Below are 56,086 nucleotides of genomic sequence, written 5' to 3' on the forward strand. Positions count from 1 at the left end.
ATGAAGGAACGTGGAAAGATTGCCGGCGGATTGTCGAAAGTGGTCAACGGCCAGGAGCCCTTCGAGGCAGCGGCGGTGCTGACGGCGTTGCAGGCGCTTCAGGCGAATGCCGAGAAGTTGGATATTGACGCTCTTTTCCCGGCCGGCAGCGACGCTGGCGACACCACGGCTGCTCCCAAGATCTGGGAAGACATGGCAGGTTTCAAGGCGGTTCACGCCAAGTATCTCGCTGACGTCAAGGCCGCGGTTGCCGCCGCCCCTGCCGATGTCGACGCCTTGAAGGCGCAGTTCGATACGCTTGGCTCCGACTGCGGCACCTGCCATCAGACCTACAGGATCAAAAAGGGCTGATCGCGGGCAATGCCCTTGCTGAAAAAACTCGTCGGCGCCGCCCTGATCATGGGCGGTGTCGGTGCTGTGGCCGGATGGCTGCTGTCGGCGCCGGTCAAGCTCGACGCTGAAACCCTGGCGCAACTCGGCCCCGGCGATGCCGCCAGGGGCAAGCGCATTTTCAATGCCGGCGGCTGCACGTCCTGTCATGCCAAGCCTGGTTCCCAGGGTGATGCCCGACTTCAACTGGTCGGCGGTCTCGAACTCAAGACGCCGTTCGGCACCTTCGTGCCACCCAACATTTCGCAGGACGCCAAGGATGGCATTGGCGCCTGGTCGGTGGAAGACCTTGCCAATGCCATGCTGAAGGGCGTCTCGCCTTCAGGCGAGCATTTCTACCCGGCGTTCCCCTACCCGTCCTACGCACGCATGAGGCCAGCCGACATTGCCGATCTCTACGCCTTCCTGAAGACGCTTCCGGCGGTTGCCGGCAAAGCGCCAGGTCACTCGTTGAGTTTCCCCTTCAACATCCGTCGCGGTCTCGGGCTGTGGAAGCGGCTCTATTTGAGCAAGGAGCCGGTGATCGCTTTCCCTGATGGCACGCCGGATCCGGTGATGGCCGGCCGCTACCTGGTCGAGGGACCAGGCCACTGCGGCGAATGCCACACGCCGCGCGCCTTCACCGGTGGCGCCAAGAAGAGCGAGTGGCTGGCTGGCGCGGCGGCGGCTGAAGGCAACGGTATCGTGTCGAACATCACCTCGGGCGAGGGCGGCATCGGAAAATGGTCTGAAGACGACATCGCCAACTATCTCGAAACCGGCTTTACGCCAGAGTTCGATTCCGCGAGCGGTGCCATGGTCGATGTACAAAAGAACATGGCCGAGCTGACTGCGGACGATCGCGCGGCGATCGCCGCCTATCTGAAGGCGATACCGCCGCATCCCAACGGCTACCCGGCTCGCAAGAAGACGGCGAACTGATTTTCGATCACGGGTGGCGGTCGCCGAGGAAATCGAAGCCGGTTTCGAAGAAATGATTGTAGTCGCAGGTCAATTCCTCGCCGGGCGCGATGTCGCGCAACGCGTAGGTCTCCTCGGGCGAGGAGACATCGCAATTCGGATCGTCGTCGTGGTTCATGTAACGCGCGTCGTCGGCTTCGAAGACGATGTAGTTCGGGTCGCGCCGGTCGGGATAGGAATATCGGTCGAGATAGGCTTTGACCGGCCCGGTTTCGTTCTCGTAGGTCTCGACCTTGATACGCCGGTCATATTTGGGATCGAGCTTCCAGATCAGCGCGCCGCTGGGAATATGGGTCTTGGCGAAGACACCGATACCCTGGATGGGCGATTTGTCGAGATAGACGTCGACGAGCAGCATGGCAGACCCTTGCGAGATTGATGATTGGGCGGCGCGGCTTTGAAAAAAGCCGCGCATTGGGTAGCGCGCGACTATCGCAATTGCGAGCGGAAAATCAGCTCAAAAGGTTGTGTTCGACAAGATGCGCCTTGCCGGCAACCTTGAGCGCGAAGGCATAGGTATAGGCGATTTCCTCCAGCCTGGAAAACCGGCCCGATGCCCCGGCATGGCCGGAATCCATGTTGATCTTGAACAGCACCGGATTGCTGCCGATTTTGCGCTCGCGCAGCCGCGCCACCCATTTGGCCGGCTCCCAATAGGTGACGCGCGGATCGGTGAGGCCAGCCAGCGCCAGGATCGGCGGATAGTCGAGCGCTGCGACATTGTCATAGGGTGAATAGGCGGCGATCGTCCGGTAGTCATCGGCTGACGCGATCGGATTGCCCCATTCCGGCCATTCAGGCGGCGTCAGCGGCAGGCTGGCGTCAAGCATGGTGGTCAGCACATCGACGAAGGGCACCTCGGCCACGATGCCGCCAAAGCTTTCCGGCGCCATGTTGGCGATGGCGCCCATCAGCATGCCGCCGGCCGAGCCGCCTTGTGCGATGATGCGGTCGTGGGCCGTGTAGCGTTCCAAAACCAGATGGCGGGCGACAGCGATGAAATCGGTGAACGTGTTCATCTTGTTCTCCCGCTTGCCGTCGTCGTACCAGCCATAGCCCTTGTCCTTGCCGCCGCGGACGTGGGCGATGGCGAAGACAAACCCGCGGTCGACCAGCGAGAACCAGTTGGTGTTGAATGCGGCCGGCACGGTGATGCCATAGGACCCGTAGCCGTAGAGCAGGCAAGGCGCGGATCCATCCAGCGGCGTATCGCGGTGGTGCAGAAGCGAGATCGGCACCAGTTCGCCATCGGCGGCAGGCGCCATCAGCCGCCGCGTGACATAGTGGTCCGGATCATGGCCGGACGGCACTTCCTGGGTCTTCAGCAGCACCCGCTCACGGGTGCGCATGTTGTAGTCGAACACCTGCGCCGGCGTCGTCATCGACGAGTAGGAAAAGCGCATGATCTCGGTGTCGTATTCATAGGAGCCGGACAGGCCGAGCGAGAAGGCCTCCTCGTCGAGAGACAGATGATGCTCCTCGCCGCTGTCGCGGTCATGCACGACGATGCGCGGCAGGCCCTCCTTGCGTTCGAGCCGCACCATGTGGTCCCTGAAGCCGATCACCGACAGGATCAGCCGGCCCGGCTCGTGCGGCACCAGTTCCTGCCAGTTGGCGCGGACCGGGTCGCTCGCGGGCGCCGTCATGATCTTGAAATCCTTGGCACCGTCGGCATTGGTCAGGATGAAGAAGATGTCGCCGCCTTCTTCCAGGTCGTATTGAAGGCCAACCTCGCGCGGCGAGACCAGTTTCGGTTCGGCAAACGGGTCACTGGCGCTCAACAGGCGATATTCTGAAGTCTCGTGATCGTTTATGCCGATCATGATCCACTCGTTAGAACGCGTGCCGCCGACATCCATGAAGAAGCCTGGGTCGGTCTCCTCGTAGATCAGCCGGTCATCTTCAGGGCTGCCGCCGAGCGTATGGAACAACACCTTGGACGGGCGATGATTGGGATCGAGGCGGGTGTAGAAGAAGCCGTCATCGCCGGCATTCCACACGCCGGAGCCGCCCGTGTCGGGAATCTGGTCCGCAAGTTCCTTGCCGGCGGCAAGGTCGCGCACACGCAGCGTATAGAACTCGGAGCCCTTGTCGTCGAACGCCCATAGCAGCTTGCGATGGTCGGCTGAATGATCGACGCCACCGAGACGGAAATAGGCCTTGCCCTCGGCCTCGGCGTCGCCGTCGAGCAGGATCTGCTCGACACCGCCATCGCGCGGCATGCGGAAATAACGCGGTTGCTGGCCGCCCAGCTTGAAGGATGAACCGTAGGCATAGGGGCCATCCTTCATCGGTACGGAAGAATCGTCTTCCTTGATGCGGCCCTTCATCTCCTTGAAAAGCTGCTTTTGCAGTTCGACCGTGTCGGCCATCAGCTTCGACTGGTAGGCGTTCTCGGCCTCGAGTTCTGCGCGAATCCCGGCATCGAGCAATGATGGATCCCGGAACATCTCCTGCCAGTTGTCGGCCCGCAGCCAGGCATAGTCATCGGTTCGCGTGATGCCGTGGTGAGTGTCGGACACCGGCCGTTTCTCGGGGGCTGGCGGGCTGACGATCGGAAATGCGGAGGTCTTGGTCATTGCGTCTCGCTTTGGAAGTATCTTGAATGGCGAATGAACACGCCGATCAGCGCGGGTTCAAGAGCCGCAGCCTATCGGTTGTGTCGGCTCCAGGAGATGGGCCGGGAGAGAGATGATGGCTATTTGTTCTTGGATTGCCGCAGCTCTCGCCGTTGCTTCGCTGACCCTGGCTGCTGTCGGCCAGTCTCATGCGACCGTATTCGCGGCTTGGCAAGTGGCCAATGTGCCGTTCGGCGATACGCTCAATGTGCGAAAATATCCCTCGGGTACATCCCAGAAACAGGCGGCATACCCGAACGGGACCGTTCTGCAGATGACTGGACGATGCACCGGTGGGGTAAATCTGCTCGACATCGCCAATCAACCGGCGTGGCAGCAGGAACGGAAAGTTCGCCACCGCTGGTGCGAAGTCTGGCATGATCCTGCCAGGAACGGCAACTTCGTGGCCGGCTGGGCCTATGGCAAGTACATCACCCCCAATTGATTGATTGGTTCGGCGGGCACGTCGCCTGGTTGCTTGCTTGCGACAGGCGCGCGGCAACCTGTGGTTTTGTCGAGAGATGCAGGCAACCAATGTTGCCAGCGGGGCAACCAAGCAGAATCAAGCATTGAAACTTGCTTAGTGAGTTATCGCGAATGTAATGGCGAGCTGACCTAACGTCAGCCTTTGCTGGTTTGGCGAGGGAAATATCGAGAAATTACATGATGCACGAAAGATTGAAGCTGATCCGCGAATAATTTAGATACATCGCGCAATATAGCGCGAGGGGAGAATTGACTTACTTGGTCTGCGGGCTCATTGATGTGCCCGCGACACGAATCGCAGAAATTCTACCTGCACAAAATTCGTGCTATGCCCTGTCTGTTAAAAAAAGGGCGCGGACCGAAGTAACTCCTGTTGGGGCCTGAAGACCATGGATATTGCCGAAACACCTGCCAGAAACAGCGATGCGCTGATCGAGTTGACCGCCGATGTGGTGGCCGCCTACGTCAGCAACAATCCCGTGCCGGTCGGCGAATTGCCGAACCTGATAGCCGATGTCCATGCCGCGCTCGGGCGCGTGGGCGGAACAGCCGAACAGCCGCCTGCGGACAAGCAAAAGCCGGCCGTCAACCCGAAGCGCTCGGTTCACGACGACTACATCGTTTGTCTCGAAGACGGCAAGAAGTTCAAGTCGCTGAAGCGCCATTTGATGACCCACTATGACCTGACGCCCGATCAGTATCGCGAAAAGTGGAATCTCGATCCGACCTATCCGATGGTTGCTCCCAACTACGCCGCAGCCCGGTCCCAGCTTGCCAAGAAGATGGGTCTCGGCCGCAAGCGCAAGGCGCGGTAATCGCTGCTTGCCAGATCGGATCGACCCCAACGGCGCCCTCGGGCGCCGTTTGATTTTGCAAGGCAGTCGGCAAGACGGGGTGAAGACGGCCGAACTCGGCGGGTGGTCAGGCGGTCTGCTTGAGTGCCGCCTCGGCGTCACGCTTGATGCGCTTGACCATCGAGCGAAGACCATTGGCGCGCTGCGGCGAAAGGTGTTCGTCGAGGCCGAGCTCCCTCAATGTGGCTTCCGCGTCGGTTTTCTCTATCTCGCTGGCAGTCCTTCCGGAAAACAGCGCAAGCATGATCGCCACCAGCCCACGCACGATATGGGCATCCGAATCGCCGGTGAAGGTGATGACGGGATCGGTTCCCGGCCCCTGTTCCGTGGTCAGCCAGACCTGGCTGACGCAGCCCGGCACCTTGTTGGCGGCGTTGCGCTCCTCGTCCGGAAATGGCGGCAGCGCCTCGCCCAACTCGATCACATAGCGATAACGGTCCTCCCAATCCTCAAGGAACGAGAAGTCGTCGCGGATCGTCTGGATCGTGGTCGTCATCACTCGGATATAGTCACGCAGCAGTGCCGCGTCACGGAAAAAACAAAGACACCGCGGGCGTCGAGAGGGCAGACAACCCGCGGTGCGCCGTCGAGACGGCTCAATTCTGCGCAGGCAAGTTGACTGTCTCGGGCAAGACGATTTCCTCCGGCACGCTGCCGGTCGTCGCCGACGTGTCAGGACCCGCGGCGGATTTGTCGTCCAGCATCGCGGCCGCGATCTTGGCTGTTTCCTTGGCGCGGGCGGTGATGGTGTGCATCGCCGACTTGCCGGTTTCACAGACATCGGGCTTGCGCTCGCAAATGCCGGCTATGTCGCCAACTGCCTCGCGTGCCGCGAACAGGGCCTGGATCGGCCCAACGCTTTCGTGACCCGACTCGTCGGAACCGACACTCAGTGGCAGCGCCAGCAGCACCAGCGAAAACCAGAAAGCCATTCTTATCAGGAAGAACATGCCTTGCCTCTCGTCGTAACCGGATCATGCATCCATATGGCATGACCTCTTTTGTGGGCGGGATATTGGCACACAGCCGCAAAGGACGGCTTGCAGGCAAAGCGAGAATTTTCCTCAAATTTTAGGCAAATTCGAAACGAACCATTTTGCAATCGATTTGATTCAAATCCGAATAATCTTCTTCACCCATTAGAAACCATCTATCCACCTGTTTCATAACGGTATTCTGCAAGATGGCAGGGCGCCGGCACGAGCTTTCATCGACGGACAGGCCGCGCCATTGAATAACCCTCCGTTTACTATGGCTGCATTTGCCCGGGCTTTCGGCCGCCGGCATCCCGATATTTGCCGCAGGCCGGGCCTTGGTCGGTCCTGCCTTATCCATTCCTTAAACGCTGGATGCGAATTTCAGAACCAACCAGAACAATCTGCAAAGCAGAGCTGTCCACGACGAGTGCGAGTGCATTGAGTTGAGTTCGATAAAGGCCAGATACGTTGAATTGCCTGGCGCGATGGCCGCTGGTTGCGAACGTATGGTGCATCCGTCCATCATTGGACAGAGCGACCGCGAGCGCCAGCGCCGCTTCATCGGTGTCATGCTGGCTGCTCCTTTCTTTGCCGCGGGAGCCGCGGTCACGCTGGTCACTTCGGGCATGGGCGCCGCCGTCACCGTAGCCGCCATCTTCGCGGCTTTTGGTCTATGCTGGTTCGTCGCCTTGCTGGTGGCGGCGACCGGCCAGATGACTGTGGCGGCTCAGGTCGCCCTGGCGATGGCGGGCCTTGCTCTTGGCAGCCTGATCGCCGCCGCCGGCGGACTGAGCTCTCCTGTCGCCATGCTCGTCGTGGCGCTGCCGTTCGAAGCCTGGTGGATCGGCGCCTCGCGGCGTGCGGCGCTTTGGGGAGCCGTGTCGGCAGCGGTCGCCATTCTGGCTCAACCTCTGGCCGTTGCCGCGTTCCCGTTCGCGGGGGCGCAGATCGCCCCATGGCACTGGCTGGTGCCGTTGGCCTGGGCGCTCACGCTGGTCCCGCGCATTTCGGCACTTCGCGACACCGCCGGCGCGGCGGATGTCGTGGACACGGCCGCCCGGCTCGAGGACATCATCGATGCGGTGGTCCTGCGCGTCGCCCGTCATGGTGAGGTGCTGGACGCTTCCGCAAAGGCGCGCACGCTCTTGAAGCTGCCGCCTGAACTGCTGTCGGGAAACGGCCTCTTCGACCGCATCCACCTGTCGGATCGCGTCTCCTATCTCAGCGCATTGGCCGATATGCGCGATGGCGCGTTGTCGCGCCGGCTCGAATTGCGCATCAGGCTGCCTCAGAATGGCAACGGCCAGGCGGCCGACAACTATCGGCCGTTCTCGCTTGAACTGGTGCGGGGCGAAGAGGAGGTCGACGTCTTCACGCTTGTGCTGCGCGAGAATGACGAGATCGCCCGGCTGCGTGAGGATTTGGCGGCGGCCAATGAGGCGGCAGCGTCCGCCGAGGTGGCGAAGGGACGTTTCCTGGCGGTGGTGAGCCACGAATTGCGCACGCCGTTGAATGCCATCATCGGCTTCTCGGATATGCTGCTGCACGAGATGTTCGGTGCCTTCAAGGATCCGCGCCAGAAGGAATATGTCGGCCTGGTGAGGGATTCGGGCCAGCACCTGCTTGCAGTCGTGACCTCGATACTCGACGTGTCCAGGATCGAATCGGGCGTCTACGCGACCGAGCCGGAGCCGTTCCGGTTCTCGGAAGCGGTCGACATGTGCCAGTCCATGATGCGGCTGCAGGCGCAGACGAAAAACATCGATCTGCAAGCGCAGATCGCGCCGGATGCGGGCGATATCAATGCTGATCGGCGTGCCGTGCAGCAGATGCTCATCAATCTCGTCTCCAATGCGATCAAGTTCACTCCCGAGGGTGGCGATGTCGTCATTGGCGCCAAGCGGATCGGTTCGCGCCTGCATTTCTGGGTCAGGGACACCGGCATCGGCATCGCCGAGGAGGATTTCGCCAATCTCGGCAAGCCCTTCATGCAGATCCAGAACGACTATACCCGCCGTTTCGAGGGGACGGGTCTCGGCCTTTCGTTGGTGAAGGGCCTGGTGGCGCTGCACGACGGTACGATGTCCATCGAGAGCATGCCGGGCGAGGGCACCACGGTGACCATCAGCCTGCCGGTGAACGGACCGAAGGGGCGCCCGGCGGAGAAGGCCGGAGTGCTGACGATGCCGTTGGCCATGGGGAAAGAGGACAGAAATGGCTCGCTCCGCAAAACAGCCTAAGGCGGTCAAGCGCCGCGGCAACGCCTTTCAGGATGGCGCGGTCGCGGTCGGCGGCATGATTTCGCGCAATCCCGTCCTGGTGGGCGGGTCGACGGCATTCCTGGTGACGCTGTTCTACGTTTCCGCGAATGCACTATGGTACCAGCCTTTCCCGCATGCCGGCGCGTTCTTCGCGACGCGCAGCATCCAGGGTTTTCCGCGTGCGGCGGCCGACGAACCGGAGACGACATTCAACATTGTGCGGCCAGGTGCTTCGCCGGCACCGGTCAAGGCTGATCCGGTGGTCGAGCAGGTGCAAGGCATACTCAAGGATCTCGATTTCTATTCCGGCACGGTCGACGGTATTTCCGGACCCAACACGCGCAAGGCCATCCAGGCCTATCAGCAGAAGGTTGGTCTCAACCCATCTGGCGAAATCGACGCGCTGCTGCTGGATCAACTGGGCGCGACGCCGAAAACCGCTTCCGTCGTGCCGAGACCGCAACCGCGCCCGGATACGCCAGCCGCCGTTCCGGTGTCGTTGCAAACCAATTCTGGGCAGACGAATGCCGGGCAAACGAATGCCCCGACGCAGGGACCCGATCCCCGAATCGTCAAGATCCAGGCAGGGCTCAAGGCTTTCGGCAATGACGACATGCAGCTGGACGGCGTCGTCGGCGCGCGCACCAAGGCGGCGATCAAGGAATTCCAGTCGCTGTTCGGGCTGCCGCAGACCGGCGAGCCCGATGAGATCGTCTACGTCAAGATGCGCGAAATCGGCCTGACCAACTGACGGCTGAAACGACGGCTCGCCGAGCGTCGGAAATATCGATAGATAGCCCGCACCTTCCGGAGTTATCTCATGCGCGTCACATCAGATCTGTGGGTCTCGGCCCTGTTGCGCCGGGTGTTCGGCGCCGGCGGATTCGCCGCCGTGGTCAAGCGTGGCGCAACTGAAGCTGGCGCCGTTTTCGTCCTGGCGCGCGGCAGGTCGGGAGATATTGCGCTGTTCGGGCCGGCGCCGCAGACGAGCTACGATTCAGCGAAGCCCGACGACCGCTTCTTCAGCCTTCTCGCCGCCGGCGATGACGCCGCCGTGCTCGACGCGCGGCTGGAGCGGGAGAAGAAATTCGATCCCGATATCTGGGTGGTCGAGATCGAGGCCGGTGCCATTCCCGTCGAGGAGCTTATTTCCGTAAAGACGCCCTGAGGCCGGACAAGGCCGTCTCATCGTCATTGTTCGATGCCTTGCGGCTATCGTTGTTTGCCGGCGCGGCCTCGCGAACCACCCTGGAAAGGGTTTCGGCCTTCCAGAGCCGCACCTTGTCGACGGCCGCATCGAGGTGCAGCAGGCGATAGCGGTCGAGGAAGGCGCGGATCGCCTGCGGATGCGGGAACTGGCTGGGATAGACGGCAACCGTGATCAGGAATGCCCGGTCCTCGCTGAGGTCGAGCGAGCGCAGTGCCGCGAGCAGCGACGCGTAGTTCTGGTTGGCGGTAAGCGATCGCGCGGTCGAGAAATCGATGTCGAGCGCGTCGGCGAGCGCGGTCTGGAAGAACGCGGCGTTTCCCGTCAACGCTGTTTCGCGCAATTTCATATAAGTGTCCGTGCCCGTGAAAGGACCGGACTTTGGCGCCGCCGCCCCGTCGCCAATGCGCATCATCGACCGCAGCCTGCGCCGTGCATTTTCGGCGGCAATGCCGGGCGACTGTTTGCTCGTGGCGTTGCCGGAGGCGGCCTCCGTGATCACCGGCGCGATCTGGTTCGTGGCGTCCGGATCCCGCACCCGCACCAGGGTTGGCCGTTCAAGCACCCTGATCAGATCGGCAATAGTCGGGTTCAGATCCTTGCGGCGCGCGATGGCGCGTGCGTGGGGCAGGCCATGCCGCCCGATCAGCGCGATGAGATCGATGTCGCTGACCGCGCGCGAGCGAATGAGCAGCGGGGCGGCAATGTCGACCGGTTCCTCGCAGAGACGACGCACCAACGCGGCGGGGGCATATTCGCATTCGGAAAGCGCGGCTGCGACGTAACGGCGGGATTCGACGGACACATTGTCGAACAGCGGCAGCGTCAGGTCCTCGAGCTGGCCGATCTCGCGGCGTGACGGGCGGGTGAGCGAGCAGAACGCCGACACCGCGGCGCGAAACAGCCTTTCGGCCTTTCCCGATTCCGTTCGTACCGCGATTTGCCTGAAGTCCGAAGATGACACGAAGGATACGCCCGATACTAGACACAGACCTGGCCATGCTCGATCGGGACTATGTCGGTCGAGCGATTGCCAAGAACAAAGATCAAGTTAGCGACGATCCGTTAGCGCTCCGTTAACCCTCTGCCCTCCTTAATGACATTTGGAGGCGTTGCGTTGTGCTCCGGGGAAACCGAGAGGAATGCGCGAATCATGGGCATGGTACTGTCTTTCGTGCCGCGAACGGCACCAAGCAATCGCATAAAGCAAACCGCCGAAATGCCGGCGGCGGTGATCATCTTTCCCGGCATCCGCTACGAGCGGTCTCATGCCGGCGAAGTGCGGCCGGTCGATCCCGACAAGCCGGGCCCGCCGCGCACGAAGCCGGTCCCGCATCATTGAAGCGCGTCGCGTTCGAACGGATTCAGGCGCCGCGCTTTAAATGTCTGTTTTCGCGCATGTGAGGTCCCCAAACCGGGGCCGCTTGTGGGCGACAGGCACTCCTCTAGAAGTCCTGCAACTCGCAGGAACTCTGCTCGAAAAAGCGCGACACGATCGGCTTCCAGCTGTCGTCCGGCACGAAAGCGCGGATGACGAAGATGCCTTCCTCGATCGGCGCTTCGACGAAGATCGCTCCCTGCAGGTCCTCGGGAAGGTCCTTGCGCACGTCGATCATCTGCGCCGGCGTCAGCACGACGGCATCCAGCACGCCGCCGGTCGCCGTGTGGTCGTTGAAGGAATAGATGTTGTGGCCGTTGCGGTCATAGACGGACACCGACCAGAACGGGACGTGTCCCGGCGCCTTGATCCGGACCATCCCTTCGCCCAGGTCGAACCGGCAAGCCGTGGCATAAAACAGCGGGTCGACGGATTTCACCACCGGCGCGCCGCCGGCTTCGGCATCGAGCCGCGTCATCTTGTAGAGGTCCGAGGCCATGGACAGCCGCGACCAGGCATCGCGTTCCGAAAATTCAGGCACCAGCAGCAGCACGATGATGTGCACGATGCCGGCGCCGACGAGGCCGAGCAGGACGGCATGCAGAAGCCTGCGCAACACGGCATGGAAACTACGCATCGCAGCCGACCTTCACGATACGCGGCAGTGAAACGTCCGACAGGCCGGTGCTGCTGGCGATCGGCGTGTCATAGAATGTCAGCACGAAATACATCCTGCCAAAACCGTCGGTCAGCAGCCAGTTGCCCGGCATCGGGTGATGGCTGGCGGAAATGATCACCGAATTGTCGGATTGGCGCAGCACCCCATAGGATTGCAGCGCCGCAAGCCGCGGCTTGCCGGTTTCCACCACGCCGAGTGACTGGTCGGCGGCATAGAGCGTCCAGAACCGCGCCGTCGGAAATCCGCCCTCGATCCTGTAGGTGCATTCGCGCTTGAGTTCGCCGCCGCTCGCGTCGCGCTCGGCGACGAAGGTCAGCCCTTCGGCGCGGCCGAGCGCAAGCACGCCTTCGCGCGCCACGCGAGCCTTCGAATAGGGGTCGGCGGACGGCGTGCCGATGTCGGGAAAGGCCGTCCATTGGCCGATCCTGATTGCGCCGACGCCATCCTGGATCTTGAGCGCATACCAGACGCTGCCGCCACCGCCGCCGATGGCTATGGCAAGCGAAAGCAGCGTCAGCAAAGCATTCTTGAGCATGAAGGGCCAGGGACACGAAAAGTTGCCGCCCGGGGATATCGCGGCGCGGGGCCTTGTGGCAAGCGGCCCGATGGATTTGCCCCATATCTGCCCGGGCTCGCCGGGCAATATCACAGCGCCGACAGCGTCTCCGGCGATGCAGGTGCGTTGAGGGTGGGCGCCGACTGGAAGAGCCTGGTCATGTCCCTCAATGCCTGCGTGGTCCGGCTGGACAGCACCGCTGGCCGTTGCGCGGCCGCATCGGCCGCCGCCTGTTCGTCGCTCTTCTTCTGCGCTTCCTCGGCCTTGGCAGCGACGTCCTCGTCGACGAAGGGTTTGTCAATGCCCGGGATCGGCTTGAGGTCTATGTTCTGGTGCGCGTAGACCATCAGACGTTGCCACACCATGGCCGGCAGCGAGCCGCCGGTCATGTTCTTGGTCGGCGTGAAATCGTCATTGCCCAGCCATACGGCCGCCGTGTAGTTGCCGGTGAAGCCGACAAACCAGGCATCGCGGTAGGACTGCGTCGTGCCGGTCTTGCCGGCGACGACGATGTTGGGAATTTGAGCCTGCCGCGCGGTGCCCATCACCGGCACCGCGGCGAGCATGGTATTCATCGATTTGAGCGCCTGCTCGGACAGCACCCGATGCGGCGGCGGCGCATCCTTGGCGAAGTCGTAGACCACGTCGCCGGTGCGGGTGACGAGTTGCGTGATGCCGTGCCGGGAGCCGACGAAACCGTTCTGGGCGAATACGCTGTAGCCCGTCGCCTGATCCATCACGGTCATGCCCGAGGTGCCGAGCACCATCGTCTTGTGTGCTTCGAGCGGCGACTCCACGCCCATCGCCTCGGCCATCGCCTTGATCGGCGCGATACCGAGATGGTCCTTGGCCAGCCGCACCGGCACGGTGTTGATCGATTTGGCCATCGCCATGATCAGGGTGATGTTGCCCGCCGATTCGCCGCTGTAATTGTGGGGCGACCAGTTGCCCCAGCTGATCGGGCCGCCGGAAATGATGGAGTTGGGCGTGAAGCCGTGTTCCATCGCGGTTGCATAGACATAGGGTTTGAATGACGAGCCGGTCTGGCGCAACGCCTTGGTGGCACGGTTGAACTGGCTGGCGCCGTAGTCGCGGCCGCCGACAATGGCGCGGACGGCGCCGTTGGTCTCGATGACGACGACCGCGCCCTCGGTGACGTTGTACTCCTTGCCGAACTGGCGCAGGTGGAACTCAACCGATTCTTCCGCCGCCTTCTGGATGTTGGCATCGAAGGTGGTGTGGGCAACGAGCGAATGCTGCCCCGGTTTGGCGATCTTCTTGACCTCGTCGAACGCCCAGTCGAGGAAATAGTCGGGGCTCTTCTGCTCGCCGCGATCAACCACATCGGCCGGATGCAGTCGGGCCTGCAGCACCTGGCCTTCCGTCATGAAGCCGGAATCGACAAGATTGGACAGCACCACATTGGCGCGCGCACGCGCCGCCGGCAGGTTGATGTGGGGCGCGTATTTGGTCGGCGCCTTGAACAGACCGGCAAGCATCGCCGCCTCGGCGAGGTTCAGGTCCTTGACGCTCTTGCCGAAATAGAAATCGGCGGCCGCCTCGATGCCGAACGTGCCGCCGCCCATATAGGCGCGGTCGAGGTAGAGCTGCAGGATTTCCTTTTTCGACAGGTTGGCCTCGAGCCACAGCGACAGGAACGCTTCCTTGATCTTGCGCTCGAACGTGCGCTCATTGGTGAGGAACAGGTTCTTGGCCAGTTGCTGGGTGATGCTCGAGCCGCCCTGGACGACCGAGTTGGCCCGCACATTCTCGAATATCGCTCGCGAAAGACCCAGAACATCGATGCCGTAGTGATCGAAGAAGCGGCGATCCTCGGTGGCGAGCACCGCCTTGATGACGTGATCGGGCATCTCGTCGACCGGCACCGAATCGCGCTGGATGATGCCGCGCTGGCCGATCTCGTTGCCGTAGCGGTCGAGGAAGGTGACGGCGAAGTCGCCCTGCGCGCGCCAGTCGCCAGCCGTGTCCTGGAAAGCCGGGATGGCCAGCGCCAGCATGACCACAATGCCGCCGGCGCCCAGCGTAAAGCCTTCGCTCAACAATTCGATGATGCCGCGACGCCAGCCGGTGACGCGGAAGCGCCGTGCGAAGATCGTAGCGGCTTCCCAGAACTGGCGCGCCTTGAAACCGATCTCGTAGAGGGAGGAATCGATCCACGCGTCGAGCGCCAGCAGCCAGGCGGCGATCGGACCTCTTCTCTTGCGCGGTTCAGGACTGGCCATTCGGAAATCCGGCTAGGCGATGGCGCGACCTGAGGACCGCAAACCGGCAATTTCAGGGCGACGCGTTGTGGGAGACTATTCCTCCATTTTTCCAGCGCTCACAAGGGCGACGAAGACACAGCGGCGGGTTTGTTGCCGAAGGCGGGCCGGGAATGCAGCCTGGACCCGCCGCGTCGACTTTTGCCGCCTCAGGCCGGCTCGCGCTTCAACGCCTGCGCCATGCAGTGGATGCCGCCGCCGGTCTTGGAGATTTCGCTCATGTCGACGGCCGCGACCTCGAAACCGCGCGCCTTGAGCTGGCCGATCAGCGTCTGGCTGGAAGTCGGCGCGATCACCCGGTCCTTGCCGAGAGACATGAAGTTGCAGCCCAGCGCCATCGTGTCCTGGAACGGCACGTCGATGATCTCATGGCCTTTGCCCTTCAGCCAGTCGACGATGCCGGGCTCGGTGCAGGCGAGACAGACGGCGGTCAGCTTTTCCGCGATCGGCACCACCATCAGGTCGATATGGACGTAATACTCGTCGATGAAGGCGATGCGGGTTTCCCAGCCCTCCTTGTCGAACCAGGCCTGCACCTGCCGGGCGCCTTCTTCCTGGGTGCGGGCGCCGCCGCAGCCGATCAGCACGACGCCGTCCTCGATGACGTTGAAGTCGCCGCCCTCGAAGGTGCCGGCCGTGACCATGTCGTAGATCGGGATGCCCAGCTTCTCATAGGTGCGGATCGCCGCGTAGTTCTCGCCGCGCCGCCACCAGTTGGCCATCGCGGTGATGACGGCGCCATACGGCGTCATGACGCTGGAATCGCGCGAGTAGACCTGCATCGGCAGTTCCGGCGTCGGCTCGTGCCAATGGATGTTGACGCCGAAATGCTCGTAGGCGGCAACCAGGTCCTTGTGCTGCGCCTGCGCGATCTGGACGTTGCAGGGCGCCTCGCGCAGATGCTTGCGAGACAGCGAACTCGTCGACAGATGACGCAGGAAATTGGGCGAGCCGAGCAGGACGTCGGTCAAGACATCGGTCTCGTTGGCAAAGCCCCAGACGGTAAGCGGCTTGGTGCCGCCGGCCGGGTTGCGGCGCTGCAGCGAAAACGGTTCTGCAACAATGCGGTCATGAACGGTCATGGGGTTCTCCTGATGGCGCGGCTTGGGGTGATTGATTGCCTGATGATAGGCTGGGGATCCACCAGTCGCGCCCGCGCGCGGTGGTGACATATTCCGGCCAGCGAAATCCAATCGGCGGCTCGTAGTCGCAGAGCGGCGCGATCCAGTTCGAGCCGCCGACGCCGCCACCGGTGCGGGCGACGAATTCATCCATCGCCGCATCGCGGGCGGTCTTGTCCTCCAGCAGGCGAAGGGCGGCGAGCGCGATCGTGCGGGAGGCGCAGGTCACCATCGGGTCGATGGTGGCGGGAATGCCGCCTAGCGCATTCATCACCCAGGACGGATAGACGTGGCCATTTCCGGAACGCAGTGCCGGACGGGCGACGTAGAACCGAGCCGTCGGCGTATGCCAGGACATGTCGGTATAGTCGTCCGAGGTCGAATTGAGCTGTGACGGCGGCAGGTCGCGGCGCAGCATCGCTTCGGCCTCTTGCGGCGCGATCAGTTGCTCCATCTCGGCAAGGAACGGCTCGTCGGTTGCCGCTCCGCCCGCATTGACCTGGATCTCGCGGGCGACTGCTTTCGCCGCCTCGTCCCAGCGCGGCGGTCCGACGGTGCACAGCGCCTCATAGGCGATCGCTGCCATGGCGTGGTTGGCGAGCCCCGGCCGTGACTTCGACACCCAGTGCCGCTCGTAGCGGCAGCCGCTCATGCTGGCGGCGGCCTGGGCATTGCGGTCGAGCACGGCGGTGACCTGTTCGGCCATGGCAAGCGTCGGCACGCGGATCATGTACTGGATTTCGGCCAGACCCGCCGGCAGATTGTCGGCGGTCGCCTGGCCGGCGGTGAGGATCGCCTCGCTGATCGACCAGCCGCCCTGATGCGGCAGCATGGAATCGCGCAGCGCCTTGGAGGCCATGTACATCGTCATCAGCGCGTCGTTGGCACCGGGCGCCCTGACCGCCGAATGCGCCTGCGGGATCGGTGCGCCGTCGCCGCCAGCCCGTGCCCAGTGTTCAGGCTCGTCGCAGAGGAAGCGATAGATCATCGCATAGGCCGCGCCGCAATGCGTGTCCCAGCGCGCCGTGTTGCAGAGCGGCAGCATATAGAAGGGGTGGAAGGAGATCATGCCGGCAAGGCCGTCATAATAACCCTTGGCGGCATGGATCGGCTTCGACCCGCGCACTTTTTCCGCCGGCTCGCCGGTGAAGCGCAGCGTGCCTGATATGCCGTGGCGCTGCATCGCTGCCTTGGCCGCCAGCAGCCCGCCGAGGCTCGAAATGCCCAGTCCGGAATGCGGATCGGTATGACCGCCGGCATGTTCGGAGAGACCTGGACGCGGACGCTTGACCGTCGCGGCATCCTGGCAATTGCCCGGCACCGCGTCATATTCGGCGTACATGCCGATGGTTGGGCCGGGGCCGTTGGTCCAATGCGCGCAGAATGCCGTCGGCATGCCTCCCGAGCTCTCCTCGACGGAAAAGCCCTCGCGCTTCAGTCGCTCCACATACCAGGCAGCGGATTGATACTCGCGCCATGCGGTTTCGCCGAAATCGAAAATGGTGCGCGTCCACGCCGACAGCAGCGGCTGGATGCCGTCGAGACAGGCAAGTGCGGTTGCTTGCGCCGAAGTGGTGGCCGCTTTCTCCATGGCAGAGAAGAAAGCAGTGAAGCGGCTTGCCAAAAAGTGATATGTTTTCCCGGCTCGTGCAAATTCGGTTCACCTGAGGCCTCTTGCGAATACCATCCACCCAAGCGCTGCGCGCCCTCGACAGCTTCGCCCGCCATGGCAGCGTCTGGCGCGCCGCCGACGAACTGCATCTGACCCGCAGCGCCGTCAGCCACCAGCTTCGCCTGCTGGAGCGTGATCTCGGCTTCGACCTGCTCGAACGCATTGGCAAGGGCGTGGCGCTGACGCCCCGCGGCCAGCGCTACGCCAGCGACGTGCGCAAGGCGCTCACCGTGCTGGGCGATGCGGTGACACGCCAGGCCGGCACCGGCGTTGGCGGCTCCTTCAGCGTCAGCTGCACACCGGGCTTCGCCTCGCTGTTCCTGTGCACCCATATCGGCGAATTCCGGCAGATGTACCCCGATGTCGCATTGCGCATCCTGACACCGCGGCGGCTCGACGATGTCAGCAATGCCGAGGCCGACGCCTTCATCGCGTTTGGCGTCGGCAACTGGCCGAACCGTGCGGTCGAGCTTCTGTGCGAAATCTCCTTCACGCCGCTCTGCAGTCCGACGTTGCTCAACAAGGTTGGTGGATTTTCGAAGCCCGCCGACGTTTTGCGCGCCAATCTCCTGCATCTCGGCGACACCGAGGACTGGGCGCGCTGGCTGGCCCTGTCGAAGGTGGAAAACCCCGACACCGAGGGCGGTATCTTCTTTTCCGACATGAATCTGGTCTTTTCGGCGGCGATCGCCGGCCAGGGCATCGCCATGGGCGACGAACTGACCAGCCGCCGCGCGCTGAGCGAAGGCCGGCTGGTCAGGCCCTTCGACATCGCGATCAAATCGCCGCGCTCCTATTTCCTGGTTTCCGAGCATGCCAAGGCCGCGCATCCCGTGCTCGAGGCCTTTGCCGGCTGGCTGCGCTCCACGCTATCGGAGAACCAGGTCAGCCCTTATTGATGTAGGATTGATGCAGGCTGCGCCGTGTAGGTTGATGTAGGCTACGCCGTGTGGCGGCGGCATCGATAGATGAATGGAATTTGCCGATCCGGCGAAAACTATTCGGTTGCGGTGAGCTGACGCCCTGCCTACGATTTCGCAGAGCGTTAGGGAAAGGGCAGGATGCGACAACCCGGACGAGCCGCGGAGATCAAGGCAATCGGGATCGGCAAGAGCTTCGGCTCTTTCCGTGCGCTGGACAATCTGAGCCTCGATATCGGCCGTGGCGAGTTCCTGACCCTGCTCGGGCCGTCCGGCTCGGGCAAGACCACCTTCCTGATGATCCTTGCCGGCTTCGTGCAGCCGACCGAGGGCCGGCTTTTCAGCGATGGCGTCGACATCACCGAGCGTCCGGCCGAGCAGCGTGCGGCCGGCATGGTGTTCCAGGGTTATGCGCTGTTCCCGCACATGAGCGTCGAAGCCAACATCGCCTTTCCGCTCAAGGTGCGCAAGAAATCGGCGGCCGACATCAAGCGCCGTGTCGGCGAGATGATCGAGCGCGTCGGGCTGAACGGCCACGAGAAGAAACTTCCGGCGCAGCTTTCAGGTGGCCAGCAGCAGCGCGTCGCGCTCGCCCGGGCGCTGGTGTTCGAACCGGGCGTGCTGTTGCTCGACGAGCCGTTTTCGGCGCTCGACAAGGGCTTGCGCGGCCAGATGCAGGCCGAGATGAAGCGGCTGCATCAGGAGACCGGCACCACCTTCGTCTTCGTCACCCACGACCAGAGCGAGGCTTTGGCGCTGTCGTCGCGCGTCGCGATCTTCAATCATGGCGAATTGCTGCAAGTCGGCGCACCCGACGAGGTCTATGATCGGCCGGCCAACCGTTTCGTCGCCGAGTTCCTCGGCGAAATCAACATGCTGCCGCTCAAGGAGATACGCAGCGCCGACAACGGCGCCACCGGTCTGTGCGAAGACCGCACTGTCAGCCTGCGCGGCAGTGCCAACGGCGTCGGCAGCAACGCCATCCTGGCAATCCGACCCGAATACATGTCGATCGCCTGCGAAGCGGCAGCGGGCGAGAACGGCATTGCCGCGACAGCCACCAACTCCACTTATCTCGGTGCGGCAACGCGGCTCGACCTGACGACGCGCCAAGGCGCCAAGGTCACGGTTTCGGTGCCGAACGAGGTTGCCGCCTCAGCACTCAGCAAGGGCAATTCCGTCTGGCTGACCTGGCCAGCGGAAAAGGGTTTCCTCCTTCCGGATGGAGGACGATGACCAACGGTGGGGCAAGACATGCGCCCCACCGCTTTCCGGTACTATCAACAACAAAAAGGGGAACTGACATGACACATGATACCAAGAAACAAGCCATCGAGAGCCTGTCGGCCAGGGCAGGTCGCGGCGAGATTTCGCGCCGCCAGTTCACGCAGCTTGCCGCACTGGTGCTTGCCGGCACGCCGATGCTGCTGCGCTCGACCGGAGCCTTTGCCGCGGCTAAGGAGCTGGTGCTGGTCAACTGGGGTGGCGACGCCATCACGGCTTACGATGCCGCCTATGGCCAGGCCTTCACCAAGGACACCGGCATCGTCGTCAAGATGGACGGTTCGGGCCCGACCGAGGGCGCCATCGCCGCGCAGTTCAAGAGCGGCGCGCCGACCTGGGACCTCGTCGACGTCGATCCGTTCTCGGCCATCACGCTGGGCGCGCAAGGCATGCTCGAGCCGATTGACTACAACATCGTCGACAAGAAGAAGATGCGCCCCGGCTTCGGCTGGGACTATGCCGCCTCGACCTATTTCTTCTCTTACGTCATCGCCTATGATTCCGAAAAATACGGCAAGGACGCTCCGACCGGCATGGCCGACTTCTTCGACGTGAAGAAATTCCCCGGCAAGCGCTCGCTCTACAAATGGGGCGTGTCGAGCTGGGAGGCGGCCCTTTTGGCCGACGGCATCGCGCCGGCTTCGCTCTACCCGCTCGACCTCAAGCGCGCGCACGACAAGATCGCCGCCTTCAAGGAAAATGTCGTTGCCTATTGGGGCGGTGGCGCCGAAAGCCAGAGCGTGCTGCTCAACGGCGAGGCCTCGATGGCCATTGTCTGGTCGACCCGCGCCTCGCTGATCGAGCAGGACTCAGGCGGCAAGATCAAGTTCATCTGGGATCAGGGCCTGATCTCGCCCGGTGCGCTCGCCGTGCTCAAGGGCAATCCGGGCGGCAAGGACGCGGCGATGAAGTTCATCGCCAGCGCCCAGGATCCGCAAAAGCAGCTGGTCATGTTCGACAAGCTCGGCCAGGGCCCGGCCAACCCGGCCGCCGATGCGCTGATCCCCGCCGACAAGAAGCGCATCAACCCGGTTGACCCCGAGAACATGAAGAAGCAGATCGCGCTCGACATGGACTGGTACGCCAAGAACTACGGGGCCGCGCTCGACGAATACACCAAGATCATCTCCGCCTGACCAAGGCCGGGATGATCGGGTCCAAATGCGAGCGTATCTCTCCGACAGGATGGGCGCGGCGCTGTTGATGGCGCCGCTGCTCCTGTTTCTTGTGCTGGCCTATGCCTGGCCGTTCCTCGGCGTCGTCAAATGGAGCTTCACGCTGCCGACGCCGGGGCTTGGCCAGTATAACGCATTGCTCACCGATGATCTGGTGCAGTCGGTGTTCATCCGCACGCTGCGCATCGCCGCCATCGTCACCGTGGTTTCGGTGGCCGCTGCCTACGCCATAACCGTCGTCTGGGTGCGCGGAACCCCGGCGCAAAGGCTTGTCGCCGAATTCTGCATCCTGGTGCCCTTCTGGATTTCGGTGCTGACGCGCGCCTTTGGTTGGGTGGCGCTGTTGTCCAATCGCGGCCTGATCAACACATGGCTGCAGGCGATCGGCTTCATCTCGGAGCCGCTGGCGCTGGTGCGCAACGAGTTCGGCGTCATCGTCGGCATGACGCATTTCCTCATTCCGTTCGCCGTCTTCCCGTTGGCGTCGGCCATGCGCAGCCTCGACGACCGCGTGCTGCTGGCGGCGCGCGGCCTCGGCTCCAGCCGCATGCGAACCTTCTGGTCTGTGTTCGTGCCGATGACGCGATCGGGCATCATCGGCTCCGCGATGATCGTGTTCGTCTTCTCGCTTGGCTTCTTCGTCACGCCGGCGATCCTCGGCGGCGGCCGCAGCGTGATGATCGCCGAGCTGATCTATCTCAGGATATTCCAGAGCCCGGACTGGGGTCTGGGTGCCGCGATCAGCGTGGTGCTGGTGCTGTTCGTCGGCGCGCTGATGGCAATCTTGTTCCGTTATGTCAGACCCAAGCAGTTGATCTGATGCCGACCTATCGCCCCGGTCCCGTCTCGCTGGTCATCGCCGCCCTGGTGGCGCTGTTCCTGCTGATGCCGCTGCTCGCCGTCATCCCGGTGTCGCTGACGCCGAGCCGCATGCTGGCGATGCCGTCCGGCGAACTGTCGCTGCGCCATTACCGGGCGCTAATCGAGGATCCGCGCTGGATCGACTCTATCCTGCTCTCGATCCGCATCGGCGTCGTCAGCAGCGCGTTTTCCACGGTGCTCGCGCTCTGCTTCAGTCTCGGCGTGTGGATGTTCCAGCCGCGCTTCACGGCGGCCCTGGTCGGCTTCGTGCTGTTGCCGATGGTGGTGCCGCCTGTGGTGTCGGCGATTACACTCTACTTCCTGTTGACCTCGATGTCGGGCGTCAGCTCGTTCTTCGGCTATGACACCTGGCTCGGCGTCGCCATGGCGCATTCGGTGATGACGGTGCCCTTCGCCACGGTGCTGATCCTGGTCTCGCTCAGCCAGCTCGACCGCCGCATCGACCTTGCCGCGCGCGGCCTCGGCGCAACGGTCTGGGAGCGCGCCACCCGCATTATCATGCCGAACATCAAGTTCGGCATCGTCACCGCCGCACTCTTGTCCTTCGTGTTGTCCTGGGAAGAGATCGGCGTCACACTGTTCATCACCTCGGTCAATGCCATCACGCTGCCAAGGCTGATGTGGATGGGCCTGCGCGACAACATCGATCCGGCTATCGCGGCGCTGTCGGTGATCCTGATCATCATCACCGTGCTGGTGCTTGCGCTTCGCAGTTTCGTGGTCCGGATGCGCGGCGCCGGCTGACGAGGTTGTCGACAAAGTCGCATTTTCGAGATCATCAGCCTTCGTCATTCCGATGACGAATCGCCATCGCGTCAGCGTGGCGAATGGCTATATATGGCAAAGCATCCAGAACAAGGATGGGCTTCTGGCAAGCAATGGTCGGTAGCGCAACGGCTAGGGAAAAGGACGATGACCGCGCCGGGCGATCTGCAGCAGGCACTGTTTCTGAGACTGAAAGGCGACGCATCGCTTTCGGCGCTGCTGGGCGGTGCCGGGCTGTTGGAAAGTCCAACCGGAAATGTCGCCTTTCCGTATGTGACTTGCGGCCAGACCTGCGCCTTTGACTGGGATACAGGCGCCGAGAACCGCGACGATCAGTTGATTACGCTGCACGTCTGGTCGAAAGCCCATGGCGAGGCCGAAACGCTTGCCATTATGGACGCCATCAAGGCACGCCTTGCCGACGCAGCGCTGGTAATTGGCCCTCGTGGCCAGACGCGGTTGTCGTTGGAATTCACCGAGGCCCGTTATGACGAGGACCTGCTGGTGCATCACGGGCTGCTGCGCTTTCGTGCGCTGACGCAGGAAAGTGCCTGATACGCTTTCAATATGATCGAAACGGAGTCTAGACTGACGTTTCCAGGATTTCGCCGGGCGGGCGGCGGATTTCCGATCGGTTGTCTCGTGTTTCAGGGGGGAGCGGCATGTTCTTGGCGGCGTTCACTGTTCATTTCACGTTCAGCACCGATGCGTTACAACGCCGACCATGAAAACGCTTCGCTCCCACTTCCGAACCGCGACACTGGCGCTCTGTGCTGCCGGCCTGTTTGCGTCGCAGGCGCTGGCGATACCGGTCATCGCGCCCGACCAGGCCAGCCCGATCCTGCTGGCGGCGTCCGATTGCTACGCGATCGGCCAGCAGGTGGCCGAGCAGAATGGCGGAACGCTGGCCAAGGCCTCGCAATCGACCCGCGGTGGTCAGCCGGTCTGCGTCATCGTGGTGCTCGTCCCGGGCAAGGATGGACAGCGTCCGCGCCGCTCCGAAATCGTCGTTCCGCAGAACTGAGCCTGCCGTTTCCCAGGCCACCGGAATCGGCCTATATCTGCCCCAAGTCTTCAATCTGGCCAAGTTCTTCAATCTGTCCCAGCTCTTCAACAGGTATCGAACTCCGCATGCGCGTACTCGTCGTCGAGGATGACAAGGATCTCAATCGTCAGATATCGGACGCGCTGGTCGATGCCGGCTATGTCGTCGACCGCGCCTTCGACGGCGAGGAGGGCCATTTCCTCGGCGACACCGAGCCCTACGACGCCGTCGTGCTCGATATCGGCCTGCCGCAAATGGACGGCATCAGCGTGGTCGAGCGCTGGCGTCGCGGCGGCCGCAAGATGCCGGTGCTGATCCTCACGGCGCGTGACCGCTGGAGCGACAAGGTCTCCGGAATCGACGCCGGCGCCGATGACTATGTCACCAAGCCGTTCCATATCGAGGAAGTGCTGGCCAGGCTCAGGGCCCTGATCCGGCGCGCCGCCGGCCATGCCTCGTCCGAACTGACCTGCGGGCCGCTGCGCCTCGACACCAAGGCGTCGAAGGCCGATGTCGACGGCGTGCCGTTGAAGCTGACGTCGCACGAATTCCGCCTGCTTGCCTATCTGATGCACCACATGGGCGAGGTCGTCTCGCGGACCGAACTGGTCGAGCATCTCTACGACCAGGATTTCGACCGTGATTCCAACACCATCGAGGTGTTTGTCGGGCGGCTGCGCAAGAAGATGGGCATCGACATGATCGAAACCGTACGTGGCATGGGCTACCGCATGCGTGAGCCGGAGGCGTAACTCGGAACCGCTCAAACCACTCGCAAGGACGCCGCTTTCGCTGCGTTTGTGGCCGCGTTCGCTGACGTTCCGCGTGATCGCCTTTTCCACGGTCTGGGCGATCCTGACCCTTGTCGTCATCTTCACCCTGATCACCACGCTCTATCGCCAGGCCAGCGAGCGCGGCTTCGACAGCCTGCTGTCGGCGCATCTGTTCAACCTGATCGGCTCCGTCGGTATTTCCGACACGGGAGCGCTCACCGGCGCGCCCGACCTCGGCGATCTCCGGTTCTCGGAGCCGAATTCGGGCTGGTACTGGTCTGTGGAGCCCGCCTCGGAAGGCGTGCATGGCGATCTCCATTCATCGTCGATGACCAGGACCATCCCTTCGCCAGGCGTCGCCGAGGTGCCTTTCAACTCCAGCTTCCAGCGCAGCTATGCGGCCGAAGGCATCGACGGCGAGCAACTCGAAGTGTTCGAGAGCGAATTCGTTCTCGATGCCAGGAACCGTGCCGCGCGCTTCCGCGTCATGGGCAACAAGAGCGAACTCGAACAGGAAATCGCCACCTTCCAGCGCCGCCTGCTGACCTATCTCTCTCTGTTCGGCGTCGGCATGATCGCCATCAACGCGATAGCCATCCTGCTCGGCCTGCAGCCGCTGCGCAGGGTCAGGAACGCGCTCGCCATGGTGCGCGAAGGCACCGCGCAGAGGCTCGATGGCCGTTTTCCGGCCGAGATCGAGCCGCTCGCCAACGAGACCAACGCGCTGATCGAAAACAACAGGCGCATCGTCGAGCGTTCGCGAACCCAGGTCGGCAATCTCGCCCATTCGCTGAAGACGCCGCTGGCGGTGCTGCTCAATGAGGGGCGGGCGCTTGGCGGCGCCAAGGGGCAGCTGATCGCCGAGCAGGCCGCTTCCATGCAGAAGCAGGTGGAGCACTATCTGCAGCGCGCCCGTGTGGCGGCGCAACGCGACAGCGTCGTCTACCGCACGCCGGTGGCGCCGCTGGTGCAGCGCATGGTGCGGGTTTTGCAGAAGCTCAACCCGCGGACGAGCTTGTCGTTGTCGCTGCCGGCCATCGAGATCGTCTTCGCCGGCGAGCGCGAGGACCTGGAGGAACTTCTGGGCAATCTCCTCGAAAACGCCTTGAAATGGGCAAGGAGCGCCGTCCTGGTGTCGGTGGTGCCTTTGACGGGCAAGGATGATACGGCCAGCCTGTTCGAGATCAGCATCGAGGACGACGGTCCTGGCATTCCCGAGGACAAGGCGCGCGAGGTGCTGAAGCGTGGACGGCGCCTGGACGAGACGAAGCCCGGAACAGGTCTCGGGCTGGCCATTGTCGCCGACCTCGTCAACGAGTATGGAGGCGTTCTGGCGCTCGAACGGTCCGGCATGGGCGGATTGAAGGCGGTGGTGCGGTTGCGGAGCCTTCAATGATGCTTTCCAGGGTCAGTCGACATCGATGGACGGGGCATGTTATCGGCGGCGTGTCGATTGGTTCCGCGGCGACCGGCCCCGGCCAAATTTCCGACAAATATCAATACTATGGCCACGCCGACTTCTCCGATGACGCGGTCCCCGGCTCATCATGGCAGGCTCCAACTCAAGAAAACCGGTTGTTGGCATGAAGATTCGCGTCGCGCTTGTTTCCGCATTGCTGGCCGTTTCCGGCTGCACCACCCTGAGCGGCAAGGGCCCCACCGTCGCGCCGACGCTCGCCGCGACGCCTCCGGCCAGCGGTGGCAAGGTCACCACGACGATCATTTCCGCGATGGGCGGCGGTCTCATCGGCGGGTCGATCGGCGCAGGCCTCAGCGATGCCGAGAAGCGCAGTGCGCTCGAGGCTGAATACAAGGCGCTGGAATATACGACCAGTGGCCAGAAGGTGACGTGGAAGGGCGCCCAGGCTTCGCGTTATGGCGAGGTGGTCCCGGCCCAGCCCTACCGCGTCGGGTCGCAGGACTGCCGCCAGTACACGCAGACGGTGTTTAACGGCGGGGCGGGGGTCACGGCGCGTGGAACCGCCTGCCGCAACGCCGACGGCAGCTGGACGCCGCTGACCTGACAACCAGTTGGGTCCAGTTGGCCGATTGATGTCGATCAAGGACATGCGGCGCGCCTGTCGTCAAAGCGTCGCAGGACGCCTGAGTTGGCAGGGCAGGGCTCTGCCGTTATTGGAAGAACCATGCTGTTCTGGGTCATAGCCGCAATTCTCACGCTGGGCGCAAGCCTGGCGGTACTGCTGCCGCTGGCTGGCGGCTCGAAGGGCGCGTCGTCGAGCGGCGATCACGATCTGGAAGTCTATCGCGATCAGTTGTCCGAGCTCGACCGCGACGCCGCGCGCGGCTTGATCCAGCCGGCGGAGGCGGCTGAGGCACGCGCGGAGATCGCCCGTCGCATCCTTCGCCTCGACAATGCGGGGATGGCCGGCGAGGCATCCGCCAGGCGAGCATCGGTCGCGGCAAGGCTGGTGGCAACTGCGGCCGTGTTGGTGGTACCGCTTGTCAGCTGGGGCCTCTACAGCCAGCTCGGCTCGCCTGATCTGCCGTCGCAACCGCTCAGCGAGCGGTTGGCCAAGAATCCAGCCGACAGTTCTGTCGACGAACTGGTGGCGCGGGCGGAAGCCCATCTCGCCGCCAATCCTTCCGATGGCAGGGGTTGGGACGTGCTGGCGCCGGTCTATCTGCGCATGCAGCGCTTTTCCGATGCGGCAGCGGCCTATCGCAACGCCATTCGCCTCGATGGTGACAGCGCCGATCGCCAGGCGGGTCTTGGCGAGGCGATCGCCAGTGCGGCGGGCGGCATTGTATCGGCCGATGCCCAGGATGCCTTCGAAGCGGCGCTGAAGCTCGATCCGGCCAATGCGAAAGCTAGCTTCTACCTGGCCGTGGCACTGGCCCAGGAGGGGCGCGGCCAGGAGGCTGTCACGGCCTGGCAGGCCATGCTGGGCAAGCTGCCGCCGGATTCGCCATGGCGCAGTGCGGTCGAGCAGGCGCTGGCGAAATCCGGCACCCCCGAGATCGCTTCCGGGAGCGCAGCGAACGGTCCCGCTGCCGGCGATATCGACGCCGCTTCCGCCATGTCTCCCGCCGACAGGGAAGCCATGATCAACACGATGGTCGCTGGCCTTGATGATAAATTGCGGCAAAACCCGCGTGACGCGGAAGGATGGATGCGGCTCGTTCGTTCCTACGTCGTGTTGGGCAAGGCCGATCAGGCGCGAGACGCGTTGGGTCGCGCCATTGCCGTCTTTGGGGCCGACAGTGACGAAGCGAAGAAGTTGACCGCCCTTGCAGCCTCGCTTGGCCTGACGGCAACGGAGTAACCAGACATGACGCGTAAGCAGAAACGACTGTCGGTGATCGCGGGCGGGCTGGCTTTTCTGGGCGCCGCCACCGGACTGACATTCTACGCGCTCGGCCAGAAAGCCTCCTATTTCTACATGCCCGCCGACCTGACCACCGCCAGCCTGCAGCCCGGCCAGCGCATCAGGCTGGGCGGCCTCGTCGAAAAGGGTAGCGTCGAGCGCGGCCAGGGCGCCACGGTGGCTTTTTCGGTGACCGACAACCAGAAGGACGTCAAGGTCAGCTACACCGGCATCCTTCCCGACCTTTTCCGGGAAGGGCAGGGGGTGATCACCGAAGGCTCGTTTGACGCGCACGGCGTCTTCGTCGCCGACAGCGTGCTGGCCAAGCATGACGAGAACTATATGCCCAAGGACGTGGCCGACAGGCTGAAAGCCGAGGGTGTGTGGGAGGAAAGCAAAAGTGAATAGGCAGGTTCCGCAAAAGGGCCTCACTGTTTTGCGGCAAGAATCCGCGGCAAAACAAGAATCTGGACGCCACGATGGTTGAGACCGGACATTTCGCCCTGGTTCTGGCGTTTGCGCTTTCGCTGGTACAGATGATCGTGCCGCTGTTTGGTGCGCGTTTGAACAACCAGCGCCTGATGGCTGTCGGTGGTCCGGTCGCGGTGACCGGCTTTGCCCTGACTGCGCTTTCCTTCGTCGCGCTGGCGAGCGCCTATGCAAGCTCGGACTTCTCGGTGGCGAGCGTCTGGGAAAACTCGCACTCGCTGCAGCCGCTGATCTACAAGATCACCGGAACCTGGGGCAACCACGAAGGCTCGATGCTGCTCTGGGTGCTGATCCTGACCTTCTTCGGCGCGCTTGTCGCTGCTTTCGGGGCCAACCTGCCGGCGACGCTGCGGGCCAATGTGCTTGCCGTGCAAGGGGCGATCGGCGCCGCCTTCTTCCTGTTCATCCTGGCAACGTCCAATCCGTTCCTCCGGCTCAATCCGGCGCCGATCGAAGGCCGCGATCTCAACCCCGTCCTGCAGGATCTCGGTCTCGCCGTTCACCCGCCGCTGCTCTATCTCGGCTATGTCGGCTTCTCGATCTGCTTTTCCTTTTCGGTCGCCGCTCTCATCGAGGGGCGCATCGACGCGTCCTGGGCGCGCTGGGTGCGGCCGTGGACACTGGTCGCCTGGATGTTCCTGACCGGCGGCATCGCCATGGGATCGTACTGGGCCTATTACGAGCTCGGCTGGGGCGGTTTCTGGTTCTGGGATCCGGTCGAGAATGCCTCCTTCATGCCGTGGCTGGCGGGCACGGCGCTGCTCCATTCGGCCATCGTCATGGAGAAGCGCTCGGCGCTGAAGATCTGGACGCTGTTGCTCGCCATCCTTACCTTTTCGCTGTCGCTGCTCGGCACCTTCCTGGTGCGCTCGGGCGTGTTGACCTCTGTCCACGCCTTCGCCACCGATCCGACGCGCGGCATCTTCATTCTGTGCATCCTTACGCTGTTCATTGGCGGCTCGCTGGCGTTGTTTGCGCTGCGTTCCTCGCGATTGACGGCCGGCGGCCTGTTCCATCCGATTTCGCGCGAAGGCGCACTCGTCCTCAACAATCTGTTCCTGACCACGGCCACCGCGACAGTGCTCGTCGGCACGCTCTATCCGCTGGCCGTCGAGGCCTTTTCGGCCGACAAGATCTCGGTCGGCGCGCCGTTTTTCAACCTGACCTTCGGGCCGTTGATGGTGCCGCTGCTGGTGATGGTTCCGTTCGGTCCGCTGCTGGCCTGGAAGCGTGGCGACGTCTTCGCCGCCGCGCAGCGGCTGATGGTGGCCTTTGCCGCGGCCCTTCTGGCAATGCTGGTCACCGCTCTGTTCATCGACGGCGCCTCGGTGTTCGCGGCACTTGGTGTCGGCCTTGCCGTCTGGCTGATCCTCGGCGCGCTTACCGACCTTGCGGTCAAGTCCGGCTTTGGCAATGTTGCAGCGGGGATAGGGGTCAGGCGCTTGCTTGGCTTGCCGCGCTCGGTCTTCGGCACTGCCTTCGCTCATCTTGGTCTTGGCCTGACCACCCTCGGCATCGTCGGTACGCTTTGCTTCGGCACCGAAAAGATATTGTCGATGCATCCCGGCGAGACGGTGGAATTGTCCGGTCACACGCTGCGTTTCGTCGGGCTTTATCCTGCCCAGGGGCCGAACTACAGCGAGGACCGTGGTCGCTTCGAGCTGATCGGCGTCAGCGGCAGCGCTATCGGCGAAATCAGTTCCGCCAAGCGTTTCTATCCGGTGCGGCAGATGACGACGACGGAGTCCGGCATCAAGACGCTCTGGTTCAGTCAGCTCTACCTTTCGCTCGGCGACCAAGGCAAGGATGGTTCGGTCGTGGTGCGCCTGTGGTGGAAACCGCTGGTGACGTTGATCTGGGGCGGCGGCCTGGTGATGATGGCTGGCGCGGCCATGTCGCTGATGGACAGGCGCCTGCGCGTCGGCGCCCCATCGCGCCGCCGCGGGCAGGCGAGCGCCGTGACCTCCGCGGGCCTGCCATGAACGCGAGGCTTTCGCTGACCTCGATTGTCCTGTTGCTGGCACTGTTCTTTGCCGGCACGGCACTGGCGGTGAAGCCGGACGAGATGCTGGCCGATCCGGCGCTGGAGGCGAGGGCGCGAGCGCTCTCCGAAGGCCTGCGCTGCATGGTTTGCCAGAACCAGTCGATCGACGAATCCGACGCCGATCTTGCTCGCGATCTACGCATCCTTGTGCGCCAGCGCCTCGTTGCCGGCGATACCGACCAGCAAGTGATGGATTACGTGGTTTCGCGTTACGGCGAGTTCGTGCTGTTGAAGCCGCGCTTCGAGCCGCGCAATGCCTTGCTGTGGGGTACGCCGGTCATCCTGCTGCTGGTGGGAGGTTTTTTCATCGTACTGACGGCGCGGTCGCGCCGCACGCTGGCAACAAAATCCCTGTCGGCCGAAGAACAGGCATCGTTGGACGCCATATTGCGCCGCGACTGACGGCTGCGGCGACCCGCGAACATTACCAAAGTTTCATGTGTCGGAAATGGCGCTGTAATGTGCGCCTCTCTAAGTCTCCTTTCCCGAGGATGCCGATCAAGCGCGTCCATCTGAAGAGGATACGAGACCCATGAATATTGCCCCCAATTCATATTCCCCCACCCGCAAGCGTCTCATGGCTGCCGTCGCGTCCATCGCCGTTGCCGGTGCGATCGGCGTCGGCGTGCTGACGACCGGAACGGGACCTGTCCTGGCCGATGCCGTGCGCGTCGAGGCACCGCAGGTGCCGGGCTTCGCCGATGTCGTCGACCGCGTTTCGCCCGCGGTGGTCAGCGTCAAGGTCAAGGCCAAGATCAGCCCGGTGGCGGACGATGGCTCCGACCAGTCCGACGATCCGAATGGCATGAACAACCTGCCCGACAATCCGCAGTTGCGGCGCTTCTTCAAGGAATTCCGCGGCTTTGGCGACCAGGGCGACCAGGGCGGCCAGAATGAGGACGGTCACCGCCGGTTCGGACGCCGCGATCACAACAACGACCAGCCGCGGCCGGTTGCGCAGGGTTCCGGCTTCTTCATCTCCGATGACGGCTACCTCGTCACCAACAACCATGTCGTCGAGGAAGGCTCGGCCTTCACCGTGGTTATGAATGATGGCAAGGAACTCGACGCCAAGCTGATCGGCACCGATCCGCGCACCGATCTCGCCGTGCTCAAGGTCGACGGTGTCGGCAAGTTCACCTATGTCGACTTCGCCGACGATTCCAAGGTTCGCGTCGGCGACTGGGTGGTGGCCGTCGGCAATCCGTTCGGCCTCGGCGGCACCGTCACCGCGGGCATCGTCTCGGCTCGCGGCCGCGACATCGGCGCAGGCCCCTATGACGACTTCCTGCAGATCGACGCCTCGGTCAACCGCGGCAATTCGGGCGGCCCGACCTTCAACCTCAACGGCCAGGTCGTTGGCATCAACACCGCGATCTTCTCGCCTTCCGGCGGCAGCGTCGGCATCGCCTTCGACATTCCGGCTTCGACCGCCAAGCAGGTGGTGCAGGACCTGATGAAGAGCGGCAGCGTGCAGCGCGGCTGGCTTGGCGTGGAAATCCAGCCGGTCACGGCAGACATCGCCGATTCGCTTGGCCTGAAGTCCGACAAGGGAGCCCTGGTGTCCAGCGCCCAGGACAACGGCCCCGGCAAGAAGGCTGGCATATCGGCTGGTGATGTGATCACCCAGGTCGACGGCAAGGACGTCGCTTCGCCGAAGGAGCTTGCCCGGCTTATCGGTGCTTACTCGCCGGGCAAACCAGTCGATGTCACGATCTGGCGTGACGGCAAGAGCCAGACGGTCAAGGTCGACCTCGGCACATTGCCCACGAGCGACAAGCAGGCTTCGGCCGACCAGCCGCAGCAGCCCGCCGCTCCGGCAAAACCCGACACCCTGGCCGATCTCGGTTTGACCGTCACCAAGTCCGAAAACGGCAAGGGTCTTGTGGTGACCGACGTCGATCCGGACAGCGATGCCGCCGATCGCGGCATCCAGCCGGGCGACATCATCACCGCCGTCAACTCGACCGAAGTGAACGGCACCGAGGACGTCGCCAAGGCCATGACCGAAGCAGTCAAATCCGGCCGCAAGGCAGTGCTGATGCAGATCACCCGCGACGACAACAACCGTTTCGTCGCGCTGCCCGTCGCCAAGGGCTGACGCTGGCTCCGGAACCGGAGTCCGGTTTCGGAGGCGGCAGGTTCGACTTTTCCAGTACGGCCGTTTCAAACACCCCGAGCCGCCGCACGGGAGAGCTTGGAGCCGAGCGCGTTAGTCAGTCATCGTGCTCTCCTCCGGCGGCAGCGGGCCATCGCCCGCTGCCGCACATTTCCAAAAACACGTTTCAGCAATCTTGGCGAAACGACATCGTGAACGAGGATTTTCATCGCGCGCGGCTTCCAATCATCTTGATCGCGATGCGCTTTGGCAAAGGTCACAATGCAGATGCCTGCTACTCAACCTTCCAGCGAAATCGCGTATAACAGTCCGATGAAGATTCTCGTCATAGAAGACGATCGCGAGGCCGCGGATTATTTGCAGAAAGCCTTCACCGAGGCCGGTCACACCGCGCATGTCGCCGGTGACGGGGAAACTGGTTTCGCGCTCGCCGATGCCGGCGATTACGACGTGATGGTCATTGATCGCATGATGCCGCGCCGCGACGGCCTGTCGGTCATTGCCGGTCTGAGGTCCAGGGGCAACACGACGCCGGTGCTGATCCTGTCGGCGCTCGGCGAGGTCGATGACCGGGTCACCGGCCTGCGCGCCGGCGGCGACGATTATCTGACCAAGCCCTACGCCTTCTCCGAGCTTCTGGCCCGCGTCGAGGTCCTGAACCGGCGCGCCAGCGCCAAGGAAGCCGAAACCGTCTACCATGTCGGCGATCTAGAACTCGACAGACTGTCGCATTCGGTCCGCCGCGCGGCGCGCGAGATCACACTGCAGCCGCGCGAATTCCGCCTGCTCGAATATCTGATGCGCCATGCCGGCCAGGTGGTGACGCGCACCATGCTGCTCGAAAATGTCTGGGACTATCATTTCGATCCGCAGACCAACGTCATCGACGTCCATGTCTCGCGACTGCGCGGCAAGATCGAGAAGGGTTTCGACAGGCCGATCCTGCATACGGTCCGCGGCGCCGGCTATATGCTGAAAAGCGGCTAGCAGCAGCATGGCTCTTTCCGTGCCAGCCATCATGAAGACGACGGCAGCGCGGCTTTCGGCGCTCTATCTTCTGCTCTTCGCACTCTGCGCCGTGCTGCTTGTCTTCTACATGACGTCGCTGTCGGCGCGCATGCTGACCGCGCAGACGCAGGAGACCATCAACGACGAGGTGCTCGGCCTCGCTCGCGCCTATCAGCGCGGCGGATTGCCGATCCTGGTGCGCGTGGTCGAACAGCGTTCCCGCCAGCCTGGCGCCAACCTCTATCTGATCGCCGACGCCAACGGCCAGATCCTGACCGGCAACGTGCAGAGCCTGGAGCCGGGCGTTCTGGAAAACGAAGGCTGGACCGGCAGCCCGTTCTCCTATCAGCGCTTTGGCGAGGGAGAGCTCGAGCGACTGCGAAATCTGCCTGCTGAACAGGGCACCACCACGCAACCCGATCAGAACGATACGCAGGCACAAGGCGAAAGGGGGCACAACGCCATTGCCTTGGTGCTTCGCCTGCCAAACCAGATGATCATGCTGGTCGGCCGCGACCTTGGCGAGCCGGAGCGGCTTCGCGCCGTCATCCGCCGCGCCTTGACGTTGGCGCTCGGCATGATGGGGGTTGGCGGACTGCTGATCTGGTTCTTTGTCGGCCGCGCCGCGCTGAAGCGCATCGACAGTGTGTCGGAAGCCAGCCGCCGCATCATGGGCGGCGACCTGTCGGGCCGGCTGCCGGTCACCGGGGCCGGTGACGAGTTCGACCGTCTCTCCGAGAACCTCAATTCCATGCTGGCCAGGATCGCGACGCTCAATGAAGGCTTGAAGCAGGTTTCCGACAACATCGCGCATGATTTGAAGACGCCGTTGACGCGGCTGCGCAACCGCGCCGAAGCGACGCTTTCCGGCAAGCACAAGTCCGCCGACTACCGCCAGGCGCTGGAGAACACGATTGCCGAGTCCGACCAGCTGATAAAGACCTTCAATGCCATCCTGATGATCTCCCGGCTGGAGGCGGGCTACTCTTCCGAAAGCACCAACCGCGTCGATCTGGCGGCGGCGGTGCGCGATGTGGTGGAGCTCTACGAGCCGGTGGCGGAAGAGGCTGACGTCTCGCTCGAAGCCGCGACGGACGGCGCTTTCATTGTCGACGGCAATCGCGAGCTGATTGGCCAGGCGCTGTCCAACATCGTCGACAATGCGATTAAGTACTCGACCGATTCCGCCACAAAACCGGCCGTTCGGGTGGCACTCGGGCGCACCGGCGGCGAAATCAGGCTTTCCGTCACCGACAATGGCCAGGGCATCCCGGACGATGCCGACCGCGCACGGGTGACGGAACGTTTCGTGCGGTTGGAGAAGAGCCGTTCGCAGCCTGGCTCGGGCCTCGGTCTCAGCCTCGCCAAGGCCGTGATGACATTTCACAATGGCCGGCTTGATCTCTTGCCTGGCAATCCCGGACTATCCGTGGTCATGAGTTTTCCCGCACGGGAGGATCATTGATGAGCGCGGTTGCAAAGCGGGCGGAGACGGAGTGGCTGTTGAAGCCGGCGGCAAGGCTTGCTCCGCTGGATGAAAGCCATGCGCGGCAGGAACTGGCCGAGATCGCTTCCGCGTCACGCGAGGAAGGCCTGGCGCGGCTGGCCAAATTCCTGGCCGGCAAGGGGGAGGGCCAGGACTTCCTGGCAGCTGTCTTCGACTTGTCGCCGTTCCTGCGTGATACGGCGCGTCGCCGGCCGCGGATCCTGGACGGGCTTTTCGATCAGACGGTCGAGGCGCGGCTGAAGGCGATCGGCGCCGCGATCGATCGCGCGCATTTGGCCGAGGCGGTCTCCGAATCCGGCCTGATGATGGAACTGCGCCAGTGGAAGGCCGAAGCGCATTTCCTGATCGCGCTGGCCGATCTTGCCGGCGAGGCCGAAACGGCGCTGACCGTACGGCGGTTGAGCGACCTGGCCGATGCCTGCGCGCGCGCCGCCGTCGACTTCCTGCTGCGCGACGCGCATGGCCAGGGCAAGCTCAGACTTCCGGATCTCGACAATCCATCGCGGCAATCGGGCTGGATCCTGCTCGGCATGGGCAAGCTCGGCGCGCATGAGCTGAATTTCTCCTCCGACATCGATCTTGTGGTTTTCTTCGATCCCGAGGCGCCCGCCATCGTCGATCCCCTCGACGCCACCGAACTGTTTTCGCGCCTGACGCGCCGTCTGGTGCGCATCCTGCAGGACCGTACCGAGCACGGCTATGTCTTCCGCACCGATCTGAGACTGCGCCCCGATCCCGGTTCGACACCGCTGGCGATCCCTGTCGAGGCGGCGCTGCGCTACTATGAGGCGCGCGGCCAGAACTGGGAGCGCGCCGCGATGATCAAGGCGCGTCCGGTGGCCGGCGATCTGGCGACCGGTGCGGCCTTCCTCAAGGAGCTTCAGCCCTATATCTGGCGCAAATACATGGATTACGCGGCGATTGCCGACGTCCACTCGATCAAGCGCCAGATCCACGCCCACAAGGGCCATGGCGAGATCGCCGTGAAGGGGCACAACGTCAAGCTCGGGCGTGGCGGCATTCGCGAGATCGAGTTCTTCGTCCAGACACAGCAGCTCATCGCCGGCGGCCGCTTTCCGGAACTGCGCGGTCGCGAGACGGTGCCGATGCTCGGCCAGCTTGCGGCGCGCGGCTGGATCACCGCCGACGCACGCGATGCGCTCGCCCGTCAGTACTGGTTCCTGCGCCGTGTTGAACACGCCGTGCAGATGGTTGCCGACGAGCAGACGCACACGCTGCCGGACGACGATGAGGGGCTGGAGCGCATCGCCCGCATGCTTGGTTTCGCCGATGCGGCCGCTTTTTCCCTGGCGTTCCGCGCCTCGCTGCAACAGGTCGAACGCCACTACGCCGCGCTGTTTGAAACCGCGCCGGAGCTTTCGACGGGCATCGGCAATCTGGTCTTCACAGGCGATGTCGACGATCCCGATACCTTGCAGACCTTGCACGGCCTCGGCTTCCAGCGGCCGAGCGACATCTGTCGCGTCATCCGCGGCTGGCATTTCGGCCGCTATCGCGTCACTCAGTCGGCGGAGGCACGCGAGCGACTGACGGAATTGACGCCGGCGCTGCTGCGCTCCTTCGGCCAGACGCGCCGGGCGGACGAAGCCCTGCTCCGCTTCGACGAGTTCCTTGCCGGCCTGCCCGCCGGCATCCAGCTCTTTTCGCTGCTGCAGTCCAATCCGGCCCTGTTGAAGCTTTTGGCGACGATCATGGGTGCTGCACCCCGGCTGGCGGCGATCATCACGCGCCGGCCGCATGTCTTCGATGGCCTGCTTGACCCCGCCCTGCTGACGGAATTGCCGGATCGCGCTTATCTGTCAGGCCGGCTTTCCGCCTTCCTCGAAGGCGACAGGGCCTATGAGGATGTGCTCGACCGGTTGCGCATATTTGCCTCCGAGCAAAAATTCCTGATCGGCGTCAGGCTGCTCGCCGGCTCGATCGATCCGGCCCGGGCCGGCCGCGCCTTTTCCGACCTGGCCGATCTCACCATCGGGGCTGCGCTGCAGGCGGTGACGGCGGAATTCGCGGCACGCCATGGCACGATTGCTGGCGGCGTGGTTTCGCTGCTCGGCATGGGCAAGCTTGGCAGCCGCGAGCTGACCGCCGGGTCGGATGTCGACCTGATCCTGCTCTACGACCACGAGCCGGACGCCGAGGACTCCGACGGCGACAAGCCACTGGCGCCCTCGCACTACTACACCCGCATGACGCAACGGCTGATATCAGCCGTGTCGGCGCCCACCGCTGAAGGGGTTCTCTACGAACTCGACCTGCGTTTGCGGCCCTCCGGAAACAAGGGCCCGGTGGCCACCCATATCGATTCCTTCAAGAAGTATCAGCGCCAGGAGGCCTGGACGTGGGAGCACATGGCGCTGTCGCGGTCGCGCGCCATTGCCGGCGACGCCAGCCTGTGCGGCGAGGTTGAAGCGGAAGTTGCCGCGGTGCTTGGCCAGCCGCGCGACGCTGCAAAGGTGATGTCCGAGGCCGCGGACATGCGCGCCATGATCGAGGCCGAAAAGCCGCCGCGCGACTTCTGGGACATCAAGCTCATTCCCGGCGGTCTGATCGATCTCGAATTCATCGCCCAGGTGGCGGTGATCACCGCGCAGGTCGAAGCCGGGCCGCGCGTCACCGGTACGGCGGAGATCCTGTCCCGTCTGGCGCCCGGCTTTGCCGAGGCCGGGGTCAGGCAGGAACTTGCCGACGCCTATGCACTCTATCTGGGGCTGACCCAGATGACCCGGCTGTGCCTCACCGGAGCCTTCGAGCGCGACGACGTTCCGCCGGGGCTTTCGGATCTGCTTCTGGCGGTCGCCGATCTGCCGGATTTCGGTGTGCTGGAAGCACATCTCAAGGAAACGTCGCGGAAGGTCAGGAAGGATTTCAACCTTCTGCTTCGTGCCGGACGACCGTGACGAACGGTTGTCCGGCCAGAGCATCGGACCCGACGGTGGGAACCGATTTCGAGAAAATCCGATGCTCAAACAAGGAGATAGAGCGGCAATAGATCCGCCACTCCAGCATCGGGGGTGACGATGCAACAGGAGAAGACCATGAGAAAGACGACCAAACTTGCCCTTGCCTTCGTAGCCTTGGCCGGCGCCGTCGGCACCACGGCCTATGCCGAAAACAACGCCAGCGCAAAAATACGCGAAGGCATGATGATGCGCCTCAACAAGGCGATGAGCGATTCGGACGGCACCATCACGTTCGACCAGTTTTCCGACGCCATGGACGCGCGGCTGAAGAAACTCGTTGCCGACAATGGCGGCAAGCTGACCGTCGCCCAGCTCGCTGACGCGCTGGAGAAGGCGCGTTTCGAGCGGATGGCCAAGCGCATCATCGCCCGCTACGACAGCAAGGGCGACGGCACGCTGACCACCGACGACATTACCAGTCGCGAGAAAAAGGTCTTTGCCATGCTCGACAGGAACAATGACGGCAAGATCGAAAAGAGTGAGCTGCCGAAAGGCGACCGCTTTGGCCGCCACCGCAAATCGGATGACGACGGCAATGGCGGCGACATGCAGTAGGAAGCAAGTCGCGCCCTGAGGGCCTGACTGAGGCTCTGACATCTGAAACGTGGAATTCCGGCGGCAGGCGCCGCCGGAGACACGTTCCCCGACCGGCCGGCGGAACCCGTCAGGCCGCGGCCTTCACCGCGAGCGTCGCTTTCTTGACTGGAATGCGCACCGACACGATCGTGCCGGCGCCTTCGGTCGAGCGGATCTTCAATGCGCCGCCCTGCAACTCGGCCAGCGAGCGCGAGATGGCAAGGCCAAGGCCGGAACCGGCATGGTTCTTGGAAAACTGGTTCTGCACCTGTTCGAAGGGCCGTCCGAGCTTGCCGAGCGCTTCCTTCGGGATGCCGCAGCCATTGTCCTCGATCGTCAGCACCAGCGCGCCGGATGTGTTGCGGGCCCTGACCGATATGTGGCCGCCCTGGCCGGTGAATTTCACCGCGTTGGACAAGAGGTTGATGACGATCTGCTTGATCGCGCGGCGATCGGCGATCAGCGTCAGCGCGTCGGCGATGCGTGTTTCCACGGTGATCGCCTTTTGCGCCGCCTGCAGCGAGACGACGCGAACCGTTTCGCTGATCAGCGGACCGAGATCGATTTCTTCCCGATCCAGCGAGAACTGGCCGGCCTCGATCTTGGACATGTCGAGAATGTCGTTGATGACGCCCAGGAGATATTTGCCGCTGCTGTTGATGTCGGTGGCATATTCCTCGTAGCGCTCCGACCCCAGCGGACCGAACAGGCCCTGTTCCATCAGTTCGGAGAAGCCGATGATGGCGTTCAGCGGCGTGCGCAATTCATGCGACATGTTGGCCAGGAACTCGGATTTGGCCCGGTTCGCCGCCTCGGCGCGTTCGGTTTCCTTCATGTATTTGCGGTTGAGGTCGACCAGTTCACGCGACCGCTCCTCTTCGGCCCGGCGGGCGAGGCTGAGGTCATGGATCGTCGCCATCAACCGGCGTTCGCTGTCGACGAGTTTCTCCTGATGCAGCTTGATCTGGGTGATATCGGAGCCGACCGAAACGATACCGCCGTCCCGGGTCCGCAGTTCGTTGACCTGCAGCCAGCGGCCGTCGGCCAGCTGCCGCTCGAAGGTGGCGCCGCCTTGCAGTCCGTTGGTGTTGGCAAGCCGCCGTTCGGAAGCAAAGGCGAGCATGCGTTCTTCCAGTGCGGCGCGCGCAACGCCTGGCATCACATCACGGTCCGAAAGCCCGTTGTCCTGCTGGTATTTGGAATTGCACATGATCAGGCGCTGGGCCGAATCCCACAGCACGAAGGATTCGTTGATGTTCTCGATCGCCGTTCTGAGGCGAAGATCAGCCGCCTCTGAACGCAGCGCCAGATGGCGCTGCTCGGTGACGTCGACGGCGATGCCGATCAGCTGGATCTCCGGCGCTTCCGGATCGATGACTTGCGCCCTGGCGCGCATCCATACCCATTGACCGTCGGCATGCCGCATCCGGAACACCTGGTCGATATGGTCGATCTCACGGGAGACGATCCTGTTGGCCAACAGGAACAGGTCGCCATCCTCGGGGTGGATGATCTCGTCGACCTCGCCGAAGGACAGCATCGTGTCGCAAGGCTCGTAGCCGAGCATGTCGTACATCGAGCGCGACCAGTACATCTTGCCGCGCACCATGTCCCAGTCCCACAGGCCGCAGCGGCCGCGAACCAGCGCCATGTCGATACGCTGATGCGCTTCGAGATAGATACGGTCGGCTGCCTGCGCGCGCGCCGCCTGGCCGAAATAGGCGTAGAGGATGATGATCAGCACGCCGGCCGTCAGCACGAACAGGGTGACGTTCAGCGAGACGGTCTTGCGCCACGCGTCGAAAACCGCGTCCTGCGGAACCAGGGCCGCCGCCGCGCCTTTTCCCCCGTTGGCCAGACTGACCGCTGCATACCAGTCCTGTCCGCCGATGTTGACCTCCATCACGCCGGCACGGTCGCCGAACATGAACAATGGCTGGCCGCCCTGGACGAGGCCGTCCAGCGAATGGCCTTGCCATGGCATCGAGCGCGGTGTCACCGCGACGATCTTGAAAGCGCTGTCGGTGATGACGAGCACATGGCTGCGGCCCATCGCGCCCTGACGGCTGGTGGTTTCCAGAAGATCCTGGATGGCGCCTGGCACCGTGTCCGAAGTGGTGGCGAGCGAACTCGCGAGTTGGCCCGCTGCCAGCGTAAGGATCGCCTTGGCATCGCGCTCGACATCGTCGCGCTCGTTCATCAGCGACAGCACCCGCAGCGCCGCGATGACGATCAGGAAGGTGATGATGAGAGCCGGAATCGATCGGCGCAAGAGCGGCTCGGCGGCCAGCAGCCGCCGGTAGGCCGGTTCGGCGATGAGCCGCGTATTCCCGGCAAGGCCGTCGCTTCGCGCCTCGCGGCGAGCAAAAGCCTTCCCTCCGGGCGCGCCCCACGCGTCCGCCTTCGCCATAAATGGCACTCCCCGAATTTGCCTATGCTTGGTGATCCGGCAAACGCCGCACTTCCGAATCGTCAGTAAAGAATCAAAGGTGATTCGCCTTGTCCAGTGGTCCGGCGAAAAAAGATTAAAAATCGACTAAAATAACGGACTTTCGCCGGCGGCGTGCCCCTGCCGCCTGCGCAAGCAGAGAAGGGAAGGGCGACTACGCCAGCGTGCGCTCGACAATGTCCCTCAAATCCGCCGACAGGTTTTCGGCGCCGGCGATCGAAAGCAGCGCTTCCCTGGCCTTGGCCTGCCGGCCAGGTTCGAGCGAACGCCACGATCTGAGCGCCGTAGCCAGCCTTGCCGCCACTTGCGGGTTGCGCTTTTCCACCTCGAGCACCGTCCGCGAGAAGAACCTGTAGCCCTCGCCATCGGCGCGGTGGAAGCCGGTCTGGTTGGCGCTGGAGAATGTGCCGATCAACGAGCGCACGCGGTTCGGATTGGCCATCGAGAAGGCCGGATGAGCGGTCAGGGCGCGCACTGTGTCGACGGCCTGCGGACCGGGCACGCTGGCCTGGATCTGGAACCATTTGTCCATGACCAGCGGGTCGGATCCATATGTCGTCTCGAAAGCCGCCAATGCCTTGATTGCCTCGGGCGAACCGTGGTGGCGATGCGCGAGCACGGTAAGTGCGGCGGCACGGTCGGTCATGTTGGTCGCCGATTGGAAGTGGCTGATGGCAAGTGCCGCTCCGCCCGGCTGCAAGGAGAGATAGTCGAGCAGGATGTTGCGCAGGGCGCGTCGTCCGGCGCTCGCCGCGTCCGGGCTGAACGCGGCCTTGTCGGCAAGGCGGTCGTAGAGGCCGGCAAATGTGTCCCGGTTGGCGTTGCCGATCGCGAGCGCCAGGGCCTCGCGGGCCGCATGGATGGCGTCGGGATCGATGTTCTTGCCAATGTCGCGGGCGATGTCGGCATCGCCCGGCAACGCCAGCGCCAGTGCCCGATAGGCTGGCTCCAGCGTCTCGTCGCCGGCGATGCTGCCGGCGAGCTCGGTCAGCCGCTGGGCGAAGACCGGCTGCTTGCCGCCAAGGATCTGTCGGAAGGCGGCAATCAGCGCATCGGTCAGCAGCGTGTTGAAGGCCTGCCAGCGCGAGAAGGCATCGCTGTCATGGCGGGCGAGGAAGAACTGGTCGTCGGCCTTCTGCTCGACGGAAAGCGTCACCGGCGCCGAAAAGCCGCGGTTGAGCGACACGGCCGGCCGTTCGGCCACGCCCGAGAAACGCACCATGTGGCGGCGCTTGCGGACATGGATGACGCCGTTCTCGACGCTGGCGCCCTCGACGCCGCTATACTCGACCGCCCTGCCGCCGGCACCGATCAGGCCGAAGGCGAGCGGAATATGCATCAGCCGCTTGCGGCTCTCGGATGGCGTCGGCGGCACCGACTGCTCGATCTCGAGCGTGAACTCCCGCGCGGCCGGGTTGTACGTCGAACTGACCGTCAGATTGGGCGTGCCCGCCTGATTATACCAGAGCGCGAACTGCGACAGGTCGCGGCCGGACGCATCCTCGAACACCTTGATGAAATCCTCGATCGTCGCCGCCTCGCCGTCATGCCGCTCGAAATAGAGGTCCATGCCGGCGCGAAAGGCGTCGGGCCCAAGGATGGTGCGGATCATGCGCACCACTTCGGAGCCTTTCTCGTAGACCGTCGCCGTGTAGAAATTGTTGATCTCGCGGTAGCGGCGCGGCCGCACCGGATGCGCCAGCGGCCCCTGGTCCTCGGGAAACTGGTGCGCGCGCAGCGTGCGCACCTCGGCGATGCGTTTGACCGCGCGCGAACGCTGGTCGGCGGAGAATTCGTGGTCGCGGAAAACCGTCAGCCCTTCCTTCAGGCAAAGCTGGAACCAGTCGCGGCAAGTGATTCTGTTGCCTGTCCAATTGTGGAAATATTCATGCGCGATGATCGCCTCGATATTGGCGAAATCAGCATCGGTCGCCGTCTCCTGGTCGGCCAGCACATATTTGTCGTTGAAGATGTTGAGGCCCTTGTTTTCCATCGCGCCCATGTTGAAGTCGGACACGGCGACGATGTTGAAGACGTCGAGATCGTATTCGCGGCCAAACGCCTCCTCATCCCATCGCATCGATCGCTTCAGGGCGTCCATGGCGTAGCCGGCCAGCTTCTCCTTGCCTCGTTCGACATAGATGCCGAGCTCGACCTTGCGGCCCGACAGGGTGACGAAGCTGTCGGCGACCTTGCCGAGATTGCCGGCCACCAGCGCGAACAGGTAGGACGGCTTGGGGAAGGGGTCGTGCCATCTGGCATAGTGCCAGCCATTGCCGAGATCGCCATCGTCGACCGGGTTGCCGTTGGACAGGAGCAGCGGCGCCTCGTCACGCAGGGCCTCGATCCGCACCGTGTAGACGGACAGGATGTCCGGTCGATCGAGGAAATAGGTGATGCGGCGAAAGCCCTCGGCCTCGCATTGCGTGCAGTAGACATTGCTGGAGCGATAGAGGCCCATCAGGGCTTCATTGCCCGCTGGCGCCAGCTCGGTCTCGATAACCAGCTGGAAGCGACGCGCGGCCGGCGGCTTGAGGATGGTCAACTGGTCGGGGCTCGCCAGCAGATCCGCCGGCTTCGCTTTCTTGCCGTCGATCTCGACGCGCTCGAGTGTAAGCCCGTCGCCGTCCAGCACCAGCGGTGCCGACACGGATACGCCGTCACGGCGCTCGACCGTGAGCACGGCGGTGACGCGCGTTGCTTCTGGCGACAGGCGGAAGGTGAGGTTCGTTTGCGGAATGAGGTAGTCGTTGGGGCGATAGTCTTCGAGCTTGAAGACCTGGCCGGTGTCCGTGCGCATTCCGTGGGTTTTCCTGTCAATTGCGTTGGAGGCGGATTGTTGCCGCTGGTCCTAAAAATTTGAAGTTCGCGCTCTTTACACGAAACGGTCCCTCGACAAAACTGAGCCAACGCCTATTTCAGGCGTTCCTTCTCCAGTCGTCATCGCGAGGCATCCATGACCGTCGTCACGCCGAAATTCGGGATGGGCGCATCCGTGCTGCGGCGCGAGGATGCTGCCTTCATCCAGGGGCAGGGGCGCTATACCGACGACATCCAGCCGGCTGGCGTCCTGCACGGCCATGTGCTGCGCTCGCCGGTGGCCAAGGCAAGCTTCAGCATCGGTTCGACCGAGGCGGCGAGGGCCGCGCCTGGCGTGCATCTGGTGCTGACCGGCAAGGACCTTGCCCATCTCGGTGATCTCAAGTCCGGCGTCATGCAGCAACAGCCGGATGGCACCAAGGCGCCGACCCGCGACATTCCGATCCTGTGCCGCGACCGGGTCAACTATGTTGGCGATGCCGTCGCGTTTATCGTCGCCGACAGTCGCGCCCTGGCGCAGGATGCCGCCGAACTGATCGATGTCGACTATGATTCCGAGGACGCCGCCTCCGGCACCGCCACGGCGCTTGCCGAAGGCACGCCGCTGGTCTGGCCGGAACTCGGCTCCAACCGCGCCTTCAGCTACCACATGGGCGACAGGAAAAAGACCGACGCGGCTTTCGCCAAGGCCGCCCACGTCACCCGCATCGAATTCGTCAACAACCGGCTGGTCTGCAACTACATGGAGCCGCGCTCGGCGATCGGCGAGTGGAACGTGCTGGAGAACCGCTTCGTGCTGACCACTGGGTCGCAGGGCGTGCATTCCATGCAATATATCCTGGCCGGGCTGTTCAAGATCAAGAAGGATCAGATACGTGTCATCACGCCGGATGTCGGCGGTGGTTTCGGTCCCAAGAGCTTCGTCTACCGCGAGTATCCGCTGGTGCTCGAGGCGGCAAAGCGGCTTGGCCGCCCGGTGAAATGGGCCGGCGACCGCACCGAGCACTTCCTGACCGACGCTCAAGGGCGGGACAATGTCGTGAAGGCGGAGATGGCGCTGGACAAGGACGGCCGTTTCCTTGGCATGAAGGTGGACCTGCTCGCCAATATCGGCGCCTATATCTCGCAATACGGCCCGTTCATTCCCTATATCGGTGTCACCATGTCGACCGGCGTCTATGATATCCAGGCGCTCGACGTCTCGGTGACCGGCCTCTACACCAACACCTGCCCGGTCGATGCCTATCGCGGCGCCGGCCGGCCAGAAGCGGCGTTCCTGCTGGAAAAGCTTGTCGATGCCTGCGCCCATGATCTGGGCCTGCCTGTGGAAGAGATCCGGCGCCGCAATTTCATCCGGCCCGAACAGTTTCCCTACCGCACGCAGACCGGCCGCCTCTACGACACCGGCGAATTCGAAGGGCATATGAACCGCGCCATCGAACAGGCACGATGGAAGGCATTTCCGGCGCGGCTCGAACAGTCGAAAGCAGGCGGAAAGATCCGCGGCATCGGCATGGCGACCTATATCGAGGCCTGCGCGTTTCCCGGCTCCGAACCGGCCTTTGTCGAACTCAATGGCGACGGCACGGTGACGCTGAAGATCGGCACCCAGACCAACGGGCAGGGGCACGCCACCGCCTATGCGCAGTTCCTGTCGGAGAAGCTCAATCTCGATATCGACAAGATCCATGTCCGCCAGGGCGACACCGACGAATTGAAGGCCGGCGGCGGCACCGGCGGTTCGCGTTCGATTCCGCTCGGCGGTGTTTCTGCGTCGCGTGCCGGCGAGGATTTGGCCAACAAGATCAAGCGTATCGCCGCCGATGAGCTGGAGGCTTCAGCCGGCGATATCGAGCTGTCGAACGGCGTTGCCCGCATCGTCGGCACCGACCGGACGATCGATTTTTCGAGCATCGCCAAGGCCGCCAAGACGCCGGACGATCTGAAGGGGTTCGGCGAGTTCGTGCAGGACGAGTGCACCTATCCGAACGGTACCCATATCTGCGAGGTCGAGGTCGATCCCGAGACCGGCGCGACCGAGATTGTCAGCTATACCATCGTCGATGATTTCGGCGTCACGGTGAATCCGATCCTGCTCGCCGGCCAGGTGCATGGCGGCGTGGTGCAAGGCATCGGCCAGGCGCTGGTAGAGGACACCATCCATGGTGAGGACGGGCAACTGCTGACGGCGAGCTTCATGGACTACGCCATGCCGCGCGCCGACAATTTCCCGTTCTTCCATTTCGAAACCCGCAACGTGCCGTCGACCACCAATGCACTCGGCATCAAGGGGGCAGGCGAGGCCGGCACCATCGGGGCAACGCCGGCCGCGCTCAACGCGGTGACCGACGCGCTCTGGCGCGCCTACGGCGTCAGGCACATCGACATGCCGGCGACGCCGGCGCGGGTCTGGGCGACGATCCGGGAAGCTGCGGGAGCGTGACAGCCGGGCCGGTCACCCCCACCGTCGCGGTTAGTGAGCACGCCGGCGGGCACAGCACGCTCACCGGCATCATGTTCAAGATCGTATCAGTGGCGGTCTTCGTCGGCATGCAGACCTGCATCAAGGCAGCGGGCACCGTGCCGGCGGGCCAGATCGTCTTCTTCCGTTCCTTCTTCGCCATCTTCCCGATCATCGCCTTCCTCGCTTTCAGGGGAAAACTTGGCACCGCCTTCGCGACCAGGCGTCCGCTCAACCACATCGCGCGCGGCGTCGTTGGTGTCTGCGCCATGGGGCTCGGCTTCTTCGCGCTGACACGGCTGCCACTGCCGGAAGCGATCACGCTGAACTACGCGCAGCCACTGCTGGTGGTGGTGTTCAGCTCGATCTTTCTCGGCGAGGCCATCCGCGTCTATCGCTGGAGCGCGGTCGCGGTCGGCCTGGTCGGCGTGCTGATCATCTCCTGGCCGGAACTGACGCTGCTGCGCTCGGGCGCTGCCCTCGGTGACCAGGAGGTGCTCGGCGTGATTGCCGCGCTGCTTGCCGCGGCGATCTCCGCCATCGCCATGCTGCTGGTACGCAACCTCGTTCAAAGCGAGCGCACCGCGACCATCGTGCTGTGGTTTTCGGTGACGGCGAGCGTCATGGCGCTGCTGTCGCTGCCGTTCGGCTGGCAGGCGCTGACGCCACTCCAGGCGGCTCTGCTGGTTGCCGCCGGTTTTTGCGGTGGCCTCGGCCAGATCCTGATGACGGCAGCCTATCGCCATGCCGAGGCCTCGGTCGTGGCGCCCTTCGAATACACGTCGATGATTCTTGGCGTCGTCGTCGGCTATCTCGTTTTTGGCGACGTCGCCACGCTCAACATGCTTGTCGGCGGCCTGATCGTCGTCGCGGCCGGCATCTTTATCATCTGGCGTGAGCGCCGGCTCGGCCTGGAGCGCACCCGCACCCGCAAGGCTGCGCTGCCGCAAGGCTAGGCGATACAGCAACCTTCGCAGGTTTAGTGGTGTATGATACGAGCGGAGCTACAACGGAGCGAAGCGGAGAATCAATTGATCTGCATTCTTGCGATGTCGGGTGCATATCTGTTCATGGGCTTCGTCTTGGCATCGTTTTTTACGGCTTGGATGTCTATGGCCGTCATAATCATCAAAGGATCCTGGGACCACGACGAATCCGATTTCTCTAGGATCAGACGCTTGGCTTTCCTGCGGCAGGAGATGTCGACGACCGAAGGACGAATATTCAAGTATGGAGTATTCGGGTTTCTGACGAGCATAGCGTTGGCGCTATTGTTCGCTTTCACTTTGCTGGCAGTTCAATCTCTGGGAGTAGCTTCACCGTGTGTGGGGCTTCCCTTTGAATGCGCCCGAACTGTGGCCCATCGCAATGGGTAATTACCTGGCCCGCTCCTTTGCCAGCCGCGCCAGCACCGCCCGCGTCTGCTCGTCGGCCGGGAAGAAGGATTCGATCGCCAGTTCCGACAGCGTCACATCGAGCGGCGTGCCGAACACGGTGATGGTGCTGATGAACGACAACACCTGATCGCCATGGGCGAGGCGCAGCGGATGCACGATGGCGTTCGGCTCGACAGGCATGGGCCTGCTGCCCTTCAACCCGGACGGGTAGCCGCGCAGCTCGCGCTCCAGTTCGACCAGAACAGGATCGCCGCTCGCGTCATTCTGATGCTTCAGGCGCTCGAGCAGGTGCGTACGCCATTCCTGGAGATTGACGATGCGCGGCGCAATGCCGCCGGGGTGGAGGCTGAGGCGAAGCACGTTGACAGGCGCCGTCAGCAGCGAAGCCTCCGTGACATCGGCAAGGAACGGAGCGATAGCGGCATTGGCCGAAACCAGGTTCCAGTGCCGGTCGACGGCAAGCGCCGGGAAAGGCTCGTGTCCCTTGAGCACGATCTCCACCGCCGCCATCGCCGGCGCCAGTGTTGTGTCGGTGAGCGGGCGTTCGCTGAAGCTTGGCGCAAAGCCTGCCGCCAGCAACAGCTGGTTGCGCTGCCTGAGCGGGATCGACAGCTGCTCGGCCAGATGCAGCACCATGTCGCGCGAGGGCGCGGCACGGCCGCTCTCGACGAAGCTCAGATGCCGCTGCGAGATCTCGGCTTCCATGGCGAGGCCAAGCTGGGACATGCGGCGGCGGGTGCGCCACTCGCGAATAAGGCTGCCGGCGGAGTTTTGGGATGTCGTCATGAGCGAATGACTAGGTCGGCGAGAGGCGCATTTCAATTACCTGCGAGGTCATCACTAGGTGAGCGCCCGCAGCTTCGCCTTCACTTCGAGAAAATCCCGCCACGCCAGTTTCTTGTGCGCCGGGGTCCTCAAGAGATAGGCCGGGTGCAGCGTCGGCATGGCTGGAATGGCGATGCCGGACGCCGTCGTGTGGACGCGCCAGTTGCCGCGCAGCCGCAAGATGCCTTCGCTGGTATTGAGCAAGGTTTTCGCGGACGGACCGCCGAGATTGATCAGCACCTTGGGATCGACCAGCTCGATCTGCCGCTCGATGAACGGCCGGCAGATCTCGGTCTCGTGCGGCGTTGGCGTGCGATTGCCCGGCGGCCGCCACGGAATGACGTTGGCGATGTAGACCGAGGTTCGGTCGAGGCCGATCGCGGCCAGCATGCGGTCGAGCAGCCGGCCCGAGCGGCCGACGAAAGGCAGGCCCTCGATATCCTCGTCACGGCCGGGCGCTTCGCCGACCAGCATGAGTGCGGCCTCCGGATTGCCGTCGGCGAACACCAGGTTCTTGGCGGTGGCCTTGAGGTTGCAGCCGTCGAACGCCGCCATGTGCTGGCGAAGCTCGTCCAGCGTCGTTGCGGTCGTCGCCAGCTGACGCGCCAGCGCCGCTTGCGCTTCATCGGGGACCGTAGAGGTCTTGGCCGGTGCGCGCGCGACGGGCGGCGCGTTCGGTCTGTCACCCGCCTCGGCAAAGGCTACGCCAGTCGAGCGAGGCGGTGCGGCGTTGTCGCCCAAGGGCGGCGCCGTCGGCGCGCGCTCGGCTGGTTTGGGCGCGGCCTCGGCGAACCGGTTCACCGGCTGGTCTTCAAGCGCCTCGTCGACGCCCGCGCTGGCATAGAAGGCCAGCAGGTCGGCAAGGTCCGGTCTGTTGTTGGGGGAAGCGGCAGTCATGGATTCACATTCGTCCGCATGACGGCAATTTGCAAGGCTGGCCGCTTGCCCTAGCCTGTCGGTATGCGTGGATCCTGCACCAGATAGAAGGTCCATCGCGGCGTGTAGTCGGTCATCAGGAATTCGAACCTGGCGGTTTTCAGCGGGTCGACCTTGCCGTTCTTGAACAGCAGACGATCATAGGGTTCGAACTCGCGGTCGAAATCGGCGAAATTGCTCGACCAGATATTGTCGGGCGTCTTGTTGCGCTGGTCGAACGAAAGTCCGTCGCCGAACACGCTTGGCTGGTCCAGGATCTCCTGCAATTCGAACTGGAATTCGATCCAGGCCTGGCCGCTGTTGTTGAGCACGTCGATGCGCATATACATGATGCCGTTGGCGAATTCGCCGGCCGGGCCGAAGGTCTCGATCGGCTTTGTCGTGCGGATGGTCAAAGTCACCGGCGTCGCCGAATTGAGTTCCTCCGTGATGACCAGCGGATCCTCCTTCGTTCCGATGCCCGAAGCGCCGGTGATGCGGAAGCCGCCAAGCTCGTCGGAGAAGGAATAGGCGCCCGTCGCCCAGACTTTCACTTCGTCGGCGACCGCGTCGACCGGTGCCAGCAGCAGAAGGGCCAAAAGGAGCGCCCGGCGAGCCCGGCCGGGCGTTGATGGAAAGCGCGTCGATGACAAGCCGGCTGGCCCAGGAATGCGCATGGCGTGAAGTATGGCCGATAACCAAGCCGTCGAACAATTAAAAACGCAAGCGCCGCGGGCCAGGCTGAACGAAAGCAGCCGCCCCGGCGCGCGATGCGCGACTTTTTGGCGAAATCGGCATTGTCACGTATGCGCCGGTTTCCTGTCGCCAATTGATGCGCTATGCAGCGCGGGAGCCAGCAAGATACCCGAATGGGATAAGCCAGTGCGGAGGGGTTGATGAGCGACATCGAACGCGAAAGCATGGAATTCGACGTGGTTATCGTCGGTGCCGGGCCTGCCGGCCTCGCCGCCGCCATCCGCCTCAAACAGGTCAATCCCGAGCTTTCGGTTGTCATCCTGGAAAAAGGTGGCGAGGTCGGCGCGCATATCCTCTCCGGCGCCGTCGTCGATCCGATCGGCATCGACCGGCTGCTGCCGGGCTGGCGCGATGACGAGGGTCATCCTTTCAAGACGCCGGTGACGGCTGATCATTTCCTGGTGCTCGGCCCCGCCGGCTCGTTCCGCCTGCCCAACATCCTGATGCCGCCGCTGATGAACAATCACGGCAACTACATCGTCTCGCTCGGCAATGTCTGCCGCTGGCTGGCGACCAAGGCCGAGGCGCTTGGTGTCGAGATCTATCCAGGTTTTGCCGCGGCCGGCCTGCTCTACAATGAAGAAGGCGCCGTCACCGGCGTCGTCACCGGCGACATGGGCGTGGAGAAGGACGGCACGCACGGCCCGGGCTTCGCGCCGGGCATGGCGCTAATGGGCAAGTATGTGCTGATCGGTGAGGGCGCGCGCGGCTCGCTCGCCAAGCAACTGATCGCCAAATACGATCTGTCCAATGGCCGCGAGCCCGGCAAATACGGCATCGGCCTCAAGGAACTCTGGCAGGTCAAGCCGGAGAACCATCGGCCGGGCCTGGTTCAGCATTCCTTCGGCTGGCCGCTCGACATGAAGACCGGCGGCGGCTCCTTCCTCTACCATCTCGAGGACAACCAGGTGGCGGTCGGTTTCGTCCTCCATCTCAATTACAAGAATCCCTGGCTGTCGCCCTTCGAGGAATTCCAGCGCTTCAAGACCCATCCGGCGATATCAGGCACGTTCGAAGGCGCCAAGCGGCTCGGCTACGGCGCGCGCGCCATCACCGAGGGTGGCTGGCAATCGGTGCCGAAACTGTCCTTCCCAGGCGGCGCGCTGATGGGTTGCGCCGCGGGCTTCGTCAACGTGCCGCGCATCAAGGGCTCCCACAATGCGGTGCTGTCGGGAATGCTGGCGGCCGAGCATGTCGCCGAAGCGATCGGTGCCGGCCGTGCCAATGACGAGCTTTCCTCCTACGAGGCGGCGTGGCGGGCGACCGACATCGGCAAGGACCTGAAGAAGGTGCGCAACGTCAAGCCACTGTGGTCGCGCTTCGGCACCATCGTCGGCGTCGGCCTCGGCGGCCTCGACATGTGGCTGAACACGCTGTTCGGTGTCTCGCCCTTCGGCACGCTGAAGCACGGCAAGGCCGACTATGCCGCGCTCGAGCCTGCCGCCCGGCACAAGAAGATCACCTATCCGAAGCCCGATGGCGTGCTGACATTCGACCGGCTGTCTTCGGTGTTCCTGTCCAACACCAATCATGAAGAAAACGAGCCGGTCCACCTGCTGGTCGGCGACATGGACCTGCAGAAGCGTTCCGAGCACGATGTTTTTGCCGGACCCTCGACACGCTATTGTCCGGCCGGTGTCTACGAATGGGTCGACAGGGACGGCAATGCCGCGGCCGATCCCGCGGCGAAGGACGTGCGCTTCGTCATCAACGCGCAGAACTGCGTCCACTGCAAGACCTGCGACATCAAGGATCCGAACCAGAACATCAACTGGGTGCCGCCGCAAGGCGGTGAAGGGCCGGTCTACCAGAACATGTGAGCCATGGCGCCGACTGGGCCGCGTCGACCACCGGCAGCAAGGAAGCCGGCGGAGCGCCGGCCCACCAAGGCATGTAGGACGCCAGAACCGTTGAAACGGCCACCGGCTTGTGGTTCCCTTGTCTCCGGATAGGGAGAAAGACCCATGCGCCGGATCGTTCTGACATGCCTCGCCATCGGCTCCCTTTGTGCGCCGGAAGCCTTGGCCGGCACCAGGGTCGTGGTCCAGACGCGGACCTACGACATCACGGGAGGTTCGGGCGCCACCCTCGTCGACGCCATGGACAGCAAGGGCCCCAAGCACGGCTTCATGACGCATGCCATCGCCCAAACCGCCTATACCGTCGACTGGGATCTCGACGCCGGCCAGGTAAATGGCTTCTGCCGGCTGCGGCGGGTCAACGGCACGCTCAACCTCTTCTACACCTTCCCTCGCGTTGCTTCGCCCACGACGCCGGCGCTGAAAAAGCGCTGGACCCGATTCTTCGCCGGCGTTCGCGCCCATGAGGAAACCCATGGCCGCATTGCCAGAGAGATGATGCGCGCCACGGAAAGGTCGATCACCGGCCTCAGGATCGCCGACGACCCATCCTGCTACAAGACGCGCGGCGAGGCGCGGCGACGCATCAAGGTCGCCTATGCCGAATACGAGGCCAGGCAGAACGCCTTCGATCAACGAGAGCATAGAGACGGCGGCCATGTCGAACATCTGATCGCCGCCCTGATGGGAAGGCCTTGAGCGAGCGACCCGTTCATCATCCAGGGTCGATGCGGCGTCGCTTTGCTTCTCCGCTCTTTCCCGGAATTGCCCTGAGATGACGAGGAGCCTGTGTCAGCCGTGGGACCCGCTGGGCAGATCGCTCGCCGCGAGCGCCGTCGCATGCTCGTCATCAGGCTGCTTGCCGTCGGCCCGGACCGAGAACTCCACCAGCACCGGAAGATGGTCCGAGCCTGTCTCCTCGAGCCTCGATGCGCCATGGATCAGGACCGCTCCCTTGCTGAACACTTGGTCGATGGGCAAACCGGCAAAGCGTCGCAGGAAATCCGGCAACTTGATGTAGGTCCAGGTTGGTCCGGCGGACGGCATGACGGTCAGCCCGCCGAGCGAGGCGACGCGCCGCACGGCGGCGCTCCATGGCACGGCGTTGCAGTCGCCCGCCATGATGGCGGTCTCGCCGAGCGATGAGAGCGTTTCCGTGAGTTCACCGATCTGCCAGGACTGCTCGCGTGGCCACGGCCAGCTGAGATGGATCGCGGCGACATCGACGCCAATGCCGCCGAAGTCGACGGTCGCTATCGCCATGGCGCCGCGCCGCTCGCAACGCGGCTTGGTGCCGGCGGCAAAGGGCCGCCGCGAGAGCAGCGCGACGCCGAATATGCCGTTGGGGTAAGAGCAAAGAATCCGGTAGGGATATGCGCTGCCGATATAGCCGAGCTCGGTCGTCCACATCGCCGACACCTCGTCAAGGGTGATCACGTCGGGATTGGTCCGGCCGATCAGCGACAGCACCTTCTTCGGCGTCGGATTGTCGTAGCGCAGATTCATCTGCAGCAGTCGGTAGACCGCGTGGTCCTCGCTTTTGGCTTCATAGGCCGCCTGAACCGGCCACGGGCTGGGCAGGGCGTTCAAGGTGGTGGCAAAGGCCGCCACGGCGAAAAGCAGCGCCGCGGCCGCTTGCAACCGAAATGTCGTGGCCAACAGTGGCAGTGCGCAAAGCGCCATCAACACGGCCAGATGGACGCGGAAATGCGAAAAGGAGTCGAAGGCCGGATGCAGGTTGCCGAAGAACCCGGCCACCAGGGCAACCGAGATCGTCATCATCACGATGAATGCCAGTGAAGCCGCCTTGTCTCGACTGCGTCTCATTGGGTCACGTCTGCATGGGTTGCCAGATATGATACCGGCTCGGTTATCGGCAAGAATACGGCCCAATCAAGATGACGCAATGCCGCCCGGGCAACGCGCGGATCGTCTTACTGGAACGCCGTCTCCGAAAAACTCCTGAGCTTGCGCGAATGCAGCCGCTCCATCGGCATTTCGGACAGCTTCTCCATCGCCCTGATGCCGATGGTCAGATGCTGTGCCACCTGCCGCTTGTAGAATTCGGTCGCCATGCCCGGCAGCTTCAGTTCGCCATGCAGTGGTTTGTCCGAGACGCACAGCAGCGTGCCGTAAGGGACGCGGAAGCGGAAGCCATTGGCGGCTATCGTCGCCGATTCCATGTCGAGCGCGATCGCGCGTGACTGCGACAGGCGTTGCACGGGTCCGCGCTGGTCGCGCAGTTCCCAGTTGCGGTTGTCGATGGTGGCGACGGTGCCGGTGCGCATGATGCGCTTGAGGTCATAGCCGGACAGGCCGGTGACTTCGGCGACGGCCTCCTGCAATGCCACCTGGATCTCGGCCAGCGGCGGGATCGGCACCCAGACCGGAAGATCGTCGTCGAGGACATGATCCTCGCGCACATAGGCGTGCGCCAGCACGTAGTCGCCCAGCGCCTGGGTGTTGCGCAGCCCGGCGCAGTGACCGAGCATCACCCACGCATGCGGCCTCAGCACGGCGATATGGTCGGTGATCGTCTTGGCGTTGGAAGGCCCGACGCCGATATTGACCATGGTTATGCCGCCATGGTTCGGCTTCTTGAGATGATAGGCCGGCATCTGCGGCAGGCGCGGTGGCGCGACGCCTTCGCTGGGCGCGCTCTGTCCGGCCTTGGTGACGACATTGCCCGGTTCGACAAATTCGGCATAGCCGTGGCCGCCTTCCGCCATCTGCGCCCGGGCACGGGCGACGAACTCGTCGATGTAGAACTGGTAGTTGGTGAACAGCACGAAGTTCTGGAAATGCTGCGGCGTCGTCGCGGTGTAGTGAGACAGGCGGTGCAGGGAATAGTCGATGCGCTGCGCCGTGAAGGGCGCCAGCGGCCTCGGCTCGCCGAATGGCACTTCGAATGTGCCGTTGGCGATCTGGTCGTCGGTGCCGTCGAGGTCCGGTACATCGAACAGGTCGCGGATCGGCCGCTTGATGCGCTCGGCCGCCGCGCCGTCGACATGAGTGCCTTCGAGAAAGGCAAAATGCAGCGGGATGGGGGTGGTCGATTCCGACACGGTGACCGCGACGCCATGATTGCGCATGATCAGGCGCAGCTGCTCGACGAGGTAGCTTTCGAACAGGCCAGGCTGGGTGATGGTGGTCGAAAAATGCCCCGGCGTCGGCATATGCCCGTAGGCCTGCCGCGAGTCGATCTGGGTGAACGAGTTGGTGGTGACGCCGATCTCCGGATAGAAGGCGCGGTAGCGTTTGCTGTTGTCGCCGCCCGCCGCGGCAAGCGCCGCAAAGGAGTCGCGCAGGAACCTGGTGTTGCGGTCGTAAAGCGCTTGCAGCGCCGCGACGGCTTTTTCGGCGCTGTTAAAGCTTTGCCGGCCAAAAGGCTCCGGCATGACGACAGATTCGATGGCTTGAGGGTAGATTCGCTTTTCCATGTCTCAATATAGAGACTTGGACGACAGGTTGGGAGGGGTGTCGCGACCGAAGGCGGCCAAAGCGTCGTTTTTCTTCAACCGCGCTGCAGGCTGACCAGGAGCACGAAGCCGACGCCGGTCTTCTTCAGGGCCGGTGCGTCGATCGTCGAGCCGGCATCGGCACGCATCATCGGCACGGCCAGGACCGGAGCGGCCAGAACCATCAGGATGAGCACCGCCCGCGGCAGAAGCCGAAGGGTCTTGAGAGCGTTGGCGCCGATGCGGTTCATGGTGTTCTGCTTTTCTTTTCGAGATCTTGGTTCTTTGGTTCAGTTGCGAAGGTGGGTGGGGCAGCCGAGGCGGCAGGTCCTGGAGCTGGCTTCGTCCCAGGCGCGGGCCGGACGACCGGCTTCGGCGACGAGGATGGCGAAGAACATTCCAAACAGGCTCATCAGCAGGCAGACGATGGTGAAGCGGCGGGCGAGCATTGGGTCGTGTCTCCTTCAACACGCGGGAGAATGCCCGAGCGCGACTGAACCGGCTCTGATGCCGGCGTTCATCTGCGGTTCAAATTGGTTGACGGTGTTTTTGATGGCGCCGGCGTCGGCCCCGACGGTACGAGAGTGGCCGAAGCGGGCGTGCCGCGCTTCGATAAACGAAAACGGGGCCCGTCGGGGCCCCGTCGTCATCTCGCAAGCATGCGGCAGATCAGAGCTTGTGCCAGGTCTGGCTCTTGCAGATCAGCCCGCCGAGCACGCAGCCGCTCATCTTGAGCGAAGTGCCGGAAACCGACGCTTTGCCCGAATAGGTCTTGTCGCTTTCCGGGTCGGTTATGGTGCCAGTATACTTG

52 protein-coding genes (2 of these 52 only partly in view) are annotated in these 56,086 nt (G+C 63.5%); 32 read left to right on the top strand and 20 right to left on the bottom strand.

The window, feature by feature from the left end; all coding sequences use genetic code 11:
* Together OOJ09_RS03105 and OOJ09_RS03110 are read left to right on the top strand one after the other, a co-directional pair.
* Positions 1–351: the 3' portion of a c-type cytochrome gene (locus OOJ09_RS03105; RefSeq protein WP_091576984.1), read on the top strand. Its footprint begins 87 nt before the window's first position; only the last 351 of its 438 coding nucleotides appear in the window; its start codon lies off the left edge, out of view; the stop codon is at positions 349–351.
* A 9-nt stretch (positions 352–360) separates the two neighbouring features.
* A complete protein-coding gene (locus OOJ09_RS03110) occupies positions 361–1,311 on the top strand; it encodes a cytochrome c (RefSeq protein WP_269903773.1) in 951 nt (316 codons plus the stop codon).
* Positions 1,312–1,318: 7 nt separating this feature from the next.
* Here OOJ09_RS03110 and OOJ09_RS03115 read toward each other — a convergent pair whose 3' ends face one another.
* Positions 1,319–1,708: an SET domain-containing protein gene (locus tag OOJ09_RS03115; protein WP_269903774.1), complete on the bottom strand. Its 390-nt coding sequence runs from the start codon at positions 1,706–1,708 to the stop codon at positions 1,319–1,321.
* 94 nt (positions 1,709–1,802) lie between these two features.
* A complete protein-coding gene (locus OOJ09_RS03120) occupies positions 1,803–3,929 on the bottom strand; it encodes a S9 family peptidase (RefSeq protein ID WP_269903775.1) in 2,127 nt (708 codons plus the stop codon).
* Between the two features lie 115 nt (positions 3,930–4,044).
* Between OOJ09_RS03120 and OOJ09_RS03125 the strand changes: the two genes are divergently transcribed.
* The gene (locus OOJ09_RS03125) at positions 4,045–4,413 is read left to right on the top strand and encodes an SH3 domain-containing protein (RefSeq protein WP_420107490.1); all 369 of its coding nucleotides are present in this window, start codon (positions 4,045–4,047) and stop codon (positions 4,411–4,413) included.
* A 430-nt stretch (positions 4,414–4,843) separates the two neighbouring features.
* Positions 4,844–5,269, top strand: coding sequence for a MucR family transcriptional regulator (locus OOJ09_RS03130; protein WP_269903777.1), 426 nt, complete (start codon positions 4,844–4,846; stop codon positions 5,267–5,269).
* Between the two features lie 106 nt (positions 5,270–5,375).
* Here the strand turns inward: OOJ09_RS03130 and OOJ09_RS03135 are convergent, their stop codons facing one another.
* On the bottom strand, positions 5,376–5,804 hold the full coding sequence (locus OOJ09_RS03135; RefSeq protein WP_256749509.1) for a SufE family protein: 429 nt from the start codon (positions 5,802–5,804) through the stop codon (positions 5,376–5,378).
* A 100-nt stretch (positions 5,805–5,904) separates the two neighbouring features.
* Complete coding sequence (locus OOJ09_RS03140) at positions 5,905–6,258, bottom strand: DUF5330 domain-containing protein (protein WP_269903778.1); 354 nt, start codon at positions 6,256–6,258, stop codon at positions 5,905–5,907.
* Between the two features lie 533 nt (positions 6,259–6,791).
* On the opposite strand from OOJ09_RS03140, the gene OOJ09_RS03145 reads away from it, so the two are divergent.
* From OOJ09_RS03145 to OOJ09_RS03155, 3 genes are all read left to right on the top strand, one after another.
* Positions 6,792–8,525 (top strand): PAS domain-containing sensor histidine kinase, encoded by a 1,734-nt coding sequence (locus tag OOJ09_RS03145; protein WP_269903779.1) that lies wholly within the window; start codon positions 6,792–6,794, stop codon positions 8,523–8,525.
* Positions 8,500–9,297, top strand: coding sequence for a peptidoglycan-binding protein (locus tag OOJ09_RS03150; protein WP_269903780.1), 798 nt, complete (start codon positions 8,500–8,502; stop codon positions 9,295–9,297). The genes OOJ09_RS03145 and OOJ09_RS03150 overlap by 26 nt, the downstream gene beginning before the upstream one ends.
* 69 nt (positions 9,298–9,366) lie before the next feature.
* Positions 9,367–9,714, top strand: coding sequence for a DUF1491 family protein (locus tag OOJ09_RS03155; RefSeq protein ID WP_269903781.1), 348 nt, complete (start codon positions 9,367–9,369; stop codon positions 9,712–9,714).
* Here the strand turns inward: OOJ09_RS03155 and OOJ09_RS03160 are convergent.
* The gene (locus OOJ09_RS03160) at positions 9,692–10,717 is read right to left on the bottom strand and encodes a hypothetical protein (RefSeq protein ID WP_269903782.1); all 1,026 of its coding nucleotides are present in this window, start codon (positions 10,715–10,717) and stop codon (positions 9,692–9,694) included. The genes OOJ09_RS03155 and OOJ09_RS03160 overlap by 23 nt on opposite strands.
* A 189-nt stretch (positions 10,718–10,906) precedes the next feature.
* Between OOJ09_RS03160 and OOJ09_RS03165 the strand changes: the two genes are divergently transcribed.
* The gene (locus OOJ09_RS03165; RefSeq protein WP_091577000.1) at positions 10,907–11,095 is read left to right on the top strand and encodes a hypothetical protein; all 189 of its coding nucleotides are present in this window, start codon (positions 10,907–10,909) and stop codon (positions 11,093–11,095) included.
* Between the two features lie 103 nt (positions 11,096–11,198).
* Here OOJ09_RS03165 and OOJ09_RS03170 read toward each other — a convergent pair whose 3' ends face one another.
* The 5 genes from OOJ09_RS03170 to OOJ09_RS03190 form a co-directional block, all read right to left on the bottom strand.
* Positions 11,199–11,768 carry a DUF1254 domain-containing protein gene (locus OOJ09_RS03170; RefSeq protein WP_269903783.1) on the bottom strand — a complete coding sequence of 190 codons (570 nt, stop codon included), beginning with the start codon at positions 11,766–11,768 and terminating at the stop codon, positions 11,199–11,201.
* Entirely contained in the window at positions 11,761–12,345 is a 585-nt protein-coding gene (locus OOJ09_RS03175) for a DUF1214 domain-containing protein (RefSeq protein ID WP_269903784.1), read from the bottom strand. Before OOJ09_RS03175 ends, OOJ09_RS03170 begins: the two co-directional genes overlap by 8 nt.
* Positions 12,346–12,455: 110 nt before the next feature.
* Complete coding sequence (locus tag OOJ09_RS03180) at positions 12,456–14,609, bottom strand: transglycosylase domain-containing protein (RefSeq protein WP_269903785.1); 2,154 nt, start codon at positions 14,607–14,609, stop codon at positions 12,456–12,458.
* A 188-nt stretch (positions 14,610–14,797) separates the two neighbouring features.
* Positions 14,798–15,730: a dimethylarginine dimethylaminohydrolase family protein gene (locus OOJ09_RS03185; protein ID WP_258592591.1), complete on the bottom strand. Its 933-nt coding sequence runs from the start codon at positions 15,728–15,730 to the stop codon at positions 14,798–14,800.
* The gene (locus OOJ09_RS03190; RefSeq protein ID WP_269903786.1) at positions 15,717–17,360 is read right to left on the bottom strand and encodes an amidohydrolase; all 1,644 of its coding nucleotides are present in this window, start codon (positions 17,358–17,360) and stop codon (positions 15,717–15,719) included. The genes OOJ09_RS03185 and OOJ09_RS03190 overlap by 14 nt, the downstream gene beginning before the upstream one ends.
* 83 nt (positions 17,361–17,443) lie before the next feature.
* Here OOJ09_RS03190 and OOJ09_RS03195 point away from each other — a divergent pair, with 83 nt between their 5' ends.
* The 20 genes from OOJ09_RS03195 (at position 17,444) to OOJ09_RS03290 (ending at position 38,314) form a co-directional block, all read left to right on the top strand.
* On the top strand, positions 17,444–18,340 hold the full coding sequence (locus OOJ09_RS03195) for a LysR substrate-binding domain-containing protein (protein ID WP_269903787.1): 897 nt from the start codon (positions 17,444–17,446) through the stop codon (positions 18,338–18,340).
* A 162-nt stretch (positions 18,341–18,502) separates the two neighbouring features.
* Positions 18,503–19,597 (top strand): ABC transporter ATP-binding protein, encoded by a 1,095-nt coding sequence (locus OOJ09_RS03200; protein ID WP_269903788.1) that lies wholly within the window; start codon positions 18,503–18,505, stop codon positions 19,595–19,597.
* Between the two features lie 68 nt (positions 19,598–19,665).
* Positions 19,666–20,781, top strand: coding sequence for an ABC transporter substrate-binding protein (locus tag OOJ09_RS03205; RefSeq protein WP_269903789.1), 1,116 nt, complete (start codon positions 19,666–19,668; stop codon positions 20,779–20,781).
* A 25-nt stretch (positions 20,782–20,806) separates the two neighbouring features.
* The gene (locus OOJ09_RS03210) at positions 20,807–21,640 is read left to right on the top strand and encodes an ABC transporter permease (RefSeq protein ID WP_269903790.1); all 834 of its coding nucleotides are present in this window, start codon (positions 20,807–20,809) and stop codon (positions 21,638–21,640) included.
* Positions 21,640–22,446: an ABC transporter permease gene (locus tag OOJ09_RS03215; protein ID WP_269903791.1), complete on the top strand. Its 807-nt coding sequence runs from the start codon at positions 21,640–21,642 to the stop codon at positions 22,444–22,446. The genes OOJ09_RS03210 and OOJ09_RS03215 overlap by 1 nt, the downstream gene beginning before the upstream one ends.
* Positions 22,447–22,614: 168 nt before the next feature.
* Positions 22,615–23,022: a DUF3168 domain-containing protein gene (locus OOJ09_RS03220; RefSeq protein WP_420107491.1), complete on the top strand. Its 408-nt coding sequence runs from the start codon at positions 22,615–22,617 to the stop codon at positions 23,020–23,022.
* 169 nt (positions 23,023–23,191) lie between these two features.
* Positions 23,192–23,491, top strand: coding sequence for a hypothetical protein (locus OOJ09_RS03225; protein ID WP_269903793.1), 300 nt, complete (start codon positions 23,192–23,194; stop codon positions 23,489–23,491).
* 107 nt (positions 23,492–23,598) lie between these two features.
* On the top strand, positions 23,599–24,264 hold the full coding sequence (locus tag OOJ09_RS03230) for a response regulator transcription factor (protein WP_023812809.1): 666 nt from the start codon (positions 23,599–23,601) through the stop codon (positions 24,262–24,264).
* Positions 24,248–25,681: an ATP-binding protein gene (locus OOJ09_RS03235; protein WP_269903794.1), complete on the top strand. Its 1,434-nt coding sequence runs from the start codon at positions 24,248–24,250 to the stop codon at positions 25,679–25,681. The genes OOJ09_RS03230 and OOJ09_RS03235 overlap by 17 nt, the downstream gene beginning before the upstream one ends.
* Positions 25,678–25,872, top strand: coding sequence for a hypothetical protein (locus OOJ09_RS03240; RefSeq protein WP_269903795.1), 195 nt, complete (start codon positions 25,678–25,680; stop codon positions 25,870–25,872). Before OOJ09_RS03235 ends, OOJ09_RS03240 begins: the two co-directional genes overlap by 4 nt.
* The gene (locus OOJ09_RS03245; protein ID WP_269903796.1) at positions 25,869–26,309 is read left to right on the top strand and encodes a hypothetical protein; all 441 of its coding nucleotides are present in this window, start codon (positions 25,869–25,871) and stop codon (positions 26,307–26,309) included. The genes OOJ09_RS03240 and OOJ09_RS03245 overlap by 4 nt, the downstream gene beginning before the upstream one ends.
* A 120-nt stretch (positions 26,310–26,429) precedes the next feature.
* Positions 26,430–27,569, top strand: a complete 1,140-nt coding sequence (gene ccmI, locus OOJ09_RS03250) for a c-type cytochrome biogenesis protein CcmI (protein ID WP_269903797.1) — start codon at positions 26,430–26,432, stop codon at positions 27,567–27,569.
* Positions 27,570–27,575: 6 nt separating this feature from the next.
* The gene (ccmE, locus tag OOJ09_RS03255) at positions 27,576–28,019 is read left to right on the top strand and encodes a cytochrome c maturation protein CcmE (RefSeq protein WP_269903798.1); all 444 of its coding nucleotides are present in this window, start codon (positions 27,576–27,578) and stop codon (positions 28,017–28,019) included.
* Between the two features lie 71 nt (positions 28,020–28,090).
* Positions 28,091–30,082: a heme lyase CcmF/NrfE family subunit gene (locus tag OOJ09_RS03260; protein ID WP_269903799.1), complete on the top strand. Its 1,992-nt coding sequence runs from the start codon at positions 28,091–28,093 to the stop codon at positions 30,080–30,082.
* Positions 30,079–30,546: a cytochrome c-type biogenesis protein gene (locus tag OOJ09_RS03265; RefSeq protein ID WP_269903800.1), complete on the top strand. Its 468-nt coding sequence runs from the start codon at positions 30,079–30,081 to the stop codon at positions 30,544–30,546. Before OOJ09_RS03260 ends, OOJ09_RS03265 begins: the two co-directional genes overlap by 4 nt.
* A 130-nt stretch (positions 30,547–30,676) precedes the next feature.
* Positions 30,677–32,245, top strand: coding sequence for a Do family serine endopeptidase (locus OOJ09_RS03270; RefSeq protein WP_269903801.1), 1,569 nt, complete (start codon positions 30,677–30,679; stop codon positions 32,243–32,245).
* Between the two features lie 330 nt (positions 32,246–32,575).
* Complete coding sequence (locus tag OOJ09_RS03275; protein WP_269903802.1) at positions 32,576–33,250, top strand: response regulator transcription factor; 675 nt, start codon at positions 32,576–32,578, stop codon at positions 33,248–33,250.
* Between the two features lie 7 nt (positions 33,251–33,257).
* Complete coding sequence (locus OOJ09_RS03280; protein ID WP_269903803.1) at positions 33,258–34,736, top strand: sensor histidine kinase; 1,479 nt, start codon at positions 33,258–33,260, stop codon at positions 34,734–34,736.
* Complete coding sequence (locus OOJ09_RS03285; protein WP_269903804.1) at positions 34,736–37,696, top strand: bifunctional [glutamine synthetase] adenylyltransferase/[glutamine synthetase]-adenylyl-L-tyrosine phosphorylase; 2,961 nt, start codon at positions 34,736–34,738, stop codon at positions 37,694–37,696. The genes OOJ09_RS03280 and OOJ09_RS03285 overlap by 1 nt, the downstream gene beginning before the upstream one ends.
* A 138-nt stretch (positions 37,697–37,834) precedes the next feature.
* On the top strand, positions 37,835–38,314 hold the full coding sequence (locus OOJ09_RS03290) for a hypothetical protein (RefSeq protein ID WP_269903805.1): 480 nt from the start codon (positions 37,835–37,837) through the stop codon (positions 38,312–38,314).
* Between the two features lie 109 nt (positions 38,315–38,423).
* Here the strand turns inward: OOJ09_RS03290 and OOJ09_RS03295 are convergent, their stop codons facing one another.
* Both OOJ09_RS03295 and pepN read right to left on the bottom strand, forming a co-directional pair.
* Positions 38,424–40,745, bottom strand: a complete 2,322-nt coding sequence (locus OOJ09_RS03295) for a PAS domain-containing sensor histidine kinase (RefSeq protein WP_269903806.1) — start codon at positions 40,743–40,745, stop codon at positions 38,424–38,426.
* Between the two features lie 193 nt (positions 40,746–40,938).
* Positions 40,939–43,584: an aminopeptidase N gene (gene pepN, locus OOJ09_RS03300; protein ID WP_269903807.1), complete on the bottom strand. Its 2,646-nt coding sequence runs from the start codon at positions 43,582–43,584 to the stop codon at positions 40,939–40,941.
* A gap of 156 nt (positions 43,585–43,740) precedes the next feature.
* Here pepN and OOJ09_RS03305 point away from each other — a divergent pair, with 156 nt between their 5' ends.
* Together OOJ09_RS03305 and OOJ09_RS03310 are read left to right on the top strand one after the other, a co-directional pair.
* Positions 43,741–46,047 (top strand): xanthine dehydrogenase family protein molybdopterin-binding subunit, encoded by a 2,307-nt coding sequence (locus OOJ09_RS03305; RefSeq protein WP_269903808.1) that lies wholly within the window; start codon positions 43,741–43,743, stop codon positions 46,045–46,047.
* Between the two features lie 71 nt (positions 46,048–46,118).
* Positions 46,119–47,021 (top strand): DMT family transporter, encoded by a 903-nt coding sequence (locus tag OOJ09_RS03310; RefSeq protein ID WP_269904059.1) that lies wholly within the window; start codon positions 46,119–46,121, stop codon positions 47,019–47,021.
* 420 nt (positions 47,022–47,441) lie between these two features.
* On the opposite strand, the gene OOJ09_RS03315 is transcribed toward OOJ09_RS03310, so the two are convergent.
* From OOJ09_RS03315 to OOJ09_RS03325, 3 genes are read right to left on the bottom strand one after another with little or no spacing between them, the layout of a single operon-like run.
* Positions 47,442–48,248 (bottom strand): helix-turn-helix domain-containing protein, encoded by an 807-nt coding sequence (locus OOJ09_RS03315; RefSeq protein WP_269903809.1) that lies wholly within the window; start codon positions 48,246–48,248, stop codon positions 47,442–47,444.
* A 54-nt stretch (positions 48,249–48,302) separates the two neighbouring features.
* Complete coding sequence (locus OOJ09_RS03320; protein WP_269903810.1) at positions 48,303–49,184, bottom strand: uracil-DNA glycosylase; 882 nt, start codon at positions 49,182–49,184, stop codon at positions 48,303–48,305.
* Between the two features lie 50 nt (positions 49,185–49,234).
* Positions 49,235–49,879: a hypothetical protein gene (locus OOJ09_RS03325; RefSeq protein ID WP_269903811.1), complete on the bottom strand. Its 645-nt coding sequence runs from the start codon at positions 49,877–49,879 to the stop codon at positions 49,235–49,237.
* A 219-nt stretch (positions 49,880–50,098) separates the two neighbouring features.
* On the opposite strand from OOJ09_RS03325, the gene OOJ09_RS03330 reads away from it, so the two are divergent.
* Positions 50,099–51,778 carry an electron transfer flavoprotein-ubiquinone oxidoreductase gene (locus tag OOJ09_RS03330; RefSeq protein ID WP_269903812.1) on the top strand — a complete coding sequence of 560 codons (1,680 nt, stop codon included), beginning with the start codon at positions 50,099–50,101 and terminating at the stop codon, positions 51,776–51,778.
* A gap of 144 nt (positions 51,779–51,922) precedes the next feature.
* Positions 51,923–52,516, top strand: coding sequence for a DUF922 domain-containing Zn-dependent protease (locus OOJ09_RS03335; RefSeq protein WP_269903813.1), 594 nt, complete (start codon positions 51,923–51,925; stop codon positions 52,514–52,516).
* Between the two features lie 93 nt (positions 52,517–52,609).
* Here OOJ09_RS03335 and OOJ09_RS03340 read toward each other — a convergent pair whose 3' ends face one another.
* The 5 genes from OOJ09_RS03340 to OOJ09_RS03360 all read right to left on the bottom strand — a co-directional run.
* The gene (locus OOJ09_RS03340; RefSeq protein WP_269903814.1) at positions 52,610–53,644 is read right to left on the bottom strand and encodes an endonuclease/exonuclease/phosphatase family protein; all 1,035 of its coding nucleotides are present in this window, start codon (positions 53,642–53,644) and stop codon (positions 52,610–52,612) included.
* Positions 53,645–53,751: 107 nt separating this feature from the next.
* A complete protein-coding gene (locus tag OOJ09_RS03345) occupies positions 53,752–55,257 on the bottom strand; it encodes an AMP nucleosidase (protein WP_269903815.1) in 1,506 nt (501 codons plus the stop codon).
* Between the two features lie 74 nt (positions 55,258–55,331).
* Complete coding sequence (locus OOJ09_RS03350; RefSeq protein ID WP_269903816.1) at positions 55,332–55,526, bottom strand: hypothetical protein; 195 nt, start codon at positions 55,524–55,526, stop codon at positions 55,332–55,334.
* Between the two features lie 39 nt (positions 55,527–55,565).
* Complete coding sequence (locus tag OOJ09_RS03355) at positions 55,566–55,724, bottom strand: hypothetical protein (protein WP_269903817.1); 159 nt, start codon at positions 55,722–55,724, stop codon at positions 55,566–55,568.
* Between the two features lie 220 nt (positions 55,725–55,944).
* Positions 55,945–56,086, bottom strand: partial view of a DUF2147 domain-containing protein gene (locus OOJ09_RS03360; protein ID WP_269903818.1) — the 3' end only. 203 nt of this gene lie beyond the right edge of the window; the window shows 142 of its 345 coding nt (coding positions 204–345); its start codon lies off the right edge, out of view; it ends in the stop codon at positions 55,945–55,947.

Origin of the sequence: Mesorhizobium qingshengii (assembly GCF_027563465.1) — a bacterium.
Lineage (GTDB): Bacteria > Pseudomonadota > Alphaproteobacteria > Rhizobiales > Rhizobiaceae > Mesorhizobium > Mesorhizobium qingshengii_A.

Coding starts and splice junctions, on each gene's coding strand:
- OOJ09_RS03190 (WP_269903786.1), bottom strand. CDS start 17,360: ATGGAGAAAGCGGCCACCACTTCGGCGCAAGCAACCGCACTTGCCTGT.
- OOJ09_RS03140 (WP_269903778.1), bottom strand. CDS start 6,258: ATGTTCTTCCTGATAAGAATGGCTTTCTGGTTTTCGCTGGTGCTGCTG.
- OOJ09_RS03350 (WP_269903816.1), bottom strand. CDS start 55,526: ATGAACCGCATCGGCGCCAACGCTCTCAAGACCCTTCGGCTTCTGCCG.
- OOJ09_RS03180 (WP_269903785.1), bottom strand. CDS start 14,609: ATGGCCAGTCCTGAACCGCGCAAGAGAAGAGGTCCGATCGCCGCCTGG.
- OOJ09_RS03340 (WP_269903814.1), bottom strand. CDS start 53,644: ATGAGACGCAGTCGAGACAAGGCGGCTTCACTGGCATTCATCGTGATG.
- OOJ09_RS03175 (WP_269903784.1), bottom strand. CDS start 12,345: ATGCTCAAGAATGCTTTGCTGACGCTGCTTTCGCTTGCCATAGCCATC.
- OOJ09_RS03110 (WP_269903773.1), top strand. CDS start 361: ATGCCCTTGCTGAAAAAACTCGTCGGCGCCGCCCTGATCATGGGCGGT.
- OOJ09_RS03200 (WP_269903788.1), top strand. CDS start 18,503: ATGCGACAACCCGGACGAGCCGCGGAGATCAAGGCAATCGGGATCGGC.
- OOJ09_RS03230 (WP_023812809.1), top strand. CDS start 23,599: ATGCGCGTACTCGTCGTCGAGGATGACAAGGATCTCAATCGTCAGATA.
- OOJ09_RS03265 (WP_269903800.1), top strand. CDS start 30,079: ATGAACGCGAGGCTTTCGCTGACCTCGATTGTCCTGTTGCTGGCACTG.
- OOJ09_RS03205 (WP_269903789.1), top strand. CDS start 19,666: ATGACACATGATACCAAGAAACAAGCCATCGAGAGCCTGTCGGCCAGG.
- OOJ09_RS03305 (WP_269903808.1), top strand. CDS start 43,741: ATGACCGTCGTCACGCCGAAATTCGGGATGGGCGCATCCGTGCTGCGG.
- OOJ09_RS03225 (WP_269903793.1), top strand. CDS start 23,192: ATGAAAACGCTTCGCTCCCACTTCCGAACCGCGACACTGGCGCTCTGT.
- OOJ09_RS03155 (WP_269903781.1), top strand. CDS start 9,367: ATGCGCGTCACATCAGATCTGTGGGTCTCGGCCCTGTTGCGCCGGGTG.
- OOJ09_RS03290 (WP_269903805.1), top strand. CDS start 37,835: ATGAGAAAGACGACCAAACTTGCCCTTGCCTTCGTAGCCTTGGCCGGC.
- OOJ09_RS03295 (WP_269903806.1), bottom strand. CDS start 40,745: ATGGCGAAGGCGGACGCGTGGGGCGCGCCCGGAGGGAAGGCTTTTGCT.
- OOJ09_RS03335 (WP_269903813.1), top strand. CDS start 51,923: ATGCGCCGGATCGTTCTGACATGCCTCGCCATCGGCTCCCTTTGTGCG.
- OOJ09_RS03285 (WP_269903804.1), top strand. CDS start 34,736: ATGAGCGCGGTTGCAAAGCGGGCGGAGACGGAGTGGCTGTTGAAGCCG.
- OOJ09_RS03345 (WP_269903815.1), bottom strand. CDS start 55,257: ATGGAAAAGCGAATCTACCCTCAAGCCATCGAATCTGTCGTCATGCCG.
- OOJ09_RS03130 (WP_269903777.1), top strand. CDS start 4,844: ATGGATATTGCCGAAACACCTGCCAGAAACAGCGATGCGCTGATCGAG.
- OOJ09_RS03170 (WP_269903783.1), bottom strand. CDS start 11,768: ATGCGTAGTTTCCATGCCGTGTTGCGCAGGCTTCTGCATGCCGTCCTG.
- OOJ09_RS03240 (WP_269903795.1), top strand. CDS start 25,678: ATGATGCTTTCCAGGGTCAGTCGACATCGATGGACGGGGCATGTTATC.
- ccmI (WP_269903797.1), top strand. CDS start 26,430: ATGCTGTTCTGGGTCATAGCCGCAATTCTCACGCTGGGCGCAAGCCTG.
- OOJ09_RS03210 (WP_269903790.1), top strand. CDS start 20,807: ATGCGAGCGTATCTCTCCGACAGGATGGGCGCGGCGCTGTTGATGGCG.
- OOJ09_RS03330 (WP_269903812.1), top strand. CDS start 50,099: ATGAGCGACATCGAACGCGAAAGCATGGAATTCGACGTGGTTATCGTC.
- OOJ09_RS03260 (WP_269903799.1), top strand. CDS start 28,091: ATGGTTGAGACCGGACATTTCGCCCTGGTTCTGGCGTTTGCGCTTTCG.
- OOJ09_RS03280 (WP_269903803.1), top strand. CDS start 33,258: ATGGCTCTTTCCGTGCCAGCCATCATGAAGACGACGGCAGCGCGGCTT.
- OOJ09_RS03145 (WP_269903779.1), top strand. CDS start 6,792: ATGGTGCATCCGTCCATCATTGGACAGAGCGACCGCGAGCGCCAGCGC.
- OOJ09_RS03310 (WP_269904059.1), top strand. CDS start 46,119: ATGTTCAAGATCGTATCAGTGGCGGTCTTCGTCGGCATGCAGACCTGC.
- OOJ09_RS03115 (WP_269903774.1), bottom strand. CDS start 1,708: ATGCTGCTCGTCGACGTCTATCTCGACAAATCGCCCATCCAGGGTATC.
- OOJ09_RS03150 (WP_269903780.1), top strand. CDS start 8,500: ATGGCTCGCTCCGCAAAACAGCCTAAGGCGGTCAAGCGCCGCGGCAAC.
- OOJ09_RS03165 (WP_091577000.1), top strand. CDS start 10,907: ATGGGCATGGTACTGTCTTTCGTGCCGCGAACGGCACCAAGCAATCGC.
- OOJ09_RS03270 (WP_269903801.1), top strand. CDS start 30,677: ATGAATATTGCCCCCAATTCATATTCCCCCACCCGCAAGCGTCTCATG.
- OOJ09_RS03135 (WP_256749509.1), bottom strand. CDS start 5,804: ATGACGACCACGATCCAGACGATCCGCGACGACTTCTCGTTCCTTGAG.
- OOJ09_RS03355 (WP_269903817.1), bottom strand. CDS start 55,724: ATGCTCGCCCGCCGCTTCACCATCGTCTGCCTGCTGATGAGCCTGTTT.
- OOJ09_RS03125 (WP_420107490.1), top strand. CDS start 4,045: ATGGCTATTTGTTCTTGGATTGCCGCAGCTCTCGCCGTTGCTTCGCTG.
- OOJ09_RS03325 (WP_269903811.1), bottom strand. CDS start 49,879: ATGCGCATTCCTGGGCCAGCCGGCTTGTCATCGACGCGCTTTCCATCA.
- OOJ09_RS03120 (WP_269903775.1), bottom strand. CDS start 3,929: ATGACCAAGACCTCCGCATTTCCGATCGTCAGCCCGCCAGCCCCCGAG.
- ccmE (WP_269903798.1), top strand. CDS start 27,576: ATGACGCGTAAGCAGAAACGACTGTCGGTGATCGCGGGCGGGCTGGCT.
- OOJ09_RS03275 (WP_269903802.1), top strand. CDS start 32,576: ATGAAGATTCTCGTCATAGAAGACGATCGCGAGGCCGCGGATTATTTG.
- OOJ09_RS03320 (WP_269903810.1), bottom strand. CDS start 49,184: ATGACTGCCGCTTCCCCCAACAACAGACCGGACCTTGCCGACCTGCTG.
- OOJ09_RS03315 (WP_269903809.1), bottom strand. CDS start 48,248: ATGACGACATCCCAAAACTCCGCCGGCAGCCTTATTCGCGAGTGGCGC.
- pepN (WP_269903807.1), bottom strand. CDS start 43,584: ATGCGCACGGACACCGGCCAGGTCTTCAAGCTCGAAGACTATCGCCCC.
- OOJ09_RS03220 (WP_420107491.1), top strand. CDS start 22,615: ATGACCGCGCCGGGCGATCTGCAGCAGGCACTGTTTCTGAGACTGAAA.
- OOJ09_RS03215 (WP_269903791.1), top strand. CDS start 21,640: ATGCCGACCTATCGCCCCGGTCCCGTCTCGCTGGTCATCGCCGCCCTG.
- OOJ09_RS03245 (WP_269903796.1), top strand. CDS start 25,869: ATGAAGATTCGCGTCGCGCTTGTTTCCGCATTGCTGGCCGTTTCCGGC.
- OOJ09_RS03185 (WP_258592591.1), bottom strand. CDS start 15,730: ATGACCGTTCATGACCGCATTGTTGCAGAACCGTTTTCGCTGCAGCGC.